This window comes from Luteibacter mycovicinus, from assembly GCF_000745235.1.
Taxonomy (GTDB): Bacteria; Pseudomonadota; Gammaproteobacteria; order Xanthomonadales; family Rhodanobacteraceae; genus Luteibacter; species Luteibacter mycovicinus.
In genome coordinates this window covers 1,822,368-1,880,038 of record NZ_JQNL01000001.1, presented here as the reverse complement: position 1 = coordinate 1,880,038, position 57,671 = coordinate 1,822,368, and the positions used below count along the sequence as shown (strand labels likewise).

The 57,671-nt window shown below is 66.0% G+C and carries 45 protein-coding genes and 2 pseudogenes; 26 read left to right on the top strand and 21 right to left on the bottom strand.

Annotation, left to right across the window (positions count from 1 at the left end; translation table 11 throughout):
* Nucleotides 1–5: 5 nt before the first annotated feature.
* From FA85_RS08450 to FA85_RS08435, 4 genes are read right to left on the bottom strand one after another with little or no spacing between them, the layout of a single operon-like run.
* Nucleotides 6–497, bottom strand: a complete 492-nt coding sequence (locus FA85_RS08450) for a hypothetical protein (RefSeq protein ID WP_036109712.1) — start codon at nt 495–497, stop codon at nt 6–8.
* Nucleotide 498: 1 nt separating this feature from the next.
* Nucleotides 499–1,845: a GldG family protein gene (locus FA85_RS08445; protein ID WP_036109715.1), complete on the bottom strand. Its 1,347-nt coding sequence runs from the start codon at nt 1,843–1,845 to the stop codon at nt 499–501.
* Nucleotides 1,845–2,600: an ABC transporter permease gene (locus tag FA85_RS08440; protein WP_036109718.1), complete on the bottom strand. Its 756-nt coding sequence runs from the start codon at nt 2,598–2,600 to the stop codon at nt 1,845–1,847. The genes FA85_RS08445 and FA85_RS08440 overlap by 1 nt, the downstream gene beginning before the upstream one ends.
* Entirely contained in the window at nt 2,597–3,325 is a 729-nt protein-coding gene (locus FA85_RS08435; protein ID WP_036109720.1) for an ABC transporter ATP-binding protein, read from the bottom strand. The genes FA85_RS08440 and FA85_RS08435 overlap by 4 nt, the downstream gene beginning before the upstream one ends.
* A gap of 235 nt (nt 3,326–3,560) precedes the next feature.
* Between FA85_RS08435 and FA85_RS08430 the strand changes: the two genes are divergently transcribed.
* Nucleotides 3,561–4,754 (top strand): DesA family fatty acid desaturase, encoded by a 1,194-nt coding sequence (locus tag FA85_RS08430; protein WP_036109723.1) that lies wholly within the window; start codon nt 3,561–3,563, stop codon nt 4,752–4,754.
* A gap of 223 nt (nt 4,755–4,977) precedes the next feature.
* Here the strand turns inward: FA85_RS08430 and rpmG are convergent, their stop codons facing one another.
* Entirely contained in the window at nt 4,978–5,142 is a 165-nt protein-coding gene (gene rpmG / locus FA85_RS08420; protein ID WP_036109728.1) for a 50S ribosomal protein L33, read from the bottom strand.
* 11 nt (nt 5,143–5,153) lie between these two features.
* Nucleotides 5,154–5,390, bottom strand: a complete 237-nt coding sequence (gene rpmB, locus FA85_RS08415; RefSeq protein ID WP_036109731.1) for a 50S ribosomal protein L28 — start codon at nt 5,388–5,390, stop codon at nt 5,154–5,156.
* A gap of 306 nt (nt 5,391–5,696) precedes the next feature.
* Here rpmB and secB point away from each other — a divergent pair, with 306 nt between their 5' ends.
* From secB to FA85_RS08400, 3 genes are all read left to right on the top strand, one after another.
* On the top strand, nt 5,697–6,191 hold the full coding sequence (gene secB, locus FA85_RS08410; RefSeq protein ID WP_036109736.1) for a protein-export chaperone SecB: 495 nt from the start codon (nt 5,697–5,699) through the stop codon (nt 6,189–6,191).
* A gap of 3 nt (nt 6,192–6,194) precedes the next feature.
* A complete protein-coding gene (locus FA85_RS08405; protein WP_036109739.1) occupies nt 6,195–7,232 on the top strand; it encodes an NAD(P)H-dependent glycerol-3-phosphate dehydrogenase in 1,038 nt (345 codons plus the stop codon).
* A 123-nt stretch (nt 7,233–7,355) separates the two neighbouring features.
* Nucleotides 7,356–10,364, top strand: coding sequence for a DEAD/DEAH box helicase (locus tag FA85_RS08400; protein WP_036109742.1), 3,009 nt, complete (start codon nt 7,356–7,358; stop codon nt 10,362–10,364).
* A gap of 151 nt (nt 10,365–10,515) precedes the next feature.
* Here FA85_RS08400 and glk read toward each other — a convergent pair whose 3' ends face one another.
* Complete coding sequence (gene glk / locus FA85_RS08395) at nt 10,516–11,556, bottom strand: glucokinase (RefSeq protein ID WP_036109744.1); 1,041 nt, start codon at nt 11,554–11,556, stop codon at nt 10,516–10,518.
* Between the two features lie 225 nt (nt 11,557–11,781).
* Here glk and FA85_RS08390 point away from each other — a divergent pair, with 225 nt between their 5' ends.
* From FA85_RS08390 to FA85_RS08380, 3 genes are all read left to right on the top strand, one after another.
* Entirely contained in the window at nt 11,782–12,876 is a 1,095-nt protein-coding gene (locus FA85_RS08390) for an ABC transporter ATP-binding protein (protein WP_036109747.1), read from the top strand.
* 156 nt (nt 12,877–13,032) lie between these two features.
* Nucleotides 13,033–14,022, top strand: a complete 990-nt coding sequence (gene hemB, locus FA85_RS08385) for a porphobilinogen synthase (RefSeq protein ID WP_036109750.1) — start codon at nt 13,033–13,035, stop codon at nt 14,020–14,022.
* A gap of 71 nt (nt 14,023–14,093) precedes the next feature.
* On the top strand, nt 14,094–15,896 hold the full coding sequence (locus FA85_RS08380; protein ID WP_036109754.1) for a monovalent cation:proton antiporter-2 (CPA2) family protein: 1,803 nt from the start codon (nt 14,094–14,096) through the stop codon (nt 15,894–15,896).
* A gap of 84 nt (nt 15,897–15,980) precedes the next feature.
* On the opposite strand, the gene FA85_RS08375 is transcribed toward FA85_RS08380, so the two are convergent.
* On the bottom strand, nt 15,981–19,436 hold the full coding sequence (locus FA85_RS08375; protein ID WP_343122848.1) for an ankyrin repeat domain-containing protein: 3,456 nt from the start codon (nt 19,434–19,436) through the stop codon (nt 15,981–15,983).
* Nucleotides 19,437–19,501: 65 nt separating this feature from the next.
* Nucleotides 19,502–19,804, bottom strand: coding sequence for a YcgL domain-containing protein (locus FA85_RS08370; RefSeq protein WP_036109757.1), 303 nt, complete (start codon nt 19,802–19,804; stop codon nt 19,502–19,504).
* Between the two features lie 230 nt (nt 19,805–20,034).
* Between FA85_RS08370 and FA85_RS08365 the strand changes: the two genes are divergently transcribed.
* Nucleotides 20,035–21,459 carry an OmpP1/FadL family transporter gene (locus FA85_RS08365; RefSeq protein ID WP_036109759.1) on the top strand — a complete coding sequence of 475 codons (1,425 nt, stop codon included), beginning with the start codon at nt 20,035–20,037 and terminating at the stop codon, nt 21,457–21,459.
* A 115-nt stretch (nt 21,460–21,574) separates the two neighbouring features.
* On the opposite strand, the pseudogene FA85_RS22700 reads toward FA85_RS08365, so the two are convergent.
* From FA85_RS22700 to FA85_RS08355, 3 genes and pseudogenes are all read right to left on the bottom strand, one after another.
* A pseudogene (locus FA85_RS22700) lies at nt 21,575–21,670 on the bottom strand (SEC-C metal-binding domain-containing protein); the annotation flags it as partial.
* A gap of 39 nt (nt 21,671–21,709) precedes the next feature.
* Nucleotides 21,710–22,267: pseudogene (locus FA85_RS08360) on the bottom strand (UPF0149 family protein); the annotation flags it as partial.
* Between the two features lie 15 nt (nt 22,268–22,282).
* Complete coding sequence (locus tag FA85_RS08355) at nt 22,283–23,653, bottom strand: glutamate--cysteine ligase (RefSeq protein WP_036109768.1); 1,371 nt, start codon at nt 23,651–23,653, stop codon at nt 22,283–22,285.
* 248 nt (nt 23,654–23,901) lie between these two features.
* On the opposite strand from FA85_RS08355, the gene FA85_RS08350 reads away from it, so the two are divergent.
* Nucleotides 23,902–24,801: a DUF3800 domain-containing protein gene (locus tag FA85_RS08350; protein ID WP_079522287.1), complete on the top strand. Its 900-nt coding sequence runs from the start codon at nt 23,902–23,904 to the stop codon at nt 24,799–24,801.
* A gap of 220 nt (nt 24,802–25,021) precedes the next feature.
* Here FA85_RS08350 and rho read toward each other — a convergent pair whose 3' ends face one another.
* Together rho and trxA are read right to left on the bottom strand one after the other, a co-directional pair.
* Nucleotides 25,022–26,884, bottom strand: coding sequence for a transcription termination factor Rho (rho, locus tag FA85_RS08345; RefSeq protein ID WP_081907324.1), 1,863 nt, complete (start codon nt 26,882–26,884; stop codon nt 25,022–25,024).
* Nucleotides 26,885–27,035: 151 nt separating this feature from the next.
* Nucleotides 27,036–27,362 (bottom strand): thioredoxin TrxA, encoded by a 327-nt coding sequence (gene trxA, locus FA85_RS08340; RefSeq protein WP_036109771.1) that lies wholly within the window; start codon nt 27,360–27,362, stop codon nt 27,036–27,038.
* 431 nt (nt 27,363–27,793) lie between these two features.
* On the opposite strand from trxA, the gene rhlB reads away from it, so the two are divergent.
* From rhlB to FA85_RS08280, 12 genes are all read left to right on the top strand, one after another.
* Complete coding sequence (rhlB, locus tag FA85_RS08335) at nt 27,794–29,557, top strand: ATP-dependent RNA helicase RhlB (RefSeq protein ID WP_036109775.1); 1,764 nt, start codon at nt 27,794–27,796, stop codon at nt 29,555–29,557.
* Nucleotides 29,558–29,757: 200 nt separating this feature from the next.
* Complete coding sequence (gene ftsE / locus FA85_RS08330) at nt 29,758–30,435, top strand: cell division ATP-binding protein FtsE (RefSeq protein ID WP_036109778.1); 678 nt, start codon at nt 29,758–29,760, stop codon at nt 30,433–30,435.
* On the top strand, nt 30,432–31,412 hold the full coding sequence (gene ftsX, locus FA85_RS08325) for a permease-like cell division protein FtsX (RefSeq protein WP_036109781.1): 981 nt from the start codon (nt 30,432–30,434) through the stop codon (nt 31,410–31,412). The genes ftsE and ftsX overlap by 4 nt, the downstream gene beginning before the upstream one ends.
* Before the next feature lie 15 nt (nt 31,413–31,427).
* Nucleotides 31,428–32,267 carry a response regulator gene (locus FA85_RS08320; RefSeq protein WP_051943227.1) on the top strand — a complete coding sequence of 280 codons (840 nt, stop codon included), beginning with the start codon at nt 31,428–31,430 and terminating at the stop codon, nt 32,265–32,267.
* Nucleotides 32,264–32,971 carry a uracil-DNA glycosylase gene (gene ung, locus FA85_RS08315; RefSeq protein ID WP_036109784.1) on the top strand — a complete coding sequence of 236 codons (708 nt, stop codon included), beginning with the start codon at nt 32,264–32,266 and terminating at the stop codon, nt 32,969–32,971. The genes FA85_RS08320 and ung overlap by 4 nt, the downstream gene beginning before the upstream one ends.
* Nucleotides 32,972–33,212: 241 nt before the next feature.
* Complete coding sequence (gene rpoH / locus FA85_RS08310) at nt 33,213–34,073, top strand: RNA polymerase sigma factor RpoH (protein WP_036109786.1); 861 nt, start codon at nt 33,213–33,215, stop codon at nt 34,071–34,073.
* An 82-nt stretch (nt 34,074–34,155) separates the two neighbouring features.
* Nucleotides 34,156–34,836: a response regulator transcription factor gene (locus FA85_RS08305; RefSeq protein WP_036109788.1), complete on the top strand. Its 681-nt coding sequence runs from the start codon at nt 34,156–34,158 to the stop codon at nt 34,834–34,836.
* Complete coding sequence (locus tag FA85_RS08300; RefSeq protein ID WP_239709121.1) at nt 34,820–36,193, top strand: sensor histidine kinase; 1,374 nt, start codon at nt 34,820–34,822, stop codon at nt 36,191–36,193. Before FA85_RS08305 ends, FA85_RS08300 begins: the two co-directional genes overlap by 17 nt.
* Nucleotides 36,194–36,273: 80 nt before the next feature.
* Nucleotides 36,274–39,474 carry an efflux RND transporter permease subunit gene (locus tag FA85_RS08295; protein ID WP_036109790.1) on the top strand — a complete coding sequence of 1,067 codons (3,201 nt, stop codon included), beginning with the start codon at nt 36,274–36,276 and terminating at the stop codon, nt 39,472–39,474.
* Nucleotides 39,464–40,639 (top strand): efflux RND transporter periplasmic adaptor subunit, encoded by a 1,176-nt coding sequence (locus FA85_RS08290; protein ID WP_036109792.1) that lies wholly within the window; start codon nt 39,464–39,466, stop codon nt 40,637–40,639. Before FA85_RS08295 ends, FA85_RS08290 begins: the two co-directional genes overlap by 11 nt.
* Nucleotides 40,626–42,119 (top strand): efflux transporter outer membrane subunit, encoded by a 1,494-nt coding sequence (locus FA85_RS08285; protein WP_239739754.1) that lies wholly within the window; start codon nt 40,626–40,628, stop codon nt 42,117–42,119. The genes FA85_RS08290 and FA85_RS08285 overlap by 14 nt, the downstream gene beginning before the upstream one ends.
* A gap of 97 nt (nt 42,120–42,216) precedes the next feature.
* The gene (locus tag FA85_RS08280; protein WP_036109796.1) at nt 42,217–43,638 is read left to right on the top strand and encodes a coniferyl aldehyde dehydrogenase; all 1,422 of its coding nucleotides are present in this window, start codon (nt 42,217–42,219) and stop codon (nt 43,636–43,638) included.
* A gap of 68 nt (nt 43,639–43,706) precedes the next feature.
* Here the strand turns inward: FA85_RS08280 and tal are convergent, their stop codons facing one another.
* From tal to FA85_RS08265, 3 genes are all read right to left on the bottom strand, one after another.
* The gene (gene tal, locus FA85_RS08275; RefSeq protein ID WP_036109799.1) at nt 43,707–44,660 is read right to left on the bottom strand and encodes a transaldolase; all 954 of its coding nucleotides are present in this window, start codon (nt 44,658–44,660) and stop codon (nt 43,707–43,709) included.
* An 88-nt stretch (nt 44,661–44,748) separates the two neighbouring features.
* Nucleotides 44,749–46,923 carry a primosomal protein N' gene (locus tag FA85_RS08270; protein WP_036109802.1) on the bottom strand — a complete coding sequence of 725 codons (2,175 nt, stop codon included), beginning with the start codon at nt 46,921–46,923 and terminating at the stop codon, nt 44,749–44,751.
* A gap of 371 nt (nt 46,924–47,294) precedes the next feature.
* Nucleotides 47,295–48,467, bottom strand: coding sequence for a DUF3667 domain-containing protein (locus FA85_RS08265; protein WP_036109806.1), 1,173 nt, complete (start codon nt 48,465–48,467; stop codon nt 47,295–47,297).
* Between the two features lie 87 nt (nt 48,468–48,554).
* Here FA85_RS08265 and FA85_RS08260 point away from each other — a divergent pair, with 87 nt between their 5' ends.
* Both FA85_RS08260 and sppA read left to right on the top strand, forming a co-directional pair.
* Nucleotides 48,555–49,943 carry an MATE family efflux transporter gene (locus tag FA85_RS08260; RefSeq protein ID WP_036109809.1) on the top strand — a complete coding sequence of 463 codons (1,389 nt, stop codon included), beginning with the start codon at nt 48,555–48,557 and terminating at the stop codon, nt 49,941–49,943.
* 53 nt (nt 49,944–49,996) lie between these two features.
* Nucleotides 49,997–51,916, top strand: coding sequence for a signal peptide peptidase SppA (sppA, locus tag FA85_RS08255; RefSeq protein ID WP_051943231.1), 1,920 nt, complete (start codon nt 49,997–49,999; stop codon nt 51,914–51,916).
* 71 nt (nt 51,917–51,987) lie between these two features.
* Here sppA and FA85_RS08250 read toward each other — a convergent pair whose 3' ends face one another.
* Complete coding sequence (locus FA85_RS08250; RefSeq protein WP_036117012.1) at nt 51,988–52,203, bottom strand: hypothetical protein; 216 nt, start codon at nt 52,201–52,203, stop codon at nt 51,988–51,990.
* 47 nt (nt 52,204–52,250) lie between these two features.
* A complete protein-coding gene (locus FA85_RS08245; RefSeq protein WP_036109812.1) occupies nt 52,251–53,051 on the bottom strand; it encodes an ABC transporter ATP-binding protein in 801 nt (266 codons plus the stop codon).
* A 46-nt stretch (nt 53,052–53,097) separates the two neighbouring features.
* Here FA85_RS08245 and FA85_RS08240 point away from each other — a divergent pair, with 46 nt between their 5' ends.
* Nucleotides 53,098–53,880, top strand: coding sequence for an SDR family oxidoreductase (locus tag FA85_RS08240; protein WP_036109816.1), 783 nt, complete (start codon nt 53,098–53,100; stop codon nt 53,878–53,880).
* 12 nt (nt 53,881–53,892) lie between these two features.
* Here FA85_RS08240 and FA85_RS08235 read toward each other — a convergent pair whose 3' ends face one another.
* Both FA85_RS08235 and FA85_RS08230 read right to left on the bottom strand, forming a co-directional pair.
* Complete coding sequence (locus tag FA85_RS08235; RefSeq protein ID WP_036109818.1) at nt 53,893–54,537, bottom strand: DUF4124 domain-containing protein; 645 nt, start codon at nt 54,535–54,537, stop codon at nt 53,893–53,895.
* 2 nt (nt 54,538–54,539) lie between these two features.
* Nucleotides 54,540–55,484, bottom strand: coding sequence for a DegV family protein (locus FA85_RS08230; protein WP_036117014.1), 945 nt, complete (start codon nt 55,482–55,484; stop codon nt 54,540–54,542).
* 164 nt (nt 55,485–55,648) lie between these two features.
* Between FA85_RS08230 and FA85_RS08225 the strand changes: the two genes are divergently transcribed.
* Nucleotides 55,649–56,434: an AMP nucleosidase gene (locus FA85_RS08225; RefSeq protein WP_036109821.1), complete on the top strand. Its 786-nt coding sequence runs from the start codon at nt 55,649–55,651 to the stop codon at nt 56,432–56,434.
* Between the two features lie 129 nt (nt 56,435–56,563).
* Nucleotides 56,564–57,463, top strand: coding sequence for an EamA family transporter (locus tag FA85_RS08220; protein ID WP_036109824.1), 900 nt, complete (start codon nt 56,564–56,566; stop codon nt 57,461–57,463).
* Nucleotides 57,464–57,671: the final 208 nt, after the last annotated feature.

Here is a 57,671-nt window from a genome sequence, read left to right as displayed (position 1 = left end):
GCCGGTCAGGGTGCCGGTGAGTCGTGGGTCGGCAGCGAGGCCGTGCGTGGTGCGCGCGGCAGGGCCTGAGCGGGTACGAAGGCGATCCGGTCGCCGACTTTCGCGTAGCGCTGCTTACCCAGGGCGGCCATGTCGCCGAACTCGACGCGGACGCCGTCGAGCACCAGCACGGCGACCGGCGGTGCCAGCCCGATTTTTGCCTCATCGAACGTCGAGGCTGGATTCCACGTTGCGACCGGCGTGGCGGCCAGTGAGGCGAGTTCGTCGGCACGGCCCTGATCGGCGATCCGGGTGCCATCGGTCAGCCACTGACCGTCGTGCCGTTCGAAACGCTGGGCAGGCGACCCCTTCAGGGTCAGCTCGATATGGCTCACCGTGTCCGGATCCAGCGCGGTAAGCAGGTGCGCGCGCGCATCGCTTTCATCCGCGCGCCATTGCCAGGCCACCGCGACGATCAGCGCGAGGACGACGAGCAGACCGATCAGTCGCGTGCGCACGTCAGCGTCTCCGTCTGCGCCAGGCGATGCCGACGCCGAGGCCGAGCAGCGTCATCGGCAACGCGATGAGGAAGCCGAAGCTGATGGCGTTGAGCCCTTCCTGCGACAACGAGATCACACGGTCCGGTGCACCGCGCGTCGGCAGGTCGACCAGTACGTCGTCGCCAAGGAGCCAGTCGAGCACGCGTTCGCCGAGCGCGCGATTGCCGCCATTGCCGATGTACGTGTTGGACAGGAAGTCGCCATCGCCGATCACGACGGCTCGCTGCTCATTGCGATCGGGGCTGGGTGACAGTCGGTTCAGGGCGAAGCCGAAATCCAGCGGACCCTTGAGTTCGCCCGCTTCCGGGTGGAAGGCGATCGTCGACGGTCTGGCGTTATCGATACCGCCGAAGGCCGTCCAGCTGCGCTCGCCCGAGCGCAGGAAAGGCACCACGGCCCAGTCGTGGTCGGAGACCTGGGCCAGTCCCGATACCTGCGGGAAAAGGGTGCTTTCCCGGAACCCGCGAGTGATGGCGTGGAACGGGTAGTCGCCGAGCACGACCATCCGGGGATCGTTGACGTTGAGGGTGCTGCCCTGACCGTCGACCAGGACGCCCGGAAGCACACGCACGCCGAGCACGTCGGCCAGCGGGCCGGTGCCCAGATCCTCGTTACCCGGTTCGGTGAGCCAGAGCAGGTTGCCGCCGCCATGCACGTAGTCGACCAGCGCGGCGACGCTGTCCGCCGGAAGGGAGCTCGTGGGGCTGGCGAGCACGACCAGGTCGGTGTGATCCGGCACCCCGCGCGTCTGGCTGAAGTTGAGCGGTACGGCACGAATGCCGCGGCGCTCCACCTGGGTCATGAACGTGCCCAGGTCCGCATTGGCGCGACCGTCGGGCTGGCGTTCGCCGTCGCCGGTGACGAACGCGACCACGCGTTCGCCGCCTCGGGCCAGCCGCTCGAGGGCGTTCGACAGGTTGCGTTCGTTGATCGGGCTTTCGACCCGCTGCTCGCGGCCCTGATAGCGCACCAGCAGGGCGCCGTCGCCGGCGATACCGAGCTGGCGCGAGGCCGACGGGTCGAGGTCGGGGTCGACGAAGGACAGCGTCAGGTCTTTCTTTTCACGCGTATAGCGCTCGATGACGGCGGCGATCTGCTCGCGCAGTGGCCCGGTGGGCGAGAGGTAGCCGACCACCTCGACCGGGCCGTGCAGTGTGTCGAGCACCGCCACACTTTCCGGCGCGAGGCTGGCGCGCGCCCCTCGCGACCAGTCGGCCGTCCACGTGTGACGTGTGCTGAGGAAGCCGATGCAACCGGTGGCGACCAGCAGCCCGAGCAGGACGAGCCAGCGATCGAGGCGGCGCATTACTGGCGCTCCCGGTCGGCGCCGAGTCGGCGGATGGCGAGGATCAGTGACAGGGCGATGGCCAGTGCGAACCAGATGAGATCGCTGGAGACCACCAGCCCGCGAAGCAGGTTCTGCAGATGCGTGGCCATGGTCAGCCAGCCGAGAAAGCCGCCACTCAGGCCTGCCGCCTGAGCGCCACGATCGATCGTCCAGAGGACGAGCGTCACGATGAGTGCCATCGCCGCGGCAATGGCAGGGAACGACGTCGCCGCGGAGCAGGCGAGGCCGATCGCGGCCAGTGTCGCCAGGAGCAGGGCCGTGCCCAGTGTCGCCGCGGCGAGCTTGCCCCAGTCGGCGGTGGATTCGGCACCGACCAGCAGGGGCATCGCCAGCGTGGCAAGCAGCCAAAGTGCCAGCCATCCGAGCACGGCGATGTATTTGCCCAGCACGATGCGTGTCGGTGACAGGCCCGTGGAGGCCAGCAGGGCGAGGGTGCCCGCGCGGCGTTCACCGGCGAGCTGGGTCATCGTCATCAGCGGGACCACCAGAAACGCGAGCTTGACCAGTTCCGCCAGCAGCGGAATGGCGACCAGATCCGTGAAGCCCGGCGCGTCGGCGATCCCCGCCAGCTTCACCTGCGCACCGAGAAATTGCCCGAGGCCCAGGACGAAGGTCCAGGCCAGCCAGGCGATGGTGAGTGCGGCGAGCGCCCATGCAAGCGGGCGGACAGCGAGGCGGCGCCATTCCAGGCGGGCGACGGCGGCGATGCTCATGCGCCGGCTCCCGTGGCGATGCCGAAGAAGACGGATTCGATGTCGCTGCCGTGGTCGTCGTGCAGCGGCGCATCGTGACGCAGGCGCCCTTCGTGAAGGATCGCCACGCGGTCGCACACGGCGACCACCTCACCAAGGACGTGAGTCGACAGGATCACAGCGGCACCGGCGGCGGCCCGCTCGCGGATCAGTCGGCGCAGCTCGCCCACCTGCACCGGATCCAGTGCATTGGCGGGTTCGTCGAGAATGATCAGCGCCGGGTCGTGGACGAGGGCGCAGGCGAGCCCGAGTCGCTGGCGCTGGCCCTGCGACAGGACCCCCGCGAGGCGCCTGCGAAGGTCGCCGAGCTGCAGGCGGGCGACGATCGTGTCCGCCGCGCGCTTTGCCACGGCCCGGCTGGCGCCGCGGAGCCGGGAAAACGCGATCAGGTGCTCGTCGACGGACAGCTCCGGCCACAGCGGGGCGCTTTCAGGCAGCCAGCCGAGCAGACGTCGCGCCATGGCCGGTTGCCGAGCGAAATCCATGCCGTCCAGCTCGATATGTCCGCTGTCAGGGCGAAGGGCACCGGCGAGCATCGAAAGCGTGGTGGACTTGCCCGCGCCATTGACGCCGAGGAGGCCCAGGACTTCACCACGGTTCAGGCAAAACGACACCCCCTCGACGGCCAGGCGCCCGGCACGGCGTCTCGTAACGTCTGCGACATTCAGCAAATGGGCCGCGCTCATGCGGCTACGTCGCCGAACACCGCGTAACGCGCACTATCTTGCGAGCAAAACGACGCAGGGGAGTGATCATGCTGAACGAGCGAGGGGGCGGTCATCCCGCGATTGTGCGGAAAGGGGTTCGGAAACCACAACAGTGGGCTTCACATTTCGCCGAATTCCGTGCTGGTGGGTATGGAATCGGCTCGTTAGACTGGTACCTGTACGACCCCTTCACTTCCCGCGCGGTACCGACCTGATGCTCGACACCCTGCTCGATTTCCTGGCCAACGGCCTCACCCACGCAAGCTGGGGCGAGATCGCTGTCTATGTGCTCGTGGTCACCCAGCTCACCATTTTCACGGTGACGCTGTACTACCACCGCAGCGCGACCCATCGTGGTGTGGATTTCCACTGGACCCTCAACGGCTTCTTCCGTTTTTGGGGCTGGCTGACCACGGGTATGGTCGTCAAGGAATGGGTAGCGATCCATCGCAAGCATCACGCCAAGGTCGAGACCGAGGAAGATCCGCACAGCCCGCAGGTCTTCGGTATCAAGAAGGTCTTCCTGGACGGTGTGTCGCTCTATCGTGAGGCCAGCTACAACAAGGCCGACATGGAGAAGTACGGCCGTGGCACCCCCGACGACTGGTTCGAGCGCAAGCTGTTCGGCGCGCACCCGTACTGGGGCCCGGTGCTGATGGCTTTTATCGATGTCGCGCTGTTCGGCGTGATCGGCATGGCCATCTGGGCCGTGCAGATGATCTGGATTCCGTTCTGGGCCGCCGGTTTCGTCAACGGCATCGGCCACTGGTGGGGTTACCGCAACTTCGAAAGCTCCGACACCGCGACCAACATCTCGCCGTGGGGCTTCTGGATCGGCGGCGAAGAGCTGCACAACAATCATCATGCCTTCCCGAGCTCGGCCAAGTTCGCCTTGCGCAAGTGGGAGTTCGATATCGGCTGGGCGGTGATCTGCAGCCTGCGCTTCTTCCGTCTGGCCAAGGTGCTGCGTGTCGCGCCGACGCTGAACATCCGTCCGAACGTGCACCTGCCGGATGCCGAAACGCTCAAGGGCGTCCTCGCACTGCGTTTCCAGGCCACGACGGACTACTACCGCAACGTCATCCTTCCGACCATGCGCGAAGAAGTCAGTCAGGCCGGAGACAATCTGAAAGCCGTGCCGCGTCGTGTTCGTCGTGCGCTGGCCGACGGTGGTCGCTGGCTCGACAACGATGCGCGTGAGCGCATGCATGCCGCGCTGGCCAATCGCCCGGCGCTCACCACGGTGTGCGAGTTCCGCGCGCGCCTGGTCGCCCTGATGGAAGAGCGCGGTGCCGACAAGGCGCTGAAGTCTCTGCAGCAGTGGATCGTCGAGGCGGAAGAAAGCGGCATCCGTTCGTTGCAGCAGTTTGCACAGCGGCTGAAGGGTTACTCGGCGGTCGGCGCGTAACGCGATCAAGCCGATTCGAAAAAAGGGCCCGCCATCTGGCGGGCCCTTTTTTGTTTGGCACATGCGTAAGAGCCGTAAAGCCGCTTCGTAGCCGGGACATCGGGCTCGAGGTGGCGTAAGGCCTCATTCGCACGCATGTTGTGCTGAGGGTTCGCGCACGAAGTGCGCTCCCACGCGGCTTGCGCGCGTAGATAAAAAAAGGCCGCCATTCGGCGGCCAATTTTTATTTGATCTTACCTTCCTTGTATTCCACATGCTTGCGGACGACAGGATCGTACTTCATGAACACCATCTTTTCCGGCGTGTTCTTCTTGTTCTTCGTGGTCGTGTAGAAGTGACCGGTGCCCGCGGTGGAAATCAGGCGGTGCTTATCGCGCTTGCTTGCCATGGTTGATCTCCTTAGATCTTTTCGCCGCGGGAACGGAGGTCGGCCAGCACGGCTTCGATGCCGTTCTTGTCGATGGTGCGCAGCGCGTGGTTGGAAACGCGGAGCTTCACCCAGCGGTTCTCGCTGGCGACCCAGAAACGGCGCTCGTGCAGGTTCGGCAACCAGCGGCGACGGGTCTTGTTGTTTGCGTGCGAGACGTTGTTGCCGCTCTGCACGCCCTTATTGGTGACTTGGCATCTACGGGCCATGATGACCTCCTTTAGATTCGTTGGACCGCCCTTTGGCCAGGGTGGCGACGGCCCAGCCACGACCCGGTTACGGGGCGCCATGCGATGGCTGGAGGGGGGTGGAACATCCCTGACAATGAGGCCCGCATCGCATGACGGGCGTTCCCGACGGATCGGGTTGGCATAGGGAAGCCGGGCATTCTCTCAGAATCCTACGTCCTCGCGCAAGCCGGACTGTGCGGGGCGCCGGGTTGTGTGAAACAATCCCGGCTTTCGTGCCAGCGGCACGTAACCCGCCCACACGACGCCTTCTCGAGGACTCACGCAATGGCAGAAATCACCGCCAACGGCCAGGCCGGCCAGCCGCAGCTCGTGCTGCAGAAGATCTACGTCAAGGATGCTTCCTTCGAAGCGCCGAACGCTCCGCAGGTGTTCCAGGAAATGGGCGAGACCGAGGCGCAGCCGCAGGTCCAGCTCAACCTCGGCCACAAGGCCGTCGACCTCGGCAACGACCTGTTCGAAGTCGTGCTCAGCCTCACCCTCACCTGCAACCTCGGCGAGCGCACCGCTTACCTCGCCGAAGTGCACCAGGCCGGCATCTTCGGCATCGGTGGTTTCACCGATGACGACCGCGACGGCATCCTCGGTTCGTACTGCCCGAACCTGCTGTTCCCTTACGCCCGTCAGATGGTCTCGGCGATGATCCAGGAAGGTGGCTTCCCGCCGTTCCTGCTGCAGCCGATCAACTTCGACGCCCTCTACGCCGAGCAGCAGCGTCAGCAGGTCGAAGGCGGCGCCGGTACCCATACGCTCAACAGCTGAGCGATGACCTCCGCCTCCCGACCCACCGTCGCCGTTCTCGGCGCCGGTTCCTGGGGTACCGCGCTGGCTGCGCTTCTGGCGCGCAACGACGTCCCCACCCGGTTGTGGGGGCGCGACGCCGACGCGCTCGCGGAAATGGCCGCGGCGCGTCGCAACCTGCGTTACCTGCCCGACCTCGACCTGCCGCCGGAACTCGCCTACGACGGCGACCTGGCCAGCGTGCTGCGGGGGGCGGACATCGTTCTGCTCGTGGTGCCGAGCCACGCGTTCGCCGCGCTGCTCGACCAGATCGTGCCCATGCTCGAACCCGGTGTCCGCATCTCGTGGGCTACCAAGGGTTTCGAGACGGGTACGGGGCGTTTTCTGCACGAACTGGTCAACGAAAAGCTTCCCGGCAGGCCTGCCGCGGTGGTCACCGGACCCTCGTTCGCCCGCGAGGTGACCGCCGGCCTGCCCAGTGCCGTCACGGTCCACGCCACGGACGACGCCTTCGGCAAGGAACTCGCCGTGCTGCTGCACGCGCCCAACTTCCGCGCCTACACGGGTAACGACATCCTGGGGGCCGAGCTCGGCGGTGCGATGAAGAACGTGCTGGCTGTCGCCACCGGCGTCGCCGACGGTATGGAGCTGGGGCTCAACGCCCGCGCGGGCCTCATCACCCGCGGCATGAACGAGATGCTTCGCCTCGGTGTCGCGCTTGGGGCGCGTGCCGAGACGCTCATGGGTCTTGCCGGCCTGGGCGATCTCGTCCTGACCTGCACCGGCGACCTGTCACGAAACCGCCGCCTGGGTCTGGCCCTGGGCAGGGGCATTCCGTTGACGGAAGCGGTTCGCCAGATCGGTCAGGTGGTCGAGAGCGTCGTGACGGCCGACGAAGTCGCCCGCCTCGCCGGCTTCCATGGGCTGGACCTGCCCATCTCGGCCGCCGTCCGGTCGGTGCTGCATGGCGAAGTCACCCCGGAAGAGGGTCTGCGCACCCTCATGGGGCGCGAGCAGAAGGCGGAATATCCCGTCGATTTGTTCCCCCACCGCCGCGACTGACGCCGCGGCGCGTCTCCCGTCTGGCTGAACCGGGCCGGTCCGCCGGGTAAAAAGTCCTACGGGCACGTCATCCCGCCTTTGCTAAGCTTCCTGTTTTGGTCGCGCTGACAGGCTCGCATACGGATGCATCAACCGGACGACAAGCGCAGGCGTCACGCCATGGCAGAAGTGCTGCCTCTGGCGTGGCAGCGCGCATTCGACGAGCCGGCCGCTCCTCCGCTGGCCGAGCGCAGTGTGCTGGGTTTCTTCCTCGAGGGCGTCAACGACGACCACGAGCCGGCGGCCCGGCTGGATGTCGCTCCGGTCCTGCTCACGTTGAGTGCGGAGGGCCGTTACTTCCGCCCCCTGCCGCTGGACAGCCGCCACCTGCCCGAAGCCGCGCTCACGGTGGCCGAGAAGCGTCTGGCGGCCACGGTGCTCGGCCTGCCGCAGACCTTGCGCAAGAGTCGCAGCTACGCGCGTTTCGCCGGTGCGCTGGGCGACCAGCTCCTGGCTGAAGTGCTCGATGGCGCACCGTGTTTCTTCGGCGGCGTTGCCGGTCTGAAGCTGTCGCGCGGGCAGGCTCATCCCCTGAGCTGGCGCTGGAACCTCGAAAAGGACGGCAGCCAGAAGCTGGTGCCGGCGCTTCCGACCAGTCAGCGTCTTTTTCGTGTGGGCTCGCTCTGGTTCCTCGACGCGGAGCATGCCGAGATCGGTCCGCTGGAAGGTTCCCCTGACGAAGGCGCCTGGCTCGATCTTCCGCCCCTGCCGCCCGAAAGCACGGCCGCGTTCCTCGCCCGGATGGAAGGCACGCGCATGGGGCCGCGCGTGCCGCCGCCGCAGGTGTTCGGTGACATGCGTCGGGCCGAAGTCTCCCCGCGCCCGGTGCTCGTACTCCACGCCCTGACCCGGCATGCGCGGCTCGCCGCGGGTACGCCCCCCCTGGCCTATGGAAGGCTTGCCTTCGACTACGCAGGCGAGCGCCTGCCCGGGCGCGGCGGTGAGCCGCTGGTCCGACGCGTGCGCAACGGTGCGCTGCTTGAAATCACGCGACGCCGTGCTGAAGAACTCGCCTCGATGGAAACGCTGGAAGGCGCAGGCCTCAATCCCGCGGTCGATACCGAGGGCTTGCCCTGGGACATGGCCGACACGCTGCCCGATGACGCGTGGCTGTTCCCGGGCAAGGGCTATGCCGGTGCGTTGGAGGTCAATACACCGGCCCGATGGCTTGCCTTGCGTCCCCGGCTCGAAGGCGATGGCTTCGTGCTGGAGTACGACCGCAGTTTCCCCTTCGAAGTGCTCGAGGGTCCCGTGCACTGGTACGGGAAGGCGCACGAAGACGACGCGGACCGTGCGTTCGATCTGGAAATCGGCATCGAAGTCGAGGGCAAGCGCGTCAACCTGCTGCCTGCCGTCGCGCAGGCGCTGGCCGAGCACCAGCTCAGTCTGAGCCCGACGCCCGGTGAGGCTGAAGACTCGGTCTGGTACGCGCCTGTCGACGAACGCCGTCGCGTCCCGGTGCGTCTGAAAGAATTGCGAGGCTTGCTCGCTCCGCTCGCCGAATACCTCGAGAAGCCGCGTCAGCAACTGCATCTGCCTCGCGTACAGGCCGGTCGTCTCGAAGAGCTCGCGCAGGCCTTGCCCAGTGGCGGCTCGTTCGAAGCGCCCGAGCGGCTGCGTGGTTTCACCAGGCGTCTGCGTGAAGCGGCCGAGCGCGCCAGCGATGTGGTTCCCGAGGCGTTGCAGGCGGAGCTTCGCGGCTATCAGCGCGATGGCCTGCGCTGGATGAACGCCCTGGCCGAAGCCGGCACCGGTGGCGTACTCGCCGATGACATGGGTCTGGGCAAGACGCTCCAGCTCATCACGCATCTGCTGGCGCTGAAGGAAAACGGCAATCTCGAGTCGCCCGCGCTCGTCGTCGTGCCGACCAGCCTCGTGCCGAACTGGTCGTCCGAACTCGCGCGCTTCGCACCGAGTCTGCGTGTGCTGGCGCTGCATGGTCCCCAACGCGCGGAAACGTTCGCGCACATCGGCGAGAACGATGTCATCCTCACGACGTACGCATTGCTTCCGCGCGACGTCGAAACGCTGAAGAAGCAGGCGTTCTCCCTCGTGGTGCTCGACGAAGCGCAGCAGGTGAAGAACCCACGCACGCAGGCGCGTCGCGCGTTGCTCGCGTTGAAGGTGCCGCGTTGCCTCTGCCTCACCGGCACGCCGCTGGAAAATCACCTCGGCGAATTGTGGTCGCAGATCGATCTCGCCGTGCCCGGCTTGCTGGGTGACGAAGGTGCGTTCCGTCGCCACTACCGTGCGCCGATCGAGAAGCACCAGGACATCGAGTGCCAGGACCGTCTGAACCGTCGCATTGCGCCGTTCATCCTTCGTCGCACCAAAGCGCAGGTCGCGTCGGAGTTGCCGGCGAAGACCGAGATCACACGTCGTGTGGTGATGGAGCCGCGTCAGCGCGATCTCTACGAAAGCCTGCGCCTCTCGCTGGCGGAGGAACTGCGCGAGGTCATCGCGCAGCGCGGCATCGCCCATAGCGGCATCGTGGTCCTCGATGCGCTGCTCAAGCTGCGTCAGGTCTGCTGCGATCCGCGGCTGGTGAAGCTCGAGGCCGCCCGTGGCGTGCGCGAGTCCGCCAAGTTCGAACTGTTGATGGACATGCTTCCCGCGCTGCTGGCCGAAGGCCGCCGTGTCCTGTTGTTCAGTCAGTTCACGGAAATGCTCAATTTGATCGCGGTCGAGCTCGATCGACGGCGCATCAGTTACGTGACGCTGACGGGCGAAACGCGCGATCGCGCGGAGCCGGTGCAGCGCTTTCAGGACGGCGAGGTGCCGTTGTTCCTGCTCTCGCTCAAGGCGGGCGGCGTGGGCCTGAACCTGACCAGCGCCGATACCGTCATCCACTACGACCCCTGGTGGAATCCGGCGGCCGAGGCACAGGCCAGCGACCGTGCGCATCGCATCGGTCAGGACAAGCCCGTGTTCGTTTACCGGCTGATCACAGCGGGCACCGTCGAAGAACGCATCGAGGAACTCAAAGCCCGCAAGGCCGAGCTTGCCGACGCCGTGCTTGAAGGTGGCGGAAGCCGTGAGCGACTGAGCTTCGACGAAAGCGATCTCGACGCGCTGCTCGCTCCGCCGGCCTGAAGCACTCAGTCTGCGGGCTCTCCCGCCGTGCTGCGTAGGAGCGATCGCGCACTCCCGGAGGACGGGAATCCCGGGTTCTCCACGGTCATGCGCGTCATCCGCGCGCCAGGCCTTCACCTGCGCGCGGCATGACGTTTACCACTCGGCTGGCTTAACGGCGCAGCGGCGTACCGCCGGCTTCGACGATCGCCAGCGCCGCACCACCGATGAGGCCCGGCTCCGGGTTCATGATGGCCTGGGTCGGTACCTGCTCCATGGTGTCGCGGAAGCGGCCCTTGGCTTCGAAGCGTTCGCGGAACTTGCCCTTCTGGATCCACGGCAGCAGGATCGGCGTCATGCCGCCTGTGAGGTACACGCCGTCCCACGCGCCCAGCGTGAGCACGAGGTCACCGGCCACGCTGCCGAAGATGCCCGCGAACGTTTCGACCGCGCGTGCGCACATGGGGCAGGTTTCGTCGGTGGCGCGCTTGGTGATCTCTTCCGGGGTGATGTCGGCCTGCGGCTTCTGACCGGAGATTTCGCAAATCGCCTCGTAGAGATTCACCAGACCCTGGCCACAGATCAGGCGTTCGTTGGACACGCGGCCGTAGCGAAGGTTGAGCACCTTGAGGATCTCGATGTCCTCGGCGCTGTGCGCCGCGAAGCCGGCATGGCCGCCTTCGGTCTGCAGCACGCTGACCTTGTCGCCACGAATGAGCAGGCCGCCCACGCCAAGCCCGGTGCCCGGACCGACGACGACGAAGGTCTGCTCTTCCTTGGCGCCGATTTTCGGCACGGGCAGGGTGCCGACTTCCACCAGATCCTGGTGGCCCTGGGCGTCCTTGTCCGCGCTCATCAGCATCACGGCCATCGACTGCGCCGCGAAGTCGTTCACCAGGTGAACCCACTCCAGATCCAGCTCCGCGGCGAGATTCTTCGCCGAGATGGCCCAGGGGTTGTTGGTGACCTTCACCGTCTCGCCGTTATCGATGCGACCGGCGGCGGCGATGATGGCGCGCTGCGCCTCGTGGCCGGTTTCCTTGAAGTACTGCTTGGCGGCATCGCCCAGCGAAGCGTAGTCCTTAACGTGGTAACGCCGGATGCTTTCCTGGATAAGTGGTTGATCTGCTTCCGGATGCGCAATGCCGAAGCGCACGTTGGTGCCGCCGAGGTCGGCGAGCAGGGTCGGCGCCGCGGCGCTAACTTTGGACATGTTTTAAGGACCTGTCAGATCACGGAAGCCCGCAAGGTTGCCTCGCGCGGGCGCTGGCGTCTAGTGACGGTTTGCTCTGCGCCGTCTTGACATACGCAGAGCCTCCCGGTGTGACGGTGGGGACCGGCACTTTGACGTAAACGTTTACGTCGGCAGAATACCCCATCGCCCGGGTCAATGGCAGGCAGTTGCCTGCCAGGCACGGGTACAACGGGAGAGTATGTGATGGCAGTGGTTCGCCTCGAGAAGGTGCGCAAGGTTTATCCGAACGGGCATGTGGCCCTGAAGGAGGCGAGCTTCGAAATCGCCGATGGCGAACTGCTGGTGCTGGTCGGGCCCTCGGGTTGCGGCAAGACCACGCTGCTCCGGATGATCGCCGGACTCGAGTCCATCTCGGGTGGCACGCTGAGCATCGGCGACCGCGTCGTCAACGACGTGCCGCCGAAGGATCGCGATATCGCGATGGTTTTCCAGAACTACGCGCTGTACCCGCACATGACCGTTCGCGAGAACCTCGGCTTCGGCCTGCGCCTGCGTGGCGTGGACAAGGCGGAGATCGATCGCCGTGTCGCCGGCGCTTCGGACATGCTCGGCCTCGACGAACGCCTCGATCATCGTCCCGCCGCGCTGTCCGGCGGTCAGCGGCAGCGCGTGGCGCTGGGCCGTGCGATGGTGCGCGATCCCTCCGTTTTCCTGCTCGACGAACCGCTGTCGAATCTGGATGCGAAGCTGCGCCTGTCCACACGCGTGGAGATCGCGCGTATTCACCGCCGCGTGGGCGCCACGATGGTGTACGTGACGCACGACCAGATCGAAGCGATGACGCTCGGTCAGCGCATCGTGGTGTTGAACGGCGGTGTGATCCAGCAGCTGGATACGCCGATGAATCTCTACAACAAGCCGGCGAATCTTTTCGTCGCGGGTTTTCTCGGCAGCCCCGCCATGAATCTTTTCCACGGGACGCTGCGTCGCGCCGACGGGCTTCGTCTGGAGATGAAGGATGGCTCGCTCGCGCTCGCCACCGAGGCGGCCGCGCTCGGCCCCTACATCGACAAGCCGCTGATCGTCGGGGTACGCCCGGAGGACCTGCTTACGGTCAGCGACCATCCCGGTGTCGACGCACGCCTGCAGGCGCATGTCGACGTGGTGGAGCCGGTGGGCAACGAAGTGTTCCTCAACATGCGTCACGGTAGCGAAGAGCTCGTTTCGCGCGTACCGCCCCATTCGACGGTGCAGCCGGACAGCGACGTCGCGCTGGGCTTCCATCTGGAGCGCGTCCACTTCTTCGATCCGGAAAGCACGCTGCGAATCGACGTGTAAGCATGGGTCGGGGCCGCCTCACGGCGACGTTCCGCCGACGCGCTGCCCTCGACGGGCGTATCGGCGGGGCGTGAGACGCCTGCGACGCCTTGCCACCACCGGCGCGTCGGCCGAGGCGTAAAATGGGGCGATCGCCAACCAACAGGCCTCCGTCCCATGACCTTCCCCGCCGTCCGCATGCGCCGCATGCGCCGCGATGCTTTCTCCCGCGCCCTTATGCGCGAGAACGTGCTCACCGTGTCCGACCTGATCATGGTCGCTTTCGTGGTCGATGGCGAAGGCGTGCGCCAGCCGGTCTCGTCCATGCCGGGCGTCGACCGGCTGTCGATCGATGAACTGCTGAAGCTCGCCGAGGAGTGCGTCGCCCTGGGTATACCGGCGCTGGCGCTGTTCCCGTCCGTCGGCGACGGGGTGAAAAGCGAAGATGCCCGTGAGGCGTGGAACCCCGATGCCCTGTTCCAGCGCGCGACGCGCGAGCTGAAGAAGCGCTTTCCGGAACTGGGTCTTATCGGTGATGTGGCACTCGATCCGTACACCACGCACGGTCAGGACGGCCTGATCGACGCCGACGGTTACGTCATGAACGAGCCGACCGTGGAGGCGCTGATCAAGATGTCGCTGGCCCAGGCCGAAGCGGGCATGGACTTCGTCGCTCCTTCGGACATGATGGACGGCCGCATCGGCGCGATTCGCGACGCGCTCGAAGACGCCGGCTACATCCACACCCGCATCCTTGCGTATTCGGCGAAGTACGCGTCGAGTTTCTACGGCCCGTTCCGCGACGCGGTCGGCTCGTCGGCCAATCTGGGCAAGGGCAACAAGCACACCTATCAGATGGACGTCGGCAACAGCGACGAGGCCCTGCGCGAGGTCGAACTGGATCTCGCCGAAGGCGCCGATGCCGTGATGGTGAAGCCGGGCCTGCCTTATCTGGACATCGTCCGGCGGGTGAAAGACGCCTTCGGCGCGCCCACGTTCGTCTATCAGGTCAGCGGGGAGTACGCCATGATCAAGGCGGCCTCGCAGAACGGCTGGCTGGACGAGAAGGCCGTCGTCATGGAATCGCTGCTGGCGATGAAACGGGCGGGCGCCGATGCGATCCTGACCTACTTCGCGGTGGACGTGGCGCGCTGGCTGAAGGGTTGAGCGGCATTTCGTCCAAAACGGCAGCGGGATCCGCATGACATAATCCGGGACGATTTCCCGGGAGCCGCAGCATGGATGGACATCACTTTCTAGAGACGGCCGTCGTCTTCCTGCTGGCGACGGTGGTTGCCGTGCCGCTCACCAAACGCTTCCGTCTGGGTGCCGTGCTGGGTTACCTGCTGGCGGGCGTCGTGATCGGGCCGTCCGTCCTCGGCCTGGTCAGCGACACCGAGGGCGTTGCGACGATCTCCGATTTCGGCGTCGTGCTGATGCTGTTCGTGATCGGCCTCGAGCTGTCGCCGTCCCGCCTGTGGGTGATGCGCCGTGCGGTGTTCGGCAGCGGCAGCCTGCAGGTGATCACCTGTGCGCTCGCTCTCGGTGCTATCGGCTACTTCCTGTTCGGCCTGACCTGGAAGGCGGGCGTGATCGTCGGTGGCAGCCTTGCGCTGTCGTCCACCGCGTTCGGCCTTCAGATCCTCGCTGAGCGCAAAGAGGCCGGCGCCGCCTACGGTCGCCAGGCCTTCGCCATCCTGCTCTTCCAGGATCTCGCCGCCATTCCGTTGATCGCCGCGGTGCCGTTGCTCGGTGGCGCGGTCGCCCACGGCGCGCACGGTCCCGACACGATGAGCGTGGTCCGGGTCGTCGGCACCATCTTCGCCGTGATCCTCGGCGGCCGGCTGCTGCTGCGCCATGTGTTCCGCTTCGTCGCCCGCGCCAAGAGCACCGAGGTGTTCACCGCGACGGCGCTGCTGGTGGTCATGGGCACGGCATGGCTGATGGAACTGGCGGGCATCTCCGTGACGCTCGGCGCCTTCCTCGCCGGCCTGCTGCTGGCGGATTCGGAGTATCGCCACGAGCTCGAGTCGAATATCGAACCCTTCAAGGGGCTGCTGCTCGGCCTGTTCTTCGTCAGCGTGGGCATGTCGGTCGACCTCGCGTTGCTGGTCGCCAAGCCGTTGCTCGTGCTGGGCATGGTGGCGCTGCTGCTCACGGTGAAGGCTCTGCTGATCGTTCCGCTGGGCCGGCTGGTCGCCTCGCTGACCACCGCCGATTCGGTGCGTCTGGCGGCCGTGCTGGCGAGCGGCGGCGAATTCGCCTTCGTCATCCTCAACCTCGCACAGCAGAATCGCCTGATCGACGACAGCCAGCGTGGCCTCATGGTCATGGCGATCTCGCTGTCGATGGCGCTGACGCCGTTGCTCGTGCTTGCCGCGTCGCGTCTCGTGCATGAGCGTGTGCGCAAGCCGGACCGTGCATTCGACACCATCGAGGCCGATACGCCCCGCGTCATCATCGCCGGCTTCGGGCGCATGGGCCAGATCGTCGCTCGCGTGCTGCGTGCGCAGGGCATCCAGTTCGTCGCGCTGGAGAGCTCGGTGGAGCAGGTGGAGACCTCGCGCCGCTTCGGCGGCACGTCGCTGTTTTTCGGCGATCCCGGGCGTCCGGAAATGCTGCGTGCCGCGCAGGCGGACAAGGCCGAGGTGTTCGTCATCGCCACCGACGATCCCGAAGCCAACATCCGCACCGCGCGGCTGGTGAAGCGCCAGTACCCGCACCTCAAGATCGTCGCCCGCGCGCGTAACCGTCAGCATGCGTTCCGTCTCATGGATATCGGCATCGAAGATCCCGTGCGCGAGACCTTCTACTCCAGCCTGGAGATGACCCGCCACGTGCTCCAGTCGCTGGACATGTCGGCCGACGTCGTCGACAGCCGTATCGCGCGGTTCCGCAAGCACGACGAGCAGGTGCTGCGCGCGCAGTACCTGGTGTATGACGACGATGCCGCCCTCATGCAGTCCTCGAAGGAAGCCCTGCACGACCTGCAGCAGCTCTTCGAGGCCGATGCGGTGGAAGAGCGCGAAAAGGAAGCCTGACCCTGAAGAGGCGAGCGCGCTCGCTGTAGGAGCGAGCCCCGCTCGCGACAGCCCGTCGCGAGGGAGCCACAGGCGGCCGTGGTCTTAGTCCGGCTGCGCCGGCTGCCGCAACGTCTGCCTCACGCTCGGAATCGCGCCGACACGCGTTCCGAGCTCGTGCGCGATGTCCACGTAACCCAGATGCCGGGCGACATCGCCGGCGGTCCGGCCGAACGCATCGGCCGCCTGACGGTTCGCACCGCGATGGATCAGGACGCGGGCCGGGCCCAGCAGCGCATGCATCGCACTTGCGTGCAGCGCGCTGACGCCGCGATGGTCGGCGTGTTCGATCTTCGCGCCCGCGTCGAGCAGGACGGGTACCAGCGCGCCAAGGTGGGTGGCATCCGCCTCGGTACCGGGGCGCAGATGCGCACCCAGCAGCATCAGCAGCGGGGTCACGCCGTCCTTGTCCGCCTTGTTCACATCGGCACCCTTGCCGATGACCGTATCGAGCAGGCGACGTGCGCGCAGGCTGTCGCTGCTGCCGAAGCAGTATTGCGCGGCGGCATGCAGCGCCGTGTGTCCGTGCGCGTCCTCGGCGCGGGCATCGGCGCCTGCCGCGAGCAGCATCTCGGCGATCTCGGGGTAGCCGAGGGCGGCGGCGATCATCAGGGCGGTCGTATCGCCCGGCAGTCGCTGGTCCGCCGCCACGCCGCGCGCGAGCAACGCTTCGACGATCGTGTCGCGACGCGCGTTCACCGCGGCGGCGAGTGGCGTGATGCCCGAAGCGGCGGCGAGCGTGGGATCGGCGCCCGCTTCGATGAGGTGTTCGGCCACATCCCGCCTTCCGGCGCCGGCGGCACGAAGCAGGGCGGTGGCGCCTTGCGCATCGCGCGTGTCCACGGCAAAACCGAGTTCGAGCAGCCGGTCGACCGCCTGTATGTCGCCCGCGGCGGCGGCGGCGGGTAAGTCATCGGCACGCAGCGGACGGCGCGGCAGTGGCCATGCGGTCCAGCTCAGCCAGCGCTCGACATCGCCATGGCCGATGCCGAGGCCGTACGGCGTCTCGCCATTGACGTCCGCCGCTTCCGGGTCCGCGCCATGAGCGACCAGCAGGCGGACGAGGGGCAGGCTCTCGCCGCCCTGTTCCAGCGCGGCATGCAGGGGCGTACGGCCTCCCGCATCGCGCACGTTCGGGTCCATGCCCCGGGCGAGCAAGGCACCGAGCAACGCGCTGCGGCCGGTGGCAGCCGCCATGTGCACCGGCGTGCGACCGCGCGCGTCGGCGCCGAAGGGGTCGGCACCGGCTTCGAGCATCGCGAGCGTCAGGCGTTCGTCGGCACCGTCCAGACGGCACACTGCCTGACCGAGGAGGCCCGCACCCGCGGGGGTGGCGCCCGCGCGCATCAGCTGCAGCAGCGCGTCGGCCGACTGGGGAAGCTGGGGGAGCAGGGCGTCGAACAGCCGGCGACCGGTCGTGTCGGTTCCGTCGGCCGGGGGCGCCAGCCGCGCCTCGGCATGGAGGCCATGGTCCAGCAGCCACGCGCGTGCCGCATCGAAGCCCGTGCCAGCCAGATCGACATACAGCGCGGCGAGTTCTTCCGCGGGCCAGGCACGAACCTTGGCGGTGAACGTGGACGCGACGGCCCAGTGTCCGAAACGCAAGGCATCGTAGAGATGCATCGGCGAATCCGCACCCGCCTCCGGTACGACCGATTCGCTCAGCGATGTCGGCAGTGGCGTCTCCGGGTCGAGCAGGGCGACGAAGTCCCAGCGGCCCGTACCGGCCGCGTGGTCGAGCGCGCTGCGTCCATCCGCGCCGGCTTCCTTCGGCTGGGCCCCCAGCGCGAGCAGCGCGCGTACCGTGGCGGCCTGGGCGCGCGGCGACTGGCAGGCCAGCGTCAGCGCGTCGCGTCCGTGGCTGTCGCGCGGCGAGGCATTGGCCTGGGCGTCGGCCAGCAACTGGACGATGCCGTGAGCGCCGGCACGCGCGGCCTCCATGAGGGCGGTGGTGCCATGCCGGTCGGCGAGGTTCGGCTGGGCGTGGGCCTGAAGCAGGGCCCGGGCGATCTGCTCGTGACCTTCCGCGGAGGCGGCGATCAGGGCCGAGCGTCCGTGGGCGTCGGTGGCGTTCACTGGTGCCTTGTAGCGCAGCAGCACCTTCACACCTTCCGCGTCGTCGTCGGCGATACCGGCGGCGGCGACCAGGGCGGGCTCGCCGCCGACGGGAGCGGGTTTGGCACCGTGCTCGAGAAGGAAGCGTACGAGTGCCCAGTTGGCCGCGCGGCACGCGATGGCCAGCGGCGTGTCGCCGGCGGCGTTGACGGCGTCGACCGGCGCGCCTGCATCGAGCAGCATGGCGGCGACGGTCGGCTCGGCGCTGAGCACCGCCCCGTGCAGTGCGGTGTTGCCCTCGGCATCGGTGGCGGCGGCGTTCGCGCCGTTGGTCAGCAGGGTGAGGACGGCTTCAGGGCGACCGTGCCAGCTGTCGCGCGTGGCGGCGTGCAACGCGGTCACGCCCTGATGGGCACGGCTGACCTGCGCGCCACGCGCGATCAGCGCACGCAGCAGGCGGATGTCGGGGGAAAGGGCGGCGAGCGTCAGCACGGGGCGCTGGTCGCGATCGCCCGGTTCCGCGGCGGTGTTGGGGTCGGCACCGGCTTCGACGAGCGCCACGGCCCGTGCGATGTCGCCTTCGCGGGCCGCTGCCAGGAGCGCGTGCTCACGTACGCCGGGCTGACTTTCTTCGTTGCTGAGTACGGGAATGGGGGGAGGCGGCGCAGTCACGTCCGGCTCGATGCCCGGCTCACGCCGGGGCTCGGCGCGGGCCGTACGGATATGCCCGCGGCGCTCGCAGAGCAGCGCACGGAGGGTGCGGTTCGCGATCACCATGCCGGCGACGGGCAGCAGCACCACGCCATAGATCGCCAGTGCGGCGATTCGCATCTCCGGGGGAAACACGCCGTAGAGGCCGGAAAGGGCCACGGCGCAGAACGCGAGTACGAGCAGGCTGAAGGCGGCGGGCAGGAAATGCGAGAAGAAACGTTCCTCGGCGGAAAGGTGGCGGCCGAAGCTGACCGAGCGGGCCACCGCGGTGAATATCCACGAGCCGTTACCGCTGTCCTCGGGGTAGGCATCGTCCCAGAGGAAAAGAAGCCCGAACGCCGGCCACATGCGCCACAGCGCCGCCAGCGCGACCACGAGCGTCGCTGCCAGTAACAGCGCCACGCCCAGGCTGGGCGCCTGCGTCAGCTTGAGCAGCGGCCAGGCGACGAGCACGAACACGACGAAGGTGTAGGCCGTGAAGATCACGACGTGCGCCGAGCCGCGACGCAAGGCCGTACGCAGGAAGCTCGTTTCGGGATCGAAACCGATCGCGTGACAGACCGCGGCCATCACCAGGGCGTTAGCGAGCAGCAGCGGAATCAGCGCAAGCGGCGACGCCGTGAGACCCGCGCAGGCGACAGCGGCGAGGGCGGGAAGGAACCAGGGCAGCGCCTTGATCAGCGATGGTCGACGACGTTTGGGATTGGCCATGCGCGCGAGTATACGGACGCGCATGGCATCACGCGGTAACGACGTGTTAACCCACGCCGCACACTCTGCCTGTGCGCGGATTCGGCCGATCAGACGCGGACGAGCGTCCGGTCGGGGTCGATCTCGCGATTGTGGTTCGGCTGATTGCAGACGGTGAGCGTGTCGCCGGGAGGCGTCTGCAGATGCCAGCCGCAACCCGCGAGGTTGATGAGAACCTGCTCAGTGTCGTTGTGCGGCAGCTTGCGCTGGGGCGTGAGTTCGAACTCCAGCACGAAGCGGAGTTCGCCCAGCAGGAGGACGAGCGGCTCGGGAAGCATGTCGAAGCCGTCCCGGCGGGTCATCCAGACGTAAGTATCGGGCTTGCGAAGGCTTGCGTAGACGTAGCAGTGCATGACGGCGGTCTCGCTTGCGGATCGGCAGCATACGTTAGCAAAAGAGGGGCGACGCAAGTGTGCATAAACGTCGGATGTTTCGAGTTTGTTGCACATGCACTTGCAAATTATTCGTCAAGTCGTCCAGAGTCCCACCCAGATTGTTAAACGCGCGTATGAAAACGGCTAACTTTTCCGTACCGCGCACGTGACATCGACCCAGAACAGAACAAAAGCAGGAGCCACCACGCATGCAGAAGTTGACCCATACCCGTTCGCTGGCCGTCGCCGCCCTTTCGCTGGCCATCGCCGGCGCGCTGGTGGCTCCGCAGGCCGCTCACGCCAGCGCCTTCCAGCTGAAGGAAAACAGCGCCGCCGCCCTCGGTCGCGCTTTCGCCGGTTCCGCCGCCGCAGGTGACGACGCCTCGGTGATCGTGAACAACCCGGCCGCCATGAGCCTGCTCAAGGGCACCACGTTCCAGGCCGACGTCACCGGCATCAACTTCAGCACCAAGTTCCACGGCACCGCGACCGACGCTCAGGGTCGTCCCATCTCGGGCGGCAACGGCGGCGACGCCGGCACCACGATCCCGGTTCCGGCGTTCTACGTCGCGACCCAGGTCAGCGATCGCTGGCACATCGGCCTCGGCCTGACCGCCCCGTTCGGTTTCAAGACCGAATACGACTCCGACTGGAAGGGTCGTTACAACGCCATCAAGTCCGACTTCAAGTCGTATGACGCGACGCTGTCGGCGTCGTTCGACGTGACGGACGACTTCGCCCTCGGCGCAAGCTTCATCGCGCAGAAGACGACCGCTGAACTGACCAGTGCGATCAACTACAACACGGTCGGCCTCGGCCTGATCCAGCGCGCCGCCGCCGCGGGTCAGCTGCCGCCCGCCACCGCCCGCGCCCTGGCCGCACAGTACGCCGCCGTGGTTCCGCCGGGTAGCGATGGCGTCGCCAAGATCAAGGGTGACGACTGGGCCTACGGCTGGCAGATCGGTGGTCTGTGGAAGCTGACCCAGAACGACCGCATCGCCCTGAACTACCGCAGCAAGATCAGCCACAAGCTGGAAGGCACCGGTAACTTCACGATGCCGAGCAACGTGACGGCCGTGCTGTCCAACCCGACTGTCGGTGCGCTGCTCGGTTCGGGCCAGCCGCCCTTCACCCACACCAACGGTACGGCTGACTTCACCACGCCGTCCGTCGCCACCGCGAGCTTCTGGCACCAGGACGTGAAGTTCGGCCTGGGCTTCGATCTGTCGTGGACCAAGTGGAACGAGTTCAAGGACCTCACGGTCAATTACTCGAACCCGAACCAGCCGTCCACCAGCGAAGACTACAGCTGGCGCAACAGCTACTTCCTGTCCGCCGGTGGCGAGTACTACCCGACCGACAAGCTGACGCTGCGCGCCGGTGTCGCCGTCGACACGACGCCGACCTACGACGATACCCGCTCCCCGCGCGTGCCGGACTCGACCCGCAAGTGGCTGGCCTTCGGTATCGGCTACAAGGCCACCGAGCGTTTCGAAGTCAACGCGGGTTACGCCCACATCTTCGTTAACAAGGCTCACATCGCTGGCGTCACCAATGCCACCAACGACCGTCTGGTCGGCCAGAACGACGACAAGGGCAACCTGCTGAGCGTCTCGGCCAAGTACCAGTTCTGATCGTCTCCCCCGATCGGCTGATATGAGCCAGTAAAAAAACCTCCCCGGTGACGGGGAGGTTTTTTTGTGGGTGGCCTTCAGGCCAGTCGGACGGGATCGTGCGTGGGGCGCGCTCCTACAGGCCTTCCGCGCCGTGGCATTTTTTGAATTTCTTGCCGCTGCCGCACGGGCAGACGTCGTTGCGGCCGACTTTCGACTCGTCGCGCTGTACGGGCTTGCCGTGCCGCGGATGGCGGCGACGATAGAGCTGCGCGAGCTGGAACGGGATCTCGTTGAGCAGGTTCATCCGCTCCTCAAACGACGGCAGGGCCACCGTCGGTGTGCCCGGGTCCGGATCGGTCTGATCCGCCGTCAGGGTCAGCAGCATGCCGACGAACGGATAGGTCTTTTCATCCAGCCACTCGGACCATTCCTCTTCCCACTCGCTGAGGGCGAAGCGAAAGCCCAGCGCCCAGTCGCTCGCGAGCGGGAAGTCGCCATTGTACGAAGCGACGTCCTCGATCTCGTCGAATTCCTCGGGCGAGTCGATGAAGGGCAGGGCGTCTTCCGCCAGTACCTTGGGATCGCCCGACACGCGTGCCTCGATCACCGCCCAGAATTCCTTGAGCAGCGTGGCGACCTCCGCGTGCACGGCCTCGGACTCCCAGGGCGTCGCCTCGTCGGTGTCGAGGATCGCCATGCAGTCGTCGATGTCGACGTCGGCCGGGCCCACGATCGCCGCCGAGAAGAGCCCGTCCAGCGTCTCCAGCGAATAGCGGTTGGTCGAGATCAGGAGGTCGTCGAGACGGCCCAGGCGCGTTTCATTCATCTGCATGGCAATGACTCAGTAAGCGTAGTCGCGGAACACGGGATCGACGCTGCCGTTCCATTCGCTCTGGAAGAGCTCGAGCTTGGTGTCGGCCTGGGTTTTGCCGGAGAGGGCGATCTCTTCCAGCGGTTCGAGGTAGACGGATTCGTCGACGCCGCGGTGACCGGTGCGGTTGCGCCGCTTGAGGCCTTCCCGGGCGATCTTCACCGCCTCCAGTGACAGCTCGCGCACGCTGTGGTCGCGGAAGCGAAGCGCGAGCGCCTCCTTCGGTACGCCGTCACGCAGCGCATGGCGCTCGGCCTTCGTGAAGTCCTTCACGAGGTCCCATGCGGCGTCCAGCGCGGTGTCGTCGTACAGCAGGCCCACCCAGAACGCGGGCAGTGCGCACAGCGAGTTCCACGTGCTGGTATCCGCGCCGCGCATCTCGAGGTACTGCTTCAGGCGCACCTCGGGGAAGGCGGTGGTCAGGTGATCGGCCCAGTCGCGCATGTTGGCCTTCTCGCCCGGCAAGGCGGCCAGCTCACCACGCATGAACTTCTTGAAGTCCTGGCCGGACAGGTCGACATACTTGCCGTCGCGATAGCTGAAGTACATCGGCACGTCGAGGATGTAGTCGACGTAGCGCTCGTAGCCGAAACCGTCTTCGAAAACGAAATCGAGCATGCCCGTGCGGTCGGCGTCGGTATCGGTCCAGACGTGCGAACGATACGACTTGTAACCGTTGGGCTTGCCTTCGGTGAAGGGGGAGTTGGCGAACAGCGCCGTGGCGATCGGCTGCAGCGCGAGGCCCACGCGGAACTTCTTCACCATGTCCGCCTCGGTCGCGTAGTCGAGGTTGACCTGCACCGTGCAGGTGCGCGTCATCATGTCGAGGCCGAGCGAACCGACCTTGGGCATGTACTCGCGCATGATCTTGTAGCGGCCCTTGGGCATCCACGGCATCTGGTCGCGACGCCACTTGGGCTGGAAGCCCATTCCCAGGAAGCCGATGCCGAGTTCCTCGGCCACCGAGCGGACTTCCTTCAGGTGGTTGGTGACTTCGTCGCAGGTCTCGTGGATCGTCTCCAGCGGCGCACCGGAGAGCTCCAGCTGCCCGGCCGGTTCGAGGGTGATGTTCGCCATGCCCTTGGTCAGCGCGACCGGGGTGTCGCCTTCACGGGCCACGTCCCAGCCGAAGCGCGTCGCCAGGGTCTCCAGTAGCTGGCGGATGCCCGGACGGTCCCCGTCGAACGGTGGCGGGGTAAGGTCGTCGCTGTAGAAGCCGAATTTCTCGTGCTCCGTTCCGATGCGCCAGGCTTCACGCGGCTTCTCGCCCCTGGCGAGATAGGCGACCAGATCGTCACGGTCGCCGATGGGCGTGCTCTTGGCGGCGCTGGGGATGGACACGGGGCTTTCCTTGAAGAGGGGGCTTTTTGGCCGGATGCGGCCCAGATGGGGGCGCATGCCCGCCGGGAAAAGGTGGCATGCCGGCGGCGCAGGGTAGCAAATGCGTCGGCGAGTCGGTGAAAACGAGGAGGTCGGGACCTTCTGCCCTTGCCGACCCTGGCGCTCGTCAGTCGCGCAGCTATCCAGGCATGCGTCGATGCTTCCTATACTCTGGCGGCAATATGCATCGACAAGGGAGTCATGAGGCGATGACCGTCAAGCGAAGGTCAAGCAAGGAGCAAGAGCCTGAGGCGTTGCCGACCGGCCAATGGGTGCTGCCGTTGTCGCCCGGGGTCGATCACGCGGTCGATGAGGCTCTGGCCGTGGCGCCAGCAGGCCGGTTCAGTAACTACGTCGTTTACGTTGACGAGAGCGGCGATCATGGTCTTGAAACCGTAGACCCGAACTATCCTGTTTTCGTGCTGGCATTTTGTGTCTTTCACAAAGGGCATTATGCGGATGCCATCGTCCCCGCGATCGAGTCATTCAAGTTCAGGCACTTCGGGCATGACATCGTCGTGCTTCACGAACACGACATACGGAAGGAAAAGGGAATCTTCCGCTTCAACAATCGCCTGGAAAAGGAAGTTTTTCTTGACGAGCTCACTGGGTTGATCGACACGAGCAACTTTATTCTGATCAGCTGCGTCATCAGCAAGGCGAGGCTCAGGGAGCGTGCTCAGCTTGAAAGCAATCCATACCATCTGGCTCTCGGATTCTGTCTCGAGACGCTGTTTGAGCTTGTTGAGGAGAAAGAACAGGGCGATCGTCCGACTCACGTCGTCGTTGAGTGCCGAGGTAAAAAAGAAGATCGTGATCTGGAGCTGGAATTCCGGAGAATTTGTGACGGCGCTAACAGGTGGGGGCGCCAGCTGCCATTCGCCATTAAATTCGCCGACAAGAAGACGAACTCCTCTGGACTGCAACTCGCCGATCTCGTAGCCCGGCCCATCGGCCTGTCGGTCCTTCGACCGCAAAGCCCTAATCGGGCATTTGAGGTGCTCAAGCGTAAGTTCTTCTGCAAAGGAGGGCGCAAAAAGCTTGGCGTCGACTTCGAAGGGTGGGGGCTCAAGCTTTTCCCTGACGCAGAAAGCGAAAAGCCCCGGTGAACTCACCGAGGCTATGACGCCGACCGGGAACCCCCAGTCCACTTAGGCGTGAAGTTTAGAACGGGGGCGGCCAGTGGCACAAGGCACCCCCCTTCGCCGTCGATACGTTGCAAATTCTCGCGCGAGCCTCTCACTTGCCTGACCGGCGCGTGTGCTGGCACTCCAAAGACGAAGAGGCCGCCCCATGGGCGGCCTCTTCGCAAGATCCGGTGCGGCGCGATCAGCGCTTCATCGAATTGAAGAACTCGTCGTTGGACTTCGTGTTCTTCATCTTGTCGAGCATGAACTCCATCGCGGCGAGCTCATCCATCGGGTGCAGCAGCTTGCGCAGGATCCAGATCTTGGCGAGCAGGTCCGGATCGATGAGCAGGTCTTCGCGGCGGGTGCCCGAGCGGTTGATATCGATGGCCGGATAGACGCGCTTCTCGGAGATACGACGGGACAGGTGCACTTCCATGTTGCCGGTGCCCTTGAACTCCTCGTAGATCACCTCGTCCATCTTGGAGCCCGTGTCGGTCAGCGCGGTGGCGATGATCGTCAGGCTGCCGCCTTCCTCGACGTTACGCGCCGCGCCGAAGAAGCGCTTGGGGCGCTGCAGGGCATTGGCGTCGACACCGCCGGTGAGGACCTTGCCGGAGCTCGGTACCACGGTGTTGTAGGCACGGGCCAGGCGGGTAATCGAGTCGAGCAGGATCACCACGTCCTTCTTGTGCTCGACCAGACGCTTGGCGCGCTCGATCACCATTTCGGCGACCTGCACGTGGCGAACGGCCGGCTCGTCGAAGGTCGAGCTGATGACTTCGGCGCGAACCGTACGCGCGATTTCCGTGACTTCCTCAGGGCGCTCATCGATCAGCAGCATGATCAGATGGACGTCCGGATGGTTGTACTGGATAGCCTGCGCGATGTTCTGCAACATCATCGTCTTACCGGATTTCGGCTGGGAGACGATGAGGCCACGCTGGCCGCGGCCGATGGGTGCGACCAGATCGAGAATGCGGCCCGTGATGTCCTCGGTGGACCCGTTGCCGCGCTCGAGCTTGAACGACTTGCGCGGGAACAGCGGGGTGAGGTTCTCGAACAGCAGCTTGTTCTTCGACGCCTCCGGCGGATCGCCGTTGATGTCGTCGACCTTGAGCATCGCGAAGTAACGCTCGCCTTCCTTGGGATGGCGGACGCGTCCGGTGATGTAATCACCCGTGCGCAGGTTGAAGCGGCGGATCTGGCTGGGGGAGACGTAGATGTCGTCCGGGCCGGCCAGGTACGACTCGTCGGCCGAGCGCAGGAAGCCGAAGCCGTCCTGGAGGATTTCGAGCACGCCCTCCGCCCAGATGCCGCCGCCCGAACGGGCGTGGGCCTTCAGGATATTGAAGACGACGTCCTGCTTGCGCTGGCGGGCCACGCCCTCGCGGACACCGAGCGACTCGGCGAACTCGAGCAGCTGGATCGCGTTCTTGCGCTTGAGTTCGGTCAGGTTGATCAGGCGATCGTTGCTGCCGGCGTCGGCGTTCTCGTCATCGTCGACGGGATAACCGTTGTTGTTGTTGCGCGGGTGCTGGTAGTTGCCGCCGTTGCCGGGGTTACCGCCACCTGGGCGCTGCTGGTTGTTCCGGTCGCCACGGTCGCCGCGGTCGTTGCGTTCGTTCCGGCGACGACGGCCCCGGCCTTCGCGCTCGTTGTTCGGGTTGTTCGGGTTGTTACGGTCGTTGCGATTCGGCTGCTGGTTGGGGTTGTCGCCCCGGGCCTGCTGCTGACCGCCCTGACCCTGACCGCCGCCCTGCGAAGGGGCAGGCTGGCCGCCGTCGCGCGCTTCAGTCGACGGGGCCGCGGGACGCGGCTCCGCCGGTGACGCCGGCGCGTTGCTCAACTGCAACTCGGCCTGCGGCGCCGGTGTCGGTACCGGAGGCAGCGGCGGCGGAGACTTGACCGCCGGCGGCGCGACGGGAGCCGGCGCGGGTGCGCTCGTCTCTACCGCGGATGCGGCGGCTGGCGCCTTTCGGCGCGTACGGGGACGCGGTTCGGTCGCAGGCTGGTCGCCGGCGCCCTTGGCGTCGATGGAATCTTTAGTTTCGATATCGGACACGGGCAAACCTCACGGGGCGCCGTTAAAAGAAGAAGGGAGAGGGTTCGCGACTGGAGGGGACAAGCGGTGTCCCGGCGAACTCCTAGAGCCTAGCATCGCGTGAGGCGCGGCGTAAAGCGCCTCACGCGGCGGCGTGGGTGAAACGGGGAATTCAGAGGGACTTTTCGATGAACTGGGTCAGCTGACCCTTGCCGACGGCGCCGATCTGGGTGCCGGCGACCTTGCCGTCCTTGAAGATCATCAGGGTCGGGATGCCACGGACGCCGAACTGGCGGGGCGTCTGCTGGTTTTCGTCGATGTTGATCTTGACGATTTTCAGTTTGCCTTCGTACTCGCCGGCCAAGTCATCGAGCAACGGAGCGATCGACTTGCACGGGCCGCACCACTCGGCCCAGAAATCGAGCAGGACCGGGGTGTCGGAATCGAGGACTTCCTGCTGGAAGGCAGAGTCGCTCGTATGGGTGATCTTTTCGCTCACCGTGATCTCCAGAATGGGGGTAATAGGGGGTTGACGACCGTGACGCCTGCATCGGCTACACTAAGGAGCCTCATGTCGCGGGTCCAACCGGAACCGAAGGTCTTGGCCATTGCAGCCGCTGGCCCTCATTCCAACGCAACTAGGGGCGCGATTCAAGCGATTCAAGGGCGCCGACGGGATGGTTTCCGTTGACATAGGTGAAAAGGTTAATCGTTTCAAGCCTCTTCACCTATGCCAGCGGGAACCGTCGGGTCGCGCGCCGCCGCCTCCGGCCATCGTGCGCCGGGCGCGTCGTCTGGCCGCCGGACTGACACCTGGCCGCCCCCGACTCTCCCGTGACGCCGGCCGGATCACCCACCGTCCCGAGGCCCGCCCGGCCGCCGGGATGCCGTCGCGCCTCCGCGCGACGAGACGCCAGGCCATTCATACCTATGTCCCAAACCGTTCTCACCGACGTCTTCTACGAAAACCTCGACCTTCATCCGCTTCTCCATCAGGGCCTTGCCGCCGCCGGCATCACCCGCTGCACGCCCATCCAGGCGCTGACCCTGCCGCTCGCCCTGACGGGCCGTGACGTAGCGGGTCAGGCGCAGACGGGCACGGGCAAGACCTTCGCCTTCCTGGTCGCCCTGATGGACCGCCTGCTGAAGCATCCGGCCGCGCCCAACCGCCGCGACGCGGATCCGCGCGCCCTGATCATCGCGCCGACGCGCGAACTGGCCATCCAGATCGAGAAGGACTTCCAGACCATCGGCAAGGCCACCGGTCTGCGCAGCGCGCTCATCTACGGCGGCGTCGATTACGACAAGCAGCGCCAGCAGCTGCGCGACGGCTGCGACATCATCATCGCCACGCCGGGTCGCCTGCTCGACTACCACAAGCAGGACGTGTTCGGCTTCGGCTCGGTCGAAGTCATGGTCATCGACGAAGCCGACCGCATGTTCGACCTTGGTTTCATCAAGGACGTCCGCTTCATCTTCCGCCGCCTGCCGGCCCGCGAGCAGCGTCAGGTGCTGCTGTTTTCCGCCACGCTGAGCCATCGCGTGCTGGAGCTGGCCTACGAGCACATGCACGAGGCCGAAAAGCTGGTCGTCGAGACGGAAAACGTCACCGCCGACCGCGTCCGCCAGGTCGTCTACTTCCCGTCCAAGGAAGAGAAGATGCCGCTGCTGCTCAACCTGCTCGAAGAGACCAAGGCCGAGCGCAGCATCATCTTCGTCAACACCAAGGCCGCCGCCGAGCGCATCACCGATCGCCTCAAGCGCCACAACTTCCGTGTCGGCGCCATCTCGGGCGACGTGCCGCAGGTCAAGCGCCAGAAGCTGCTGCAGCGTTTCCAGGACGGCCAGATCGACATGCTCGTGGCGACCGACGTCGCCGCGCGCGGTCTGCATATTCCCGCCGTCAGTCACGTCTTCAATTACGACCTGCCGCAGGATGCCGAGGACTACGTGCACCGCATCGGCCGTACGGCCCGCCTGGGCGCTGAAGGCGACGCGATCAGCTTTGCCTGCGACCTCTACGCGATGGGCCTTCCGGACATCGAGACGTACATCAACCAGAAGATTCCGACCGCCTCGATCGAAGCGAAGATGTTGGTGATGCCGGCGCCGCGCCCGCGTGCCGACGGCGTGCAGGACGAAGTCGACGATCCGAACGATACGGGCGGTCACATCCCGACGCGCGGCGCACCGCCGGAGAAGGGCGGTCGTGGCGGTCGGGAGGGTGGTCGTGGCGGTTCCCGCTCGGGCGAGCGCTCCGGCAGCCGCGAGCGTCGCCCGCGCCCGCCGCGCGAGGACACCCCGGTCGGTGGCTTCACCGCCGCCTCCACGGAGGTCCCGGTAAAGACCGTGATCGTTGCCGAGTCGGTCGAGGAGCTGCCGGCCGCCGCCGAGGCCATCGCTGCCGATGGCGCCCCGAAGAAGCGTCGCCGCCGTCGCGGTGGTCGTGGCCGCGGCGCGCGCGAAGGCGTGGAGAACGTCGAGGGTAGCGGCGCCACCGATCAGGCCGCAGGCCCGAAGGCAGCCGCCCCGTCGCGTCACGCGGATGGTCAGTCGCGTCAGGGCAGCCGCCCGTCGCGTCAGGTCGCAGCGAACCGCCCGGCCGCTGCCGCTGCCGCTCCGGCGCCTGCACCGCATACGCATGAGAAGGTCGGTTTCTTCCGCCGCATCGGCCGGCTGTTCGGCGGTCGGTAAACCCACGACCGGTAGGAGCGCGCCCCGCGCGCGGAAAGCCAACGAAGCAATGAAGCGGCACCCCATCACCGCTTCGTAGGCCTTTCGCGCCCCGCGCGCGCTCTTGCATCCCGTCCGGCACATGCCCGGCACGTTCCACCCCGCACAACCCACCCGACATCCCTTATCCTCTGGGGTCCAACGGGCCAACAGGTAATGCGGTGATCGGTTTCGATCTGGTGAGCAAACGATACGAGGGCGGTCACCAGGCCCTTACCGATGTATCGTTCCAGGTCGCGGCCGGTGAAATGGCCTTCGTTACCGGGCATTCCGGCGCCGGCAAGAGCACCCTGCTCAAGTTGCTGGCCATGATCGAACGGCCGACCAACGGCGTCGTCACCCTCGACGGCCAGAAACTCAACACGGTCCGCTCGTCGGATATCCCGCGCATCCGCCGCAAGCTGGGCATGGTCTTTCAGGATCACCGCCTGCTCCTGGATCGCACGGTCTTCGCCAATGTCGAACTGCCGCTGGTGATCGCCGGCGTGGCGCCGGCTGACCGGTCGCGTCGCGTGCGCGCCGCTCTGGAAAAGGTCGGCCTGCTCAGCTACGAAAAACAGCTGCCCGAGGCGCTGTCCACGGGTGAGCAGCAGCGCGTCGGTATCGCGCGCGCGATCGTCGCGAAGCCGGCGGTCCTGATTGCCGACGAACCGACGGGCAACCTCGATCCACAGCTGGCCATGGAAATCATGACCCTCTTTGCGGAATTCCAGCAGGTCGGCACGGCCGTCCTCGTGGCCAGCCACGACCTCATGCTGATCAAGCGAATGAAGAAGCGGGTGGTCGTACTCGACCACGGCAAGCTGGTGGCCGACGTGCCTGCGACGGAGGTCGTATGAATACCGTTCGCGAATCCCGTCGTCCGCCGGAGCCGCCGAAGACCCAGCGCAGCGAAGGGCGCAAGGTCGGCGCCTGGCGCGAGCATCACGCCTGGAGCCTGTCGATCAGCTGGCGCCGTCTGGCGGCCCGGCCGCTCAGCACGTTGCTGACCGTCGCCGTCATGGGCGTGGCCCTGGCTCTGCCGCTCGCGTTTTACCTCCTGCTCGGCAACGTCGAGCGTATGGGCGACGCGCTGGGCCGCAACCAGTCCATCAGCGCCTTCATGAAGCCGGGCCAGAACGCGGCCATGGCGGAAACCGCCGCCTCCGCGCTGCGCGGGCGCCCGGAAGTGGCGGACGTCGTCGTTCGCACGCCCAAAGACGGGCTCGATGAGCTCGCCGAAGTTCAGGGGTTTTCCGGCTCCCTGCAGTCCCTCGACGTCAATCCGCTCCCATACGTCCTCTCGGTCCAGCCCCGGCCGGGCCTGGCGGCTGACGATGCCGGACGCCTGGTCGATGCGATGAAGGCCACGCCGGGCGTCGACATGGTTCAGGACACCGGCGCATGGCGCCAGCGTCTCGACGCGCTGCTTGGCGTGGGTACGCGGGCGGTGAGCCTGCTGGCGGCCTTGCTGGGTGTCGCGGCCCTTCTGGTGGTCGGCAACACCATTCGTGTCGATATCCAGAGCCGCAGCGCGGAGATCGGTGTGCTGCTGCTTATCGGTGCCAGCCGTCCCTTCGTTCGCCGTCCTTATCTCTACGCGGGCATCTGGCTCGGGTTTCTTGCCGGCGTTCTGGCCGTGGTGCTGGCCGTCGTGCTCGAACTTGCGATGGCCGGCCCGGTGGGACGTCTTGCGGCCGCGTACGATGGCAGTGTGAGCTTCGGCGGGTTGCCCGCGTGGTTGTTGCTTTCGGTACCCGTCGCCGCCGCGTTGCTCGGCTGGCTGGGTGCCCGTCTGGTGAGTGCACGACAGATCCGTCGCGCCGCGGCGGTCTAGACAAGGGGATTTGGGGTGGCGACTCACATCGGTTCAGGCGTTGCCGGCGCGGCGCCGCGGATTCTCCTGGTCGACGGCTCCAAGGTCGTCCGCCAGCTGATTTCGCGCGTGGTCAGCGCCGAGGTGCCGGGCGTCGAGATCGTGGGCGTCTCCACCGGCGCGGAGGCGCAAGCCGAACTGCAGCGAGGGGTCTTCGACTTCGTCACCGTGGCGCTGCGGCTGCCCGACATGGACGGTCTGGACATCGCACGCTTCGTGCGCGAATCCGCGCCGCAGATCTACATGCCGATCGTCGTCGTCTCCGGCGACGTGGAAGAGCGCCTTCATCGCCGGGAACTCGGCGAGTTCGTCACCGACTACTTCGACAAGTCACTGGGCTTCGGCGCGCTGGCCGAATTCATCCGTGGCTACGTGCGCCCGGAAGGCGGTGCCGAGGGCGAGGTGCTGTACGTCGAAGACAGTCGTGTGGTCGCCCTGGCCACGCGCCGCATGATGGAAAAGTACGGCCTGACGGTGCACCACGTGATCAGCGCCGAAGACGCCATCGTGTACCTGCACGAGGCGAAGGCCCGTGGCGACATGGGCGCCGACATCGTTCTTACCGACGTCAGCCTCAAGGGTGAACTCACCGGTGGCGATCTCGTCGAACGCATCCGCAACGAGTTCGGCTACGGCAAGGGGCAGCTGCCCACGCTGATCATGACCGGCGACGAAAACCCCGCGAACCAGGCCGCGTTGCTGCGCGCCGGCGCGAACGATCTCGTCGAGAAGCCGGTGGAAGAAAAGTTGCTGATCACGAAGCTGTTGTTCCAGTTGCGGGTGGCGCTACACCTGCGTGAAAGGGCGGAAGGTTGAACGAGCGGGTCAAGCTGGAAGCATCGTGGAAGGAGCGGATCGGCGATTACCTCGATCGTCCGGAGATGCTGGCGCTGTCGGCATTTCTGCGCGAGGAGAAGGCGGCGGGGAAGGTCATCTACCCGCCCGGCCCCGAGATCTTCAATGCGTTCGCGCACACGCCTTTCGATCGCGTACGCGTCGTCATCCTCGGCCAGGATCCGTACCACGGTCCCGGACAGGCGCACGGCCTGAGCTTTTCCGTGCGGCCCGGCGTCCGCGTGCCGCCCTCTCTGCAAAACATGTTCAAGGAAATCGAGGCCAGCCTCGGTATACCGCGCCCCGACCACGGATGCCTCACGCCCTGGGCCGATCAGGGCGTCCTGTTGCTCAACGCGGTGCTTACCGTGGAAGCGGGACAGGCTGCATCGCATCAGGGCAAGGGATGGGAAGGATTTACCGATGCGGCGATCGACGCCCTCAACCGCGAGCGCGAGGGCCTGGTCTTCCTGCTTTGGGGTAGCCATGCCCAGAAGAAGGGCCAGCTGATCGACGCCAGGCGCCACAAGATTCTGCGCAGCGTGCATCCGTCGCCACTGTCGGCGCATCGCGGTTTTCTGGGCTGTGGGCACTTCGCCGACACGAACGCGTACCTCGAATCGCGCGGGGAGGCGCCGATCGACTGGTCGCTGCCGCCAAAGGCCGCTTTGGTCTCCGCCCTTTAAAGTCAGCTTCAAGCCCCAATAACTGTAGCAACGGCGGACACATAGCCGCCGTCGACGCCCTCGGCGCCGCGTTTTCGCGGCCGGGGAGCCGTCTGCCTCCTGAACACCCCGGCACCGACTCTGGACAGGCCGGGGGTATTTCTGTACCATAGCGTACAGTTAACCGATGAACTTCGGGCTGACTTAGCACTCTCACATCGGGACTGCTAATCTGCATACAGACTTTCAGGAGGTTCCACACATGTCTCAAGCACTCGTTACCCGTAACTACGGGCTCCCGAGCGTCGTCGGCAGTCTGGATTCCTACATCTCGGCGGTTCATCGCATCCCGGTGCTCAGCCTTGACGAGGAGCAGTCGCTGGCGCGCCGCTTCCGTGACGACGCCGATCTTGACGCCGCCAAGCAGCTCGTTATGTCCCACCTGCGTTTCGTGGTCCATGTGGCCCGCGGCTATAACGGCTACGGCCTGCAGCTGTCGGACCTCATCCAGGAAGGCAACATCGGCCTGATGAAGGCGGTCAAGCGTTTCGACCCGGATCAGGGCGTTCGCCTGGTGAGCTTCGCGGTGCACTGGATCCGTGCCGAGATGCACGAGTTCATCCTGCGCAACTGGCGCATCGTGAAGGTCGCCACGACCAAGGCGCAGCGCAAGCTGTTCTTCAACCTGCGCAAGAGCAAGAAGCGCCTGGGCTGGATGAATGCCGAGGAAGTCCGTGTCGTCGCTCACGACCTGGGTGTCCCGGAAGCCACCGTCCGCGAGATGGAATCGCGTCTGTCGGGTCGTGACGTGGGCTTCGAGGCCCCGGCCGATGCCGATGACGACGACAAGCCGGCACCGGCCGCCTTCCTCGTCGACGAAGGCGCCGACCCGTACGACAACCTCGCCGAGGAAGACGCGAGCAACAACCAGATGGGCGCGCTGTCGTCGGCGCTCGGCAACCTGGATGCCCGCTCGCGTGACATCATCCAGCGTCGCTGGCTGGCGGAAGACAACAAGGCCACGCTGCAGGATCTTGCGGACGAGTACGGTGTTTCCGCCGAGCGTATCCGTCAGATCGAAGCGAATGCCATGAAGAAGATGCGCGTCGCCATCGCGGCCTGAGTGCCCCGTTCGGCGTAAGATCCGGAGCGGCCCCCTCGTGGGGCCGTTTTCCGTTGCCCCTTTGAGTCAGGAGTCCAAGCGGATGCCCAGGGCACTGGTCATCGAAGACGATGAAGTCACCGCCCGCGACATCGTCGCGGAGCTGAGCGCGCACGGCCTGACGGCCGAGTGGGTGGCCAATGGCCGCGACGGGCTGACCCGCGCGCTGGCCGATGGCTATGACATCATCACTCTCGACCGCATGCTTCCCGGCATGGACGGTATCGACATCGTGTCCGCGCTGCGCGAGCGGCGTATCGATACGCCTGTACTGATGATCAGCGCGCTGTCCGATGTCGACGAACGCGTGCGCGGTCTGCGCGCCGGCGGCGACGATTATCTGACCAAGCCGTTTTCACCGGACGAACTGGCCGCGCGAGCGGAAGTGCTGCTGCGTCGTCGCCGGCCCGCCGCCAACGAAACCCGCCTGCGTGTCGCCGACCTCGAACTCGACCTGGTCAGGCACAACGCGCTGCGCGGCGGTCAGCCGCTCACGCTGCTGCCCACCGAGTTTCGCCTGCTCGAATTCCTCATGCGCAATGCCGGTCAGGTCGTCACACGGCAGATGATCTTCGAGCACGTCTGGGGATTCCATTTCGATCCGGGCACCAACGTGATCGACGTCCATATCGGACGCCTGCGCCGCAAGATCGACGGCGCGGGGCAGGCGCCTCTGATTCGTACCGTTCGTGGATCGGGGTATCTCCTTGCGCCCGCTGACTGACGCCTGGCGTTCCGCCACCTCACGACTGATCCTCATCTACGGGGCGCTGTTCGCGATCTGGTGTGTCGTATTGCTTGGCGTGGTGCAGTGGGAGGCGTCACGCTACCTGTCGCGCGTGGTCGACCAGATGCTGGTCGCACGCATCCATTATCTGGAAGGCACCGACGCGCGGAACCTTCCGGACACGGTGGCGACGGCCAGTGCGGTCGACGTCCAGGGCTTCATGCGCGTGGGCCTGTTCGATGCCCATGGCCGGCGCGTCGCCGGCAACATCGCCCGCGTACCGGATGAACTGAGCGAGGACGGCACCGTGACCTCGGTGAAGGCCATGCTGGTGGATGCCTCGCGCGATACGCCGATGCGGGCACGCGGCATCACGCGGGAGCTCCCCGACGGACGCCGCCTGGTCGTGATCAAGGACAGCACCACGATCGACGGCCTCGGTGCGATCATCCGGCGCGGCCTGCTCTGGGGCCTGTCGCTCACGTTGATCCCGGGCGTACTGGGCGGCGTGCTCATCGCACGAGGGCCAGCCCGCCGCATCCGTGCGATTCAGCAAGCCATGGAGCCCATCCGCGAAGGCGACCTAAGCGTGCGTCTACCCGTGAGCCGCGGCGGCGACGAGGTCGACCTGCTCGCCGCGACGGTCAACACCACGCTGGGCGAAATCGAGCGCCTCCTGGGCGAGGTCAAGGGCGTCAGCGACAACATCGCCCACGACCTTCGCACACCGCTGACGCGCATGCGCACGCGGCTTTACCGTCTGCAGCAACAGTTCGCCGAGACGCCCGAAGGCGATCAGCTGGAAGCGTGCGTTGCCGAGATCGATACGGTGCTGGGACGCTTCCGCGCGCTGCTGCGCGTGTCCGAACTGGAAGATCGCCAGCGCAGCGCCTGCTTCGAGGAACTGGACATCGGCGCGGTCCTGCGCAACGTCCATGACTTCTATGCGCCGCTCGCCGAGGACCGCGGGCAGGCCTTCGAGATCCGGCTGGACAAACTGCCGCCGCTGCGAGGCGATCCGCAACTGATGTTCGAGGCGTTCGCCAACCTCGTCGGCAACGCGATCAAGTTCACCCCGGACGGCGGGGCGGTTCGCCTCGTCGCGACCACCGACGCCGCCGGCGACGCGCGGATCGATATCGCCGATACAGGCCCCGGTATTCCCGAGGGCGAGCGCGAGGCGGTGTTCCGTCGTTTCTACCGCGGGGACGAAACCCGTACCAAGCCCGGTTGCGGTCTGGGGCTGGCCATCGTCAGCGCGATCGTTCGTCTGCACGGGTACTCGCTGTCGGTCGGTGGGGACGAAAAAGGCGCTGTGTTTTCAGTCACCTGCCCCCCGGTCGTTAGCTCATAAACAAATCTTAACTACGACGACGATCGTCATGGGCGCAAAATTCGCCGCGACGCAACATTCGCGCACGGAATCCGTCCCTCATGATTGGCATCGTCCGGATCGCACTCTCGCGACCGTATACCTTCGTCGTCCTCGCCCTGCTGATCCTCATCGTGGGTCCGCTGGCCGCGCTGCGCACGCCGACGGATATCTTCCCCGACATCAAGATTCCCGTCATCGCGGTGGTCTGGCAGTACACCGGCCTGCCGCCGGATCAGATGGTCGGCCGCGTGTCGTCGCCCTTCGAGCGGGTGCTCACCACCACGGTCAATGACGTCGAGCACATCGAGGCCAACTCGATCCAGGGCTTCGGCATCGTCAAGATCTTCTTCCAGCCGACGGTGGACATCCGCACGGCGAACGCGCAGGTCACCGCCGTGGCCCAGACGCTGCTGCGCCAGCTGCCCGCGGGCACGACACCACCGCTGATCCTCAACTACAACGCCTCGACGGTGCCGATCATCCAGCTGGCGCTCTCCGGTGACGGCCTGACCGAGCAGAACCTGGCCGATCTGGGCCTCAATATCATCCGACCCCAGCTGACCTCGGTGGCGGGCGCCGCCATTCCGTATCCGTTCGGCGGCAAGACGCGCCAGGTGCAGATCGACATCGATCCGCCGGCTTTGCAGGCCCGCGGACTGTCGGCCCAGGACGTGGCCAACGCCCTCGCGGCGCAGAACCTGATCACGCCCGTGGGCACGCAGAAGATCGGCAAGTACGAATACACCCTGCAGCTCAACAACTCGCCCTCGGTGATCGACGAACTGGGCAACCTGCCGGTGAAGACGGTCAACGGTGCCACCGTGTTCATCCGCGACGTCGCCAACGTGCGCGACGGATCGCCGCCGCAGACCAACATCGTCCACGTCGACGGCAACCGCTCGGTGCTGATGACGGTGCTGAAGAACGGTTCCGCTTCCACGCTGGCGATCATCGCCGGCATCAAGGAGCGCGTGGCGGCAATGAAGGACGGTCTTCCGGCCAATCTCAAGATCGCACCGATCGGCGACCAGTCCCTGTTCGTCAGCGGGGCCATCGAGGGCGTGGCCCGCGAGGGCATCATCGCGGCGGCGCTCACGAGTCTGATGATCCTGCTGTTCCTCGGCAGCTGGCGCTCGACGGTCATCATCGCCACATCGATTCCGCTGGCGATTCTCGGCTCGATCGCCGCGCTCTCGGCGATCGGCGAGACCATGAACATCATGACCCTGGGCGGCCTGGCGCTCGCCGTCGGCATCCTGGTGGACGACGCGACGGTGACCATCGAGAACATCAACTGGCATCTCGAGCAGGGCAAGGACGTGGAGACGGCGATCCTCGACGGCGCGGCGCAGATCGTCACCCCGGCCTTCGTCTCGTTGCTGTGTATCTGCATCGTCTTCGTGCCGATGTTCTTCCTCAACGGCGTCGCCCGCTTCCTCTTCGTGCCGATGGCCGAGGCGGTGATGTTCGCGATGATCGCCTCGTTCATTCTCTCGCGCACGCTGGTGCCGACGATGGCGAAGTATCTGCTCCACCCGCACGATCACGACGATCCCCACGGCGAGGGCAAGGCGCCGTCGCGCAATCCCCTGGTGCGTTTCCAGCGTCGCTTCGAAGCGCGCTTCGAGAAGATCCGCGAGAGCTACCACGGACTGCTGCGACTGGCCCTGGATCATCGCAAGGCGTTCGTGATCGGGTTCATGGGTTTCGTCGTGCTGTCTTTCGCGCTGGTGCCGATGCTCGGTCGCAACTTCTTCCCCTCGGTGGACTCGGGGCAGATCCTCATGCACGTCCGCGCGCCGATCGGTACGCGCGTGGAGGAGAGCGCGCGTCTGTTCGCCGAAGTGACCGACGCCGTACGCCGCATCGTGCCCAGGGAAGAGCTCGGCACCGTCGTCGACAACATCGGCCTGTCCTCCTCGGGCATCAACAACACGTACAACAACACCGGTACGGTCGGTTCGCAGGACGGCGACATCCAGATCGCGCTCAACGAGGGGCACGCGCCCACCGCCGACTACGTCCGCGAGATGCGCGAGAAGCTGCCGCGTGAGTTTCCCGGCGTGACGTTTTCCTTCCCGCCGGCGGACATCATCAGTCAGATCCTGAACTTCGGCTCGCCCGCACCGATCGATCTGCAGGTGCGTGGTCCGAACCTCGACGCCAATTTCGGTTACGCCAGCCGGCTGCTGCGCGATATCCGCAAGATTCCGGGCGTGGCGGATGCGCGCATCCAGCAATCGAACGCCAGTCCGACGCTGAAGGTCGACGTCGACCGCAGTCGTGCGCAGCAGGTCGGTATCACCGAGCGTGACGTCACCAGCAGCCTGGGCGTCAACCTGGCCGGCTCCAGTCAGATCGCACCGACGTTCTGGCTCAATCCGCAGAACGGCGTGTCCTATCCGATCGTGATGCAGACGCCTCAGTACAGCATCGACTCGCTGCCGGACCTCGAGAACGTTCCGATCAGCCCGAGCACGGGCAGTGGCGGCTCGCAGGTCCTCGGCGGCCTGGCCACGGTCTCGCGCACGACGTCGAGTTCGGTGGTCAGCCAGTACAACATTCAGTCGATGGTGGAGATCTTCGCGACGACGCAGGATCGCGATCTCGGTGCGGTCGCCGCGGACATCCAGAAAGTGATCGACGCGAACAAGAAGTTCCTGCCGAAAGCGTCCAGCACCGCTTTGCTCGGTCAGGTGCAGACGATGAACAGCGCCTTCTCCGGCCTGATCTTCGGTCTGCTCGGCGCGATCGTGCTGATCTACCTGCTGATCGTGGTGAACTTCCAGTCGTGGAGCGATCCTTTCGTGATCGTCACGGCGCTGCCGGCCGCCATCGCGGGCATCATCTGGATGCTGTTCGCCACGCATACGACCTTGTCGGTGCCCGCGCTTACCGGCGCGATCATGTGCATGGGTGTGGCCACGGCGAACTCCATCCTGGTCGTGAGCTTCTGTCGCGAGCGGCTCGCCGAGCTCGGCGACGCGACCGCCGCGGCGCTGGAGGGCGGCTTCGTCCGCTTCCGTCCCGTCCTCATGACCGCGCTGGCGATGATCATCGGCATGGCGCCGATGGCACTCGGCATGGGCGAAGGCGGTGAGCAGAACGCGCCGCTCGGCCGCGCCGTCATCGGTGGTCTGATCTTCGCCACGACCGCCACGCTGTTCTTCGTCCCCGTCGTCTTCAGCATGATCCACGCGCGTCGTGGTCACCCGTCCCCCACCCCGGCGAATTCCGGAGAGCCCGTCCATGTCGCCTGATACCTTGCACACCCCTCCGCCGCGCCGTCTCCGTCTCGCTGGCATCATCGCCGCGATCGTGGTTCTCGCCATCGTCGTCGCCGGCGTCGCCACTCGCGCCAACGACTCGCATAAGCTGCGCGAGTGGACCGACGATCAGGCCGTGCCCACGGTGAACGTGGTCAGCCCGGAAGGCGGGCAGGGCGGTGGAGACCTCAACCTTCCCGGTCGGCTGCAGGCCTATGCCCGTGCGCCCATCTACGCGCGTACCAGCGGCTACCTGAAATACTGGAAGGCCGACATTGGCCAGAAGGTGAAGGCAGGCGACGTGCTCGCCGAGATCGAGACCCCCGATCTCGACCAGCAGCTGCTTCAGGCGAAAGCCGATCTCGCCAGTGCGCGTGCCAACGAGGCGCTGGCGCAGACCACGGCGAAGCGCTGGCAGTCCATGCGCGACTCGGATTCGGTCTCCAAGCAGGAAGTCGACGAGAAGACCGGTGACTACGACGCCAAGCACGCGCTGGCGACCGCGGCGCAGGCGAACCTCGAACGCATTCAGGCACTCAAGGGCTTCGCGAAGCTGACCGCGCCATTCGACGGTACCGTGACCGCTCGCGAGACCGACGTCGGCGCGTTGATCAACGCCGGTGGCGGTGGCCAGGAACTGTTCGTCGTGTCGGACACGCGCAAGCTGCGCATGTACGTCAACGTGCCGCAGAACTACGCGCCGTCGATCAGGCAGGGCGCTACGGTGAAGCTCACCGTGCCGGAATACCCCGGTCAGACCTTCACCGGTACGGTCGAATCGTCGTCTTCGTCGATCAGCGCGGCGACCGGCACCACGCTGGTGCAGGTATCCGTCGACAACCAGGACGGCAAGTTGCTGCCGGGTGCGTACGCGAGCGTCACCTTCGACCTTCCTGGCAACGTGGCACTCTTCAACGTGCCGGCAAGCGCGCTCGTCTTCGACGACAAGGGCCTGCGCGTGGCGGTGCTCGATGCGCAGAACAAGGTGAAGTTCAAGGACGTCACCATCTCGCGCGACATGGGCAAGACCGTGCAGCTCGGCTCGGGCATCGCCAAGGGCGACCGCCTGATCGAGAGTCCGCCCGATGGCCTCGCCGATGGCGACACCGTCCGCGTCAACGCGCCGAAGAAAGCGGAAGCCGACCATGCCAAGGCGTGATTCCACACGGCAGCGGACCGGCCTGGCCATGCGGGCTGTGATGGGAGCCAACCCTGTCGGCGAAGGCTCCCCGACACGATCGATCCTCGCCGGCCTCGTGGTCTCACTGGGCCTGTCAGCCTGCTCCCTCGCACCCGCGTACAAGACCCCCGACGTCCCCGTCGCCCCGCAATACGCCAACGCGGAATCGCCGTGGACCGAAGCCCGGCCCGCCGATCACCTCGATCGCGACGGCTGGTGGAAGCTCTACGGCGACAGCCGCCTGAATGACCTGCAGGCAAAGCTCGTCGCGAATAACGCGTCACTCGCGGCCGCACTCGCCCACTACGAACAGTCCGAGGCGTTCACGCGCCAGGTCCGTGCGGGGCTGTTCCCGCAGATCGGCCTGAACGGTAACGGCACGCGTAACCGCGAGTCGGACACGCGTCCGCTTCGCGGCGCCACGTCGCCGACTTACTACAACTCGTACACCATCGGCGCGCAGTTCGACTACGAGATCGACCTGTGGGGTCGCGTGCGCGACACCGTCACCGCGGGCACGGCGGAGCAGGCGGCATCCGCGGCGGATCTCGCCTCCGCACGTCTCAGTCTCCAGGCGCAGCTGGCTGACAGCTACCTCCAGCTCAATGGCTTCGATCGTCAGATCAAGGTGCTGAACGAAAGCATCGACGCCTTCGCGAAGGCGCTCAACCTGACGCAATCGCGCCATGAAGGGGGTATCGCTTCCGGCCTCGACGTCGCGCGTGCGCAGACGCAGTTGTCCAGCGCCAAATCGCAGCTGACCCAGGCGCAGGCACAGCGTTCGCTGGTGTTGCACGCCATCGCCGTTCTCGTCGGTGACTCGGCGTCGAGCTTCCAGCTCGCCACCGACGACGAGCAGGTCAAGGTACCGACGATTCCGGTCGAGGTGCCGTCGGTGATCCTGCAGCGTCGTCCCGACATCGCCGCGGCGGAACGTCGTACCGCCGCCGCCAACGCGCGTATCGGTGTGGCCAGGTCGGCGTTCTACCCGCAGCTGACGCTGGACGCACAGGGCGGTTGGCAAAGCTCGGCGTGGGGCAGCATCGCCACCGCACCGAACCGTTTCTGGGCGATCGGCCCCACGCTCGCGCTCAACCTGTTCGACGGCGGTCGCCGCAAGGCGGTCGTGGCGCAGGCACAGGCAGCGACCGATGAAGCTGGCGCGCGTTATCGCGATGTCGTGCTGAATGCGTTCGCGCAGGTGGAAGACAACCTGACGCTGCTGCGCGATCTCGGCTCGGCGCTGAACGACCAGCGCGCCGCCGCCGATGCGGCGCAGCGTTCGGTCGACCTGTCGCTGAACCGGTACCGTGAAGGCGCGGTGGGCTACCTCGACGTGGTGCAGGCGCAGACGACCGCGCTCGACGCACGGCGTAGCGTGATCGACCTGGAGACGCGGCAGCTCCGCGCCAGTGTGCAGCTGATCCGTGCGCTGGGTGGTGGCTGGTCGACGACCTGAGGTTGTCGGTCGGCCTGTAGGAGCGCGCCCCGCGCGCGAATAGCCTACGCAGCGGTGAAGCCGCACATCTTCATCGCTGCGTAGGCTTTTCGCGCGCATGGCGCGCTCCTACACTAGGCTGATGCTCGATACCTTGCAGCGCCAGAAAGCCGCCCAGCTCGCCGAAGGCCCTCCCTCGGCGTCGGTACGCATCGATCGCCTCGATCGCGCGATCGGCTTGCTCGTCGACCACGCCAGCGACATCACCGATGCGCTCCGCGAGGACTTCGGTCATCGCAGTGTCGACGCATCGATGTTCACGGACATCGCCGCGTCCATCGAGCCGCTGAAGCACGCGAAGCGCCATCTGCATCGGTGGATGCGACGCGAACGGCGGCCTGTCTCGCCCGCGCCGCTGGCGCTGATCGGCGCGCGTGCCTGGATCGACTATCAGCCCAAGGGCGTCGTCGGCATCATCTCGCCGTGGAATTTTCCGTTCAATCTCACCTTTGCGCCGCTCGCCGGCGTCCTCGCGGCGGGTAACCGCGCGATGATCAAACCTTCCGAGTTCACTCCGCGTTCGTCGGTACTGATGCAGCGAATGATCCGCAAGGCCTTCGATGAGACGGAGATGGCGGTGTTCACGGGAGGCTCCGACGTCGGCGAAGCGTTTTCGCGTCTGCCCTTCGATCACCTGTTGTTTACCGGCGCGACATCGGTGGCAAAACACATCATGCGCGCCGCGGCGGAAAACCTGGTGCCGGTGACGCTGGAGCTTGGCGGAAAATCTCCCGCTATCGTAGGACGCGACGCCGATCTCGAACTCGCCGCCAGACGACTTCTGTTCGGCAAGACACTCAATGCCGGTCAGGTCTGCGTCTCGCCCGATTACGCGCTGGTGCCGCGCAAGCACGTCGATGCCTTCGTCGATGCGCTGTCACGCTCGGTCGCATCGATGTTTCCGACGCTGCGAGACAATCCGGACTACACGTCCATCGTCAACGAGCGTCACCATGGCCGCCTGCTCGGGTACCTCGACGACGCGCGTGCGAAAGGCGCGACATTGAGGGTGCTCGGCAAGGGCGACGAACGTTTCGACGATCGCCGCATCGCGCCAACGGTGGTTCTGGGCGCCGACGATTCGATGGACATCATGCGTGACGAGATCTTCGGGCCGCTGCTCCCGATCCTCCCCTATGACGATATCGATGGTGCGGTCGACTACATCAATGCGCATGCGCGACCGCTGGCCCTGTACTACTTCGGCAACGACACCGGGGAGCAGGAGCGCGTGCTGGCGAAGACGGTCGCGGGAGGCGTCACGATCAACGACACCGTCATGCACCTGGCGATGGACGATCTGCCCTTCGGCGGCATCGGTCCTTCGGGCATGGGTGCCTACCACGGGCACGACGGGTTTCTCACCTTCAGCCACGCGCGGTCGGTGTACCGACAGGCCCGCTTCGACGTGACGGCCATGCTCAGGCCGCCGTATGGCACGACGATAAAGCGGCTGCTCTCTCTCAAGATCCGCCGGTAGATACCGGGCGACGGGCAAAAAGAAGGGGCCTCGCGGCCCCTTCGTCTTACACCCGGCCGCGCGTGGCTTTACAGCTTCGCGCCCAGCAGTGCCTCGAGCTTGCGCTGGTCGACCGCGAACTTGCGGATACCTTCCGCGAGCTTGTCGGTGGCCATCGCGTTTTCGTTGTGGCCCCAGCGGAATTTGGCCTCGTCGAGCCTGGCCGGCTTGTCTTCCCTGCGGCCGCTGTCCTTCAGCGCGACCGGCAGGTCGTCGTTGTTCTCTTCCAGTTCCTTCAGCAGGTTGGGCGAGATGGTCAGGCGGTCGCAACCGGCGAGGGCCTGGATCTGGCCGATATTACGGAAGCTGGCGCCCATGACGACGGTCTCGTAGCCATGCAGCTTGTACCAGTCGTAGATGCGACGGACCGACTGCACGCCCGGGTCTTCGGCCGGCTCGTAGGTCTTCTTGTCGGTATTGGCGACGTACCAGTCGAAGATGCGGCCGACGAACGGCGAGATGAGGAACGCGCCGGCTTCGGCGCAGGCCACGGCCTGTTCGAAGCTGAAGAGAAGCGTCAGGTTGCAGTTGATGCCGTCCTTCTGCAGCTTCTCCGCCGCGCGGATGCCTTCCCATGTCGAGGCGAGCTTGATCAGGATGCGTTCTTTGTCGATGCCGATGTCTTCGTAGAAGCCGATCAGGCGCTTGGCCTTCTCGATCGAGGCGTTCGTGTCGAAGGAGAGGCGGGCATCGACTTCCGTGGAAACGCGGCCCGGGACGATCTTGAGGATCTCGCGGCCCACGAGCACGGCCAGGCGGTCGCTGGCATCGGTCAGCTGCTGGTCGCGGCTGTTGCTCTGGCTCTTGGCCCACTGCACGGCTTCGTCGATGTAGCCCGAGTAGGTCGGGATACCGGCGGCGGCCAGCAGCAGCGACGGATTGGTGGTCGCGTCTTCCGGCTTGTACTTGGCGATGGCGGTGATGTCGCCGGTGTCGGCCACGACGGTGGTGATCTTGCGCAGTTGCTCGAGCTGAGTGGTCACGTTGAGAGTTCCGTTACCTGATGAGACCCCTATTGTCGCGCCGTTCGATGTGAAGTGACAGGCATCCGAAGGTATCGATTCAGTAATCTCAGTACAGATCGATCGGATCGACGTCCAGCGACCAGCGCACCTTGCGTGCCGCGGGCAGCGCGGTAAGCGCCTGCTGCCACGGCCGCAGAAACGCGTGAAGGCGCGCGCGCGTGCCTGCCTCGACCAGCAACTGGCCGCGATGACGACCGGCTCTGAGCGGCATGGGGGCCGGCATGGGCCCCGCCACACGCAGGTCGCCCGGATCGCCCAGCACGGCGTTGGCCTGGCCGAGGAAGTCGTCGACCTCCGCGCGGCCGTGCGCGTCGGCGCGCAGCAGCACCTGATGGGCGAACGGTGGCAGCTCGAGCAGCCGGCGCTCCTCCAGCAACTCCGTCGCCACCGCGCCGTAGCCGCCGCGAAGAAGCGCATGGAGCATCGGATGATCGGGATGGTGGGTCTGCAGCAGGACGCTGCCTGGCTTGCTTGCCCGGCCGGCCCGGCCGGCGACCTGGACCACCAGCTGTGCCAGCCGCTCGCTCGCACGGAAATCCACGCTGTGCAGGCCCTCATCCACACCGACGATGGCGACGAGCGTCAGGTTGGGCAGGTCGTGGCCCTTGGCCAGCATCTGCGTGCCGACGAGGATCGCGGGCTTGTCCTCGCGCAGGCCGTCGAGGATGTCGCCGAAGGCGTCCTTGCGCCGTGTGGTCTCGCGATCGATGCGAACCACGGGCACCTCGGGAAACCGTTCGGTGAGGGCTTCTTCCAGTCGCTCGGTGCCCTGGCCCTGCGGGCTGATGTTGGCCGATCCGCAGGACGGACACGCCGCCGGCACCGGCACGGTGTTGTCGCAGTGGTGGCAGATCAGGCGCCGACGGCCCGCGTGCAGCGTCATCGGCCGGTCGCAGCGCGGACAGTCCGCGTGCCAGCCACAGTCGTAGCAGAGCAGCACAGGCGCGTAGCCGCGGCGATTGCGGAACACGAGCGCCTGCTCGCCACGACCGACACAGGCGGCGACGGCGTTGATCAACGTGGGCGACATGCCGTGGTCGAGCCGCTGGGCGCGCATGTCGACGATCTGCACCCGGGTCGATTGCGTGGCGCCGGGGCGGCCGCGCAGCACCAGGCGCCTGTAGCGACCCGCGGCGACGTTGCCGAGCGTTTCCAGGGAGGGCGTCGCCGAGCCGAGCACCACTGGCACCCCGTGGGCACGGGCGCGCACCAGGGCCAGGTCGCGGGCGTGGTAACGGAAACCTTCCTGCTGCTTATAGGAGGCGTCGTGCTCTTCGTCGACGATGATCAGTCCGGCCGACGGCAACGGTGTGAACACCGCCGAGCGGGTGCCCAGCACCACACGTGCGCTGCCGTTGCGGGCGCGCAGCCAGGCGCGCGCGCGCTCGCCCTCGGCCAGGTTCGAATGCAGTACTTCGATAGCGACGCCGAGTCGCTCGCGCAGTCGGCGCACCGTCTGCGGCGCCAGGCCGATTTCGGGAACGAGCAGCAGGGTCTGCCTGCCCTCCGCCAGCGCGCGTTCGATCAGCGCGAGGTACACCTCGGTCTTGCCGCTGCCGGTCACGCCGTCGAGGAGGTAAGGCTGGAAGCCGCCAAAGCCCTCGCCAATGGCGGCGACGGCGGCGGTTTGTTCCTCGCTGAGGGCCGGGCCGGGGGCGGGGCTGTTCGGAGCGACGGCTTCCTCGATCTCCTGCCGTTCGACCAGATTGGCCTCGGCGAGCCGACGCGCGGCGGCCCGCCAGTCGGGCAGCGCCAGTCCCAGCTCGTCGGCGGCACGCGGGCCCCCGGCGAGGGCGTCCAGCAAAGCGGCGGAGCCACCCTTGCGCCGCTTCGCCTCGCGCGCCGCCTGCCCGTCCGGGGTCAGCGACCAGACTTCACGCCCGGTCGCGGGAAGGGCGCGCGGCTCGCGCAGGGCGAGGGGCAGGGCATTGGAAAAGGCCTCTCCCGGCGCGGCGGCCCAGTAATCCGCCGCCCAGGCCAGGGTGGCCATGAGCTCGGCATCGAGCAGAGGCGCATCGTCCAGTACCTCGCTCACCCGCTTGAGCCGTTTCACACCCACGGCGGCTTCGGCGGCCGGGTCCACCACGATGCCCACCATCTCGCCCTTACCGAAAGGCAGCCGCACGCGCGATCCCGCCCGCGCTTCGCCCACCGCCGGCGGCAGGTAGTCGAACAGGGTGAGCAAAGGGACGGGTAAGGCGACGCGGAGAACGAGTGTCATGCCGGCCCTAGTTTACCGGGGTATACCGATTTTGCTGGTCAATGATTGACCACCGCGCCATGGGTTTGGGACCTATTGAGACCTCCGGGAAGAGGAATCGCGAGTAAGTGCCCGCCGTCGGGAGGGTTTCGAGGTTATCCACAGGCTCTGTGGATAACTCTGTGGATGAGCTTCGGATGGAGGGGGTCCAAGGCGCATGGTTGGGCCCTCCGGGTTAGCTTGCGTACATTTTAACCAAGCTGAAATATACTTATGAATCAATTAGTTGCAAATTGCTTGTCACGATCGTTCAGCGGGCGTCCGCAAAACCTTGACAAATGCGAAGGCGCCACTCCGCCTGTGCACAACCCTTCTCTACTTAGGAAATAGTCCTAATGCGTCATGCCGATAACGAAGGCGACGGCGATGACGAAGAGCAGTAGCCAGAAATAGACGCTGCCTATCAGCCAGTACTTTATGATCGTCATGGGCCATCCCTGGCGGTAGACGCGCTTTTGCATGATCAGCAGGTACAGCGGCATCCACACCCAGATGGCGAACTGGACCAGCCCGATCGCGCTGCCGCCGATCGCCAGATGCGACCGGACCGGCTCCTTCGCGAGCCCCAGCAGCGTCAGCGCAATGAGGGAGAGGAACAGGAAAGCGTGGCTGTGCAGGGCCACGATCACGTGCTCCATGTATAGCCGGCGGCGAAACGCGTAGAACACCTTCAGAATCAGGGCGAACAGCGGGACCATGACGAACATGGCCTGAGGCAGGACCGAAAAGAATCCCTCGAGGATGCGATGCATGGCCTCCTGACGCTGCGCACCGCCGTTGAGAACAGGGATCAGGTTGGCTTTGAAGTGGCTGAAGGCGGCGTCGAGGCGCCGGTTGACGGCACCGGGCAGCCAGGCGACGTCGATCTTCGCGTGGTTGCCGAACCAGCTGTCGACCCGCTCCTCGCCACTCCGTCGCACATCGGACGCCGGCTCGTCGGCCTGCCGTTCGATCGGAGGTGCTTTCAGTTCGGTCAGGCGCGTGTTGGCGGCGTTGCGAACGACGCCATAAAGGGCGCTCATGCCCGCCCTGGCCGCGGCCGGGGTCTCCGGGTCATCCAGCGACTCATGGAGTTCGCGGACCTGATCCTTGTAGATCGCGTGCACCTCGTCCGGCGTTTTCGCCGCGGCGAAGGCGTCCATCGAATCCGCCGCGACGGGCTTGCCGTCGTTACTGCCGAACTTCGTGTCGCCGATGGCCAGGTGTAGCAGGAAAAAAGCCAGCAGGCAGAACACGAACATCAGCCGGAACGGCGCGATATAGCGCACCCGCCGCCCGGAGAAATACTCCAGGGTCAGGAAGCCGGGCTTCGTAAACAACGGCGGCAGCGTATGGACGATGCGCTCGTCGAGGTGGAAGAAGATGTCCCCGGCATCCTCCAGCATGTGCGAGACCGGCTGGAGCACGCTTTTTATGGACTGGCCACAGTCGTGACAGAACGCGCCCCGCAGCGGCGCGGAGCAGTTCGCGCACAGCAGCGCGGGCGACGGCTCGAGCTCTTTCATTCCGTGAGTTCCCCATTGTCCCCTGACGGGGTCGGATCATCGCACGCGGCCCGGTACAATGGGCGGCCCACACGCCATTGCCCTCCCATGTCCTTCGACCGCGCCCGCGCCCGCCGCGAGATCGGCGCCACCGTCCGGTTGGCGCTGCCGATGATCGCCGCGCAGCTTTCCGCCATCGGCACCAATGTGGTCGATGCCGTGCTTGCCGGGCACCAGGGCGCGCATACGCAGGCCTCGGTGGTCACGGGCGCCAACATCTGGGTCCTGGCCATCGTCACCGGCATCGGCACCATGATGGCCGTGCCGCCCACCGTGGCCCAGCTGGACGGCGCCGGCCGCCGGGGTGAGGTCGGCGCGGTGTTCCACCAGGCGTTGTATATCGCGTGGGGTCTTGGGTTGCTGCTGGGCATCGCGGTCTGGAACGCCTCGCCTTTGATGGACCTGTTCGGCGTGGTCGAATCCATGCGGGCCGACGTGCGGGCTTTCCTGCACGCCATCTGCTGGGCCGCCCCGGCCCTCACCACGTACTTCGCGTTGCGCGGACTCTCCGAGGGCCTGTCGATGGCCCGACCCTCGATGTACTTCAGCTTCGGCGGACTGCTCGTGCTGGCGCCGCTGGGCTACGTACTGATGTACGGCAAGCTGGGTTTTCCGCCGATGGGCGCGCGTGGCAGCGGTATCGCCACGGCGATCGTGCTCTGGCTGGAGATGCTCGGCTTCGGCATCTACGTCTGGCGTCACCGCAATTACCGCGACCTCAACCTGCGTCAGCGGATGGCGCCGCCCAGCGCGAAACAGATCGGCCAGCTGCTGCACATCGGCGTGCCCATGGCGGTGACCTTGCTGATGGAGGCGGGCCTGTTCGTCGCGGTGGCCCTGCTGATTGGACGGCTCGGCGAGACGGTTACCGCCGGCCACCATGTCGCGCTCAACGTGGCCTCGGTGGCCTTCATGATTCCGCTCGGCCTGTCCATGGCGATCACGGTGCGCGTCGGCAACGCGGCCGGCCGTCGTGACGCCGCGGGCGTGCGCTATGCCGGCATGTCCGGCATCACGCTGGTGCTCGTCACGCAGTTCATCTCCTCCGGCATCATGCTGTCGCTGCCCGGCCCGATCGCCCGCTTGTACACGAGCGACGCCGCGGTCATTGCCATGGCGTCCCAGCTGTTGATCCTCGCCGGGTTCTTCCAGTTCTCCGACGGTATCCAGGTGGCCTCCAACGGCGCCTTGCGTGGACTGAAGGACACCCGGGTGCCGATGGGCATCACGCTGTTCGCCTACTGGGGCGTCGGCATGCCGATCGGCTGGTGGCTCGCCTTTCCGCAGGGGCTGGGGGCGCGCGGCATGTGGATGGGGCTGATCGCGGGCCTGAGCATGGCCGCGATCCTGCTCTTCGCGCGGTTCTGGCGCAGCAGCGCGAGCGGCCGCTGGCGCGACGATCCCGACAACGCCGCGCCTGTGCCAATCCACACGTGATGCAGGCCCTGCGACGCGCTACGCTGCACTCAATCATCAAGGAAATCGCTTAGATGTCGGATCGCTACGACGCCGTGCCGCCGCCCCTGCCGGATCGCTCCCGCCCTGCGCCGTCGCCGCGTCGCGGTGGCGGCTTCGGTCGTTTCATGCGCGGCCTCGGTCGCGGCATCAACGTCACCCGCCTGATCATCATCAACGTGCTCTTTTTCGGTCTGCTGGCGGTATTCCTGCTGGCGCTCTTCCTCGGCGGCCGGAACGCCAGGGTGGACGACAAGACGGTGCTGGTGATCGCGCCCGAGGGCGCGCTGGTCGAGCAGTACAGCGCCGATCCGCTGTCACGCGCGCTCAGCCGCATGTCCGGCGACGGCGTGAAGCAGGTGCAGGTGCGCGACATGGTCCGCGCCATCGACGCGGCCGCCACGGACGATCACGTCAGCCGTATCGTCCTGCGTCCGGATCGCATCCAGGCCGGCGGTTTCGCCGCGCTGCGCGAAGTCGGCGCCGCGCTCGACCGTTTCCGTGCGTCGGGCAAGCCGGTGCTGGTCTGGGCCGCCAATCTCGATCAGGGCCAGTACTACCTGGCGTCGCACGCCGACAAGGTCTACATCGACCCGCAGGGCGGCGTGATGGCCACGGGCCTGGCGAACTACCGGTTGTTCTACAAGGACCTGCTCGACCGCCTCGGCGTGCAGGTGCACCTGTTCCGCGTCGGCCAGTTCAAGAGCGCGGCGGAGCCGTTCATCCTCGATCACGCGTCGCCCGAATCGAAAGAAGCGGATGCGTTCTGGCTGGGCGGCCTCTGGTCCACCTGGATCGACGAAGTCGCCGCGCGTCGCCACCTCGACCCCGCCACGCTGCGCGATGACGTGGACGGGCTGGCTGAGCGCGTCCGCGACGCCAGAGGCAGCCTTGCCGATCTCGCCGTCGAGGAAAAACTCGTCGACGGCATCGCTACGGAGCAGCAGTTCGTCGACATGCTGCGCAAGCAGGGCGTACCCGCCGGCAAGAAAGAGCAGGGCTTCCGTCAGGTCGACCTGGGCGGCTATCTCGCCGATCGCGGCCTGTCCAATATCGACGTGCTGCAGACCGGCGATGGCGTGACCGTGGTCGTCGCCGAGGGCGAGATCAGTGGCGGCAAGCAGGCGCAGGGCACCATTGGCGGCGATTCCACCGCGGCGCTCATTCGCAGCGTGCGCAACGACCGTCGCACCAAGGCGCTGGTCCTGCGCGTGAATTCGCCGGGCGGTGAGGTGTATGCGGCCGAGCAGATTCGCCGCGAAGTCGAACTCACGCGCGATGCCGGTATTCCGGTGGTCGTCTCGATGGGCGACGTCGCCGCGAGTGGCGGCTACTGGATCTCGATGAACGCGAACCGGATCTATGCCGAGCCCAACACCATTACCGGTTCGATCGGCATCTTCGGCATGTTCTTCACCGTGCCCGACACACTGGCGAAGATCGGCGTGAAGAGCGATGGCGTCGCCACGGGCCCGCTGGCGGGCGCGTTCGACGTGACGCGTCCGCTCGATCCCAAGGTCGGCGTGCTGATCCAGAGCATCATCGACAAGGGTTACCGCGACTTCGTCGGCAACGTGGCGAAGGCGCGCGGCAAGGATTTCGCCGCGATCGACGCGATTGCGCAGGGACGTGTCTGGACGGGCCAGCAGGCACTGGATCGCGGTCTCGTCGACAAGCTCGGCAGCCTGGAGGACGCCATCAACGATGCCGCGCAGGAAGCTCATCTGGGCAAGGACTTCAACGTGCGTTACGCCGAGAAGCCCATGGGCGCGGTCGAGCGTTTCCTCACCAATGTCGGCGACAGCGCCGAAACGCGTGTCGCCCTGTCGTGGGGCATGCGCCTGCCGTCCTGGGTGGCGATGCTGCCGAAGCTGGCGCCGGAGTTCGCGTTGTTCCGCACGGCGGAGGCGGGCAAGCCTAACGTTTACGCTTACTGCTTCTGTTCGCCACGGTGATGGCACGGCGATAAGGGCATCGCGCGCAAGGCGCGCTCCTACCCGTAGGAGCGCGCCTTGCGCGCGATGTTTTATTGTTCCTGCGCCTTCAGCGCCGCATCCTGCGCCTTGGCCTGATCGTCGACCGTCTTCTGCACGTCCTGCGCCTTCTTTTTCTGCGCCTCGAGCGAATCCCACGGGGTTTCGACGCGCGCCTGGGGTGCGGGCGGGGTCGGTGCCGGCTGCGGCGGTTTCGAGCAGGCCGCGCAGGCAAGAACGAGCAGAACGGGCAGGGCGCGATGTGTCATGACGGGCATGTCCTCAGGGTCGGGCCGAGTCTCGCGCTCCGTGCGCTTCAGCGCAATCGCGCGCCGTAGAAATCGTTCACCCGGTCGACGTCCATACGCCAGCCGAACAGCTCGGACAGCCGGTCGGCTGCCAGCAGCTCGTCCTTCGGGCCCTCCCCGAACAAGGTGCCGTCACGCAGCATGACGATATGGCCGATCTCAGGGACGATTTCCTCGACATGGTGGGTAACCAGCAGCAGCGTCGTTCCATCCTGAGCGAGTTCGCGCAGCAGGTCGAGGAAGCGCCGACGCGTACCCGGATCCAGTCCCGCACACGGTTCGTCGAGCAGGAGCGCGCGGGGCCGGTGCACGAGCGCGCGTGCGATCAGGACGCGCCGGGCTTCGCCCGTCGACAGCGTCGATACGTCGCGCGATGCCAGGTGCGCCGCGCCGACACGCTGCAACGCCTGTCCGGCGCGCGAACGCATGTCGTCGGTCACGTCATGGTCGAGACCGAGCGTCATCGACGCGAAGAAGCCGGAGAGCACCGCGTTCAGTGCGGTCTCGCCGGATGTCTCGAACTCGCGCCGAAGGTCCGCCGAGACCACGCCGAGCAGCGAGCGAAGTTCCGCGACGTTCCAGCGGTCGCGGCCGAAGACGCGGATCACGGGCGACGCGTCGTCATGCACGAGCGGGTACAGGCGCCGCTCGATCAGCTTGACCAGCGTGGACTTGCCCGAGCCGTTGGGCCCGAGAATGGCGGTGTGCTGGCCCGGCGCGATCGTCAGCGACACGGCGTCGAGCAGCGCACGACCTTCGCGGATCACGGTGGCCCGGTCGATGCCGAGCAGGGGAGTCTGGACGTCCATCGTCCGAGCATACCTTGTAGGATGCCGTCATCGAAGGAGACCACACATGCATCCACGACTTCCCAGCTGGCGCCTCGACGGCCGCACCGCACTCGTCACCGGCGCGAGTAAAGGCATCGGCTACGCCTGTGCGCGCGAACTCGCGGCCCTCGGTGCCGACGTGCTGCTCGTCGCGCGCGATGAACTGGTCTTGCAGGAAGTCCGCGACGAGCTGGCCGAGGAGTGTCCCGAGGTGGAAATCCTGGGCATGGCCGCCGATCTTTCCGACCAGGAAGACCGACTCGCCGTCTTCGACTGGGTAGTCGACCTCGACGTTGACCTGTCGATTCTCGTGAATAACGTCGGCGGCAACACGCCGCGTCCGACACTCGACTATTCGCCTGACGAATACCGTGCGCTCTTCGAGCTCAATGTGTTTTCGGCTTACGAGATGAGCCGCGCGGCGTACCCGCACCTGATCCAGCACGCGAATGCCGCGATCGTCAACGTCGGCTCGGTCTCGGGCATCACGCACGTGCGCACGGGCTCGCCGTATGGCATGACCAAGGCCGCGCTGCACCAGATGACGCGCAACCTTGCGGTGGAATGGGCTGAAGACGGCATTCGCGTCAACGCGGTGGCCCCGTGGTACATCCGGACACAGCGCAGCGAGCCCGCGCTGGCCGACCCGGAATACCTCGAGGAAGTGCTCGACCGCACGCCGATGGGACGTATCGGTGAGCCGGAAGAAGTAGCCGGCGCCGTCGCCTTTCTCTGCCTGCCCGCGTCCAGTTATGTCACGGGCGAGACCATCGCGGTGGACGGAGGATTTCTGCGCTACGGCTTCTGACGTTCGCCGGGCTCAGCCGCAGGCCTGAAGCTGCCGGCGAAGCGATGCGTCCTTCGCTTCGAGCGGCGGCTTGTCGCTCTTGAACGCGTTGCGGATCGCCTTCTGGTTGGCATCGGCATCGTCGCGCAACACGCGGCAGGTCTCGTCGGGGCTCAGTGCACGGCACTGGTCCTGCACCCAGATGTAGTTGTTGTTGACGAGCGCGCCGACGCTGCCCTTGCCGCGGTTGAGCTCCGGTGCGGACGCGACCGCCGCGCGGCTGTTTCCGTAGGTATCACTCAATGTCCCCCCGAAATCGCCCACCACACCCGACGGTGCCAGATAAGGCTCCGGGTGGCTGTTGTGGCTGGTATATGGCTTGCCATCCGTCGCGCGGATGCAGCCGTACATGCGCGGCGGCAACGCAGCCGGCGGCGCCGGCGGTTCCGGGCTGTCGACGTCGTCGCGGGGCGGCGGTGCGCCGGGCATGGGAGCGACCTTGCCGTCAGCGGGAGCCGAGTCCACCAGCTGGATCGTCTCCTGACGCTGCGCTTTGGCGCACGGCGTCTGTTGGTAGATCGTCTGCCCGGCGGCGACACACTTGTATACCGTCTCCGCATGAAGCGCGGGGCCGGTCACCAGGGCGAGCATGGCGAGTGCGACGCGGGCAGGGCGCATGGTCAGAACTCGGCGATGTGGTCTTCGCCAGCCAGACCGATCGTCATCGCCCCTTCGCCGACGTTGACCATGCCCGTGATGCTCATGGGGCTCTCGAGGATTTCGACGCCGGCGTCGCCGCAGATGCGCGTGAGTGGGTGATATCCCGGCAGGTTGCGCATGTCGTCCAGGTCACCGCCGTAGCTGAGTGACAGCGAGGGCACGAGCAGTCCGGCCTGGACCCGCTTGGCGGCGTATTCGAACAGCACCTGCGCTCCGTGCTCGAAACCACGGACCTTGCCGACCGGTCCGGTCTCGCCGCGATGCGCGCGGAGGATCGGTTTGATATCGAGCGCGGTGCCGAGCATCGAGCTGAGAAAGCTGACGCTGCGATCGCCCTTGCTCCGGGCGCGCGAGCGCAGGTAATTCAGATCGCGCGGGAGCATGTAGCCGTACGAGCAATCGGCGACATGAGCGGCGCGTTCACGTACTTCGGCGGGTGACTTGCCCGCCTGAATCATCCGCACGGTCTCCGCGACGGCCGGGCCGGAGCCCGCAAAGATATTGCGTGTATCGACCACCCGCATCAGGAAGGGCCCCGTGTGGCCCATGGCTTCACGGACCGGCCGGTAATTCTTCAGGATGGCGAAGCTGGCCTTGATCACGTTGTCGTGGATCGGGCTGCGCGTGGCCATGATCGTCAGGCAGACGACGCAGTCGAAGTCGCGGACCATGCGGTCGAGGAAAAGGTCCTGCACATCTTCAACCGAGCTTGCCTCGGTCTCCGCCGAATGACTGCGGCTACCCAGCTTCTGGTCGCGGAAGCGCTGGATCTCGGCAGGGTCGCGGTCGTCCTTGAACTTCTGGTCGTCGACCTTGACGGTGATCGGCATGACCGCGATGCCGTTGCGCTCCAGGAAGTCATGCGGCAGGTCACAGGCCGCGTCGATCGCCACTCCGATTCGCATCGGCACCACTCCCATTCACGGCTCGAGGCCTCGCGGCGCCCGAAACGCCCGCTGCGTTCCACTTCGCTCCGCTGGACCGGATGCTACACTTCGCCGAATGAATTTGGCATCTCCGCCGGCGTGGCGTCGCCGGTAACCGCGCCACCGGATTGTGAAGATCCCCCATGAAAACCAAGAACGAGATCGTCTCCAACTGGCTGCCCCGCTACACGGGCACCCCCCTGGAGGGCTTTGGCCGGCACATCCTGCTGACCAACTTCGGCCATTATGTCGAGCGCTTCGCCGCCGACCACGGCGTGGAAGTACGCGGCCGCGACCGTGCCATGCCCAACGCCACCGCCGACGGCATCACCCTGATCAACTTCGGCATGGGCAGCCCCAACGCCGCGACCATCATGGACCTGCTCAGCGTGATCGAGCCGGAAGCCGTGCTGTTTCTCGGCAAGTGCGGCGGCCTCAAGCGCAAAAACGCCATCGGTGACCTGATCCTGCCGATCGCCGCCATCCGCGGCGAGGGCACGTCCAACGATTACCTGCTGCCCGAGGTCCCGGCGCTGCCGGCCTTCCAGCTGCAGCGCGCCGTGTCCACCATGATCCGCGACCTCGGCCACGACTACTGGACCGGTACGGTCTACACGACCAACCGACGCGTCTGGGAGCATGACGAAGGCTTCAAGGACTACCTGCGTCGCACCCGCAGCATGGCCATCGACATGGAGACGGCCACGATCTTCGCCGCCGGCTTCGCCAATCACATCCCCTGCGGCGCATTGCTGCTGGTCTCTGATCAGCCGATGATTCCCGAGGGCGTCAAGACGGAGTTCAGCGACGCGGCGGTCACGGCCAACTTCGTCGAGCGGCACATCAAGGTCGGCATCGAGGCACTGAAGCTGGTGCGGCGGCACGGGCGCAGCGTGAAGCACCTGCGCTTCGAGGACGAGCAGGACTGACGTCGTCGGAAGAAAAGGACGAGGCGATCACGCTAGACGATCCCGGGGCGAAATTTCAGAATAATCGTATTCCGGTCATCGGTCGCCTCCTTTAGGGTCGGCTTCCCCACCTCAGAAGGAACGACGGCCATGCGAGTGCGCGATCTGATGCTCGGCGCGCTGGTGACGGTGATCTGGGGTAGTAATTTTTCGGTGATCGAAGCCGGCCTGCGTGACCTCGACCCGTTTCTCCTCACCGCGCTGCGATTTCTGATGACGGCGTTGCCGCTGGTTTTCTTCGTTCGTCGGCCGGTCGATGTTCCCTTGAGCGCCGTCGCCATCTACGGCGTTTTGTTCGGCGTGGGGCTATGGTTCGTGGTCAACCTCGCGATGTCGCAGGGCATGTCACCGGGGCTGTCGTCGCTGGTGCTTCAGTTCAGTGCGTTCTTTACGCTGTTGCTCAGCGCCGCAGTGCTTGGAGAACGCATTCGCGCACCGCAAGTTGCGGGCATGGTGCTGGCCGGCGGTGGTTTGCTGCTCGTAGTTAGCTATACGGAAGGAACGGTGACGACGCGTGGCGTGCTGCTGGTATTGCTCGCCGCGGTCAGCTGGAGCGTCTGCAATCTGATCGTGAAACGACACAAACCCGCCGATATGCTCGCCTTCATCGTCTGGTCGAGCGCGTTCTCCGCCCCGGCACTGCTCCTGCTGACATGGCTAGTGCGTGGCTCGGCTCCGTTCGTCGTGCTGAGTCACGGCATCGCCTTGCCCGCCGTAGGCTCCATTCTGTTTCAGGCATACGTCACGACGATCTTCGGCTACTTCATCTGGAACACGTTGATGAAGACCTATCCAGCAGCGACGGTGTCTCTGCTGTCGCTCCTGGTCCCGGTCTCCGGCATCGCCACGTCGTGGCTGGTCTTCGACGAGCACTTCGCATCCGGCGTATGGCTCGGCATCGCGGTGATGCTCGCGGGTGTCGTCGTCTTCGTCCTCAGTCCACGCTGGGCACGCGCCCCGGTGATAGCCAACCCCGTTGGCGAACGCTGACGATTGCGAAATCGGTCCAGATTCTCAAGACAACCGGCAATCGTTTTTGCTAGCTTGTATCCGTTGCCTGCGGAGTAGCGATCCACGCGTCGCAGGCAACCATCGCTCAAAGCGGTGAGAAGCGCGGACCAGGGGTGTTGACGCACCACAAGGTCCGCTGACCCTAATCAACGCAGAAGGTTGACCATGGCTATGCCAAATACTAAGG

What these genes read in the sequence shown, in the direction of transcription:
- FA85_RS08445 (WP_036109715.1), bottom strand. Translation starts at nt 1,845, where the DNA reads ATGCGCCGCCTCGATCGCTGGCTCGTCCTGCTCGGGCTGCTGGTCGCC.
- FA85_RS08440 (WP_036109718.1), bottom strand. Translation starts at nt 2,600, where the DNA reads ATGAGCATCGCCGCCGTCGCCCGCCTGGAATGGCGCCGCCTCGCTGTC.
- FA85_RS08435 (WP_036109720.1), bottom strand. Translation starts at nt 3,325, where the DNA reads ATGAGCGCGGCCCATTTGCTGAATGTCGCAGACGTTACGAGACGCCGT.
- FA85_RS08430 (WP_036109723.1), top strand. Translation starts at nt 3,561, where the DNA reads ATGCTCGACACCCTGCTCGATTTCCTGGCCAACGGCCTCACCCACGCA.
- rpmG (WP_036109728.1), bottom strand. Translation starts at nt 5,142, where the DNA reads ATGGCAAGCAAGCGCGATAAGCACCGCCTGATTTCCACCGCGGGCACC.
- rpmB (WP_036109731.1), bottom strand. Translation starts at nt 5,390, where the DNA reads ATGGCCCGTAGATGCCAAGTCACCAATAAGGGCGTGCAGAGCGGCAAC.
- secB (WP_036109736.1), top strand. Translation starts at nt 5,697, where the DNA reads ATGGCAGAAATCACCGCCAACGGCCAGGCCGGCCAGCCGCAGCTCGTG.
- FA85_RS08405 (WP_036109739.1), top strand. Translation starts at nt 6,195, where the DNA reads ATGACCTCCGCCTCCCGACCCACCGTCGCCGTTCTCGGCGCCGGTTCC.
- FA85_RS08400 (WP_036109742.1), top strand. Translation starts at nt 7,356, where the DNA reads ATGCATCAACCGGACGACAAGCGCAGGCGTCACGCCATGGCAGAAGTG.
- glk (WP_036109744.1), bottom strand. Translation starts at nt 11,556, where the DNA reads ATGTCCAAAGTTAGCGCCGCGGCGCCGACCCTGCTCGCCGACCTCGGC.
- FA85_RS08390 (WP_036109747.1), top strand. Translation starts at nt 11,782, where the DNA reads ATGGCAGTGGTTCGCCTCGAGAAGGTGCGCAAGGTTTATCCGAACGGG.
- hemB (WP_036109750.1), top strand. Translation starts at nt 13,033, where the DNA reads ATGACCTTCCCCGCCGTCCGCATGCGCCGCATGCGCCGCGATGCTTTC.
- FA85_RS08380 (WP_036109754.1), top strand. Translation starts at nt 14,094, where the DNA reads ATGGATGGACATCACTTTCTAGAGACGGCCGTCGTCTTCCTGCTGGCG.
- FA85_RS08375 (WP_343122848.1), bottom strand. Translation starts at nt 19,436, where the DNA reads ATGCGCGTCCGTATACTCGCGCGCATGGCCAATCCCAAACGTCGTCGA.
- FA85_RS08370 (WP_036109757.1), bottom strand. Translation starts at nt 19,804, where the DNA reads ATGCACTGCTACGTCTACGCAAGCCTTCGCAAGCCCGATACTTACGTC.
- FA85_RS08365 (WP_036109759.1), top strand. Translation starts at nt 20,035, where the DNA reads ATGCAGAAGTTGACCCATACCCGTTCGCTGGCCGTCGCCGCCCTTTCG.
- FA85_RS08350 (WP_079522287.1), top strand. Translation starts at nt 23,902, where the DNA reads ATGACCGTCAAGCGAAGGTCAAGCAAGGAGCAAGAGCCTGAGGCGTTG.
- rhlB (WP_036109775.1), top strand. Translation starts at nt 27,794, where the DNA reads ATGTCCCAAACCGTTCTCACCGACGTCTTCTACGAAAACCTCGACCTT.
- ftsX (WP_036109781.1), top strand. Translation starts at nt 30,432, where the DNA reads ATGAATACCGTTCGCGAATCCCGTCGTCCGCCGGAGCCGCCGAAGACC.
- rpoH (WP_036109786.1), top strand. Translation starts at nt 33,213, where the DNA reads ATGTCTCAAGCACTCGTTACCCGTAACTACGGGCTCCCGAGCGTCGTC.
- FA85_RS08305 (WP_036109788.1), top strand. Translation starts at nt 34,156, where the DNA reads ATGCCCAGGGCACTGGTCATCGAAGACGATGAAGTCACCGCCCGCGAC.
- FA85_RS08295 (WP_036109790.1), top strand. Translation starts at nt 36,274, where the DNA reads ATGATTGGCATCGTCCGGATCGCACTCTCGCGACCGTATACCTTCGTC.
- FA85_RS08290 (WP_036109792.1), top strand. Translation starts at nt 39,464, where the DNA reads ATGTCGCCTGATACCTTGCACACCCCTCCGCCGCGCCGTCTCCGTCTC.
- FA85_RS08285 (WP_239739754.1), top strand. Translation starts at nt 40,626, where the DNA reads ATGCCAAGGCGTGATTCCACACGGCAGCGGACCGGCCTGGCCATGCGG.
- FA85_RS08280 (WP_036109796.1), top strand. Translation starts at nt 42,217, where the DNA reads ATGGCGCGCTCCTACACTAGGCTGATGCTCGATACCTTGCAGCGCCAG.
- FA85_RS08270 (WP_036109802.1), bottom strand. Translation starts at nt 46,923, where the DNA reads ATGACACTCGTTCTCCGCGTCGCCTTACCCGTCCCTTTGCTCACCCTG.
- FA85_RS08265 (WP_036109806.1), bottom strand. Translation starts at nt 48,467, where the DNA reads ATGAAAGAGCTCGAGCCGTCGCCCGCGCTGCTGTGCGCGAACTGCTCC.
- FA85_RS08260 (WP_036109809.1), top strand. Translation starts at nt 48,555, where the DNA reads ATGTCCTTCGACCGCGCCCGCGCCCGCCGCGAGATCGGCGCCACCGTC.
- sppA (WP_051943231.1), top strand. Translation starts at nt 49,997, where the DNA reads ATGTCGGATCGCTACGACGCCGTGCCGCCGCCCCTGCCGGATCGCTCC.
- FA85_RS08250 (WP_036117012.1), bottom strand. Translation starts at nt 52,203, where the DNA reads ATGACACATCGCGCCCTGCCCGTTCTGCTCGTTCTTGCCTGCGCGGCC.
- FA85_RS08245 (WP_036109812.1), bottom strand. Translation starts at nt 53,051, where the DNA reads ATGGACGTCCAGACTCCCCTGCTCGGCATCGACCGGGCCACCGTGATC.
- FA85_RS08240 (WP_036109816.1), top strand. Translation starts at nt 53,098, where the DNA reads ATGCATCCACGACTTCCCAGCTGGCGCCTCGACGGCCGCACCGCACTC.
- FA85_RS08235 (WP_036109818.1), bottom strand. Translation starts at nt 54,537, where the DNA reads ATGCGCCCTGCCCGCGTCGCACTCGCCATGCTCGCCCTGGTGACCGGC.
- FA85_RS08230 (WP_036117014.1), bottom strand. Translation starts at nt 55,484, where the DNA reads ATGCGAATCGGAGTGGCGATCGACGCGGCCTGTGACCTGCCGCATGAC.
- FA85_RS08225 (WP_036109821.1), top strand. Translation starts at nt 55,649, where the DNA reads ATGAAAACCAAGAACGAGATCGTCTCCAACTGGCTGCCCCGCTACACG.
- FA85_RS08220 (WP_036109824.1), top strand. Translation starts at nt 56,564, where the DNA reads ATGCGAGTGCGCGATCTGATGCTCGGCGCGCTGGTGACGGTGATCTGG.